General features: G+C 34.4%; 56 protein-coding genes, 1 other RNA gene and 1 pseudogene (2 of these 58 only partly in view). 29 read left to right on the forward strand and 29 right to left on the reverse strand.

Features of this window, described 5'->3' with window-relative positions:
- The 6 genes in view from NYG92_RS00845 to NYG92_RS00870 are tightly spaced (at most 43 nt apart) and all read left to right on the forward strand, a layout consistent with a single transcriptional unit that may run on beyond the window.
- Positions 1 to 103, forward strand: the 3' portion of a protein-coding gene (locus NYG92_RS00845) for a motility associated factor glycosyltransferase family protein (RefSeq protein WP_289233235.1). Its footprint begins 1,640 nt before the window's first position; the window shows 103 of its 1,743 coding nt (coding positions 1,641-1,743); the start codon falls outside the window, past its left edge; its stop codon occupies positions 101 to 103.
- The gene (locus tag NYG92_RS00850) at positions 97 to 579 is read left to right on the forward strand and encodes a peptidylprolyl isomerase (protein WP_289233236.1); all 483 of its coding nucleotides are present in this window, start codon (positions 97 to 99) and stop codon (positions 577 to 579) included. Before NYG92_RS00845 ends, NYG92_RS00850 begins: the two co-directional genes overlap by 7 nt.
- Positions 579 to 1,187: a DedA family protein gene (locus tag NYG92_RS00855; protein ID WP_115636036.1), complete on the forward strand. Its 609-nt coding sequence runs from the start codon at positions 579 to 581 to the stop codon at positions 1,185 to 1,187. The genes NYG92_RS00850 and NYG92_RS00855 overlap by 1 nt, the downstream gene beginning before the upstream one ends.
- Entirely contained in the window at positions 1,184 to 1,960 is a 777-nt protein-coding gene (locus NYG92_RS00860; RefSeq protein WP_289233237.1) for a threonine/serine exporter family protein, read from the forward strand. Before NYG92_RS00855 ends, NYG92_RS00860 begins: the two co-directional genes overlap by 4 nt.
- Positions 1,957 to 2,460, forward strand: a complete 504-nt coding sequence (locus NYG92_RS00865) for a threonine/serine exporter family protein (protein ID WP_289233238.1) — start codon at positions 1,957 to 1,959, stop codon at positions 2,458 to 2,460. The genes NYG92_RS00860 and NYG92_RS00865 overlap by 4 nt, the downstream gene beginning before the upstream one ends.
- Positions 2,461 to 2,503: 43 nt before the next feature.
- Positions 2,504 to 2,758 carry a TFIIB-type zinc ribbon-containing protein gene (locus NYG92_RS00870; protein ID WP_004275760.1) on the forward strand — a complete coding sequence of 85 codons (255 nt, stop codon included), beginning with the start codon at positions 2,504 to 2,506 and terminating at the stop codon, positions 2,756 to 2,758.
- On the opposite strand, the gene argS is transcribed toward NYG92_RS00870, so the two are convergent.
- The 15 genes from argS to cetC all read right to left on the reverse strand — a co-directional run bounded on the left by argS (position 2,755) and on the right by cetC (position 17,459).
- On the reverse strand, positions 2,755 to 4,347 hold the full coding sequence (gene argS / locus NYG92_RS00875; protein WP_289233239.1) for an arginine--tRNA ligase: 1,593 nt from the start codon (positions 4,345 to 4,347) through the stop codon (positions 2,755 to 2,757). The two genes, NYG92_RS00870 and argS, sit on opposite strands and share 4 nt — an antisense overlap.
- A 9-nt stretch (positions 4,348 to 4,356) precedes the next feature.
- Positions 4,357 to 4,587: a twin-arginine translocase TatA/TatE family subunit gene (gene tatA / locus NYG92_RS00880; RefSeq protein ID WP_270976280.1), complete on the reverse strand. Its 231-nt coding sequence runs from the start codon at positions 4,585 to 4,587 to the stop codon at positions 4,357 to 4,359.
- Between the two features lies 1 nt (position 4,588).
- On the reverse strand, positions 4,589 to 5,206 hold the full coding sequence (gene gmk, locus NYG92_RS00885; RefSeq protein WP_220515619.1) for a guanylate kinase: 618 nt from the start codon (positions 5,204 to 5,206) through the stop codon (positions 4,589 to 4,591).
- A complete protein-coding gene (locus NYG92_RS00890) occupies positions 5,203 to 6,624 on the reverse strand; it encodes a hypothetical protein (RefSeq protein ID WP_432264794.1) in 1,422 nt (473 codons plus the stop codon). The genes gmk and NYG92_RS00890 overlap by 4 nt, the downstream gene beginning before the upstream one ends.
- Before the next feature lie 51 nt (positions 6,625 to 6,675).
- Positions 6,676 to 7,443 carry a flagellar biosynthetic protein FliR gene (gene fliR / locus NYG92_RS00895; RefSeq protein ID WP_214140626.1) on the reverse strand — a complete coding sequence of 256 codons (768 nt, stop codon included), beginning with the start codon at positions 7,441 to 7,443 and terminating at the stop codon, positions 6,676 to 6,678.
- Positions 7,430 to 8,065: an ABC transporter ATP-binding protein gene (locus NYG92_RS00900; RefSeq protein ID WP_270976278.1), complete on the reverse strand. Its 636-nt coding sequence runs from the start codon at positions 8,063 to 8,065 to the stop codon at positions 7,430 to 7,432. Before NYG92_RS00900 ends, fliR begins: the two co-directional genes overlap by 14 nt.
- A gap of 1 nt (position 8,066) precedes the next feature.
- Entirely contained in the window at positions 8,067 to 9,143 is a 1,077-nt protein-coding gene (tsf, locus tag NYG92_RS00905; RefSeq protein WP_115633087.1) for a translation elongation factor Ts, read from the reverse strand.
- Entirely contained in the window at positions 9,143 to 9,931 is a 789-nt protein-coding gene (gene rpsB / locus NYG92_RS00910) for a 30S ribosomal protein S2 (RefSeq protein WP_004277670.1), read from the reverse strand. Before rpsB ends, tsf begins: the two co-directional genes overlap by 1 nt.
- Before the next feature lie 156 nt (positions 9,932 to 10,087).
- Positions 10,088 to 11,215, reverse strand: a complete 1,128-nt coding sequence (locus NYG92_RS00915) for a c-type cytochrome (RefSeq protein ID WP_289233240.1) — start codon at positions 11,213 to 11,215, stop codon at positions 10,088 to 10,090.
- On the reverse strand, positions 11,212 to 12,462 hold the full coding sequence (locus NYG92_RS00920) for a cytochrome b (RefSeq protein ID WP_289233241.1): 1,251 nt from the start codon (positions 12,460 to 12,462) through the stop codon (positions 11,212 to 11,214). The genes NYG92_RS00915 and NYG92_RS00920 overlap by 4 nt, the downstream gene beginning before the upstream one ends.
- A 1-nt stretch (position 12,463) precedes the next feature.
- Positions 12,464 to 12,967 carry a ubiquinol-cytochrome c reductase iron-sulfur subunit gene (petA, locus tag NYG92_RS00925; protein ID WP_214140629.1) on the reverse strand — a complete coding sequence of 168 codons (504 nt, stop codon included), beginning with the start codon at positions 12,965 to 12,967 and terminating at the stop codon, positions 12,464 to 12,466.
- Between the two features lie 113 nt (positions 12,968 to 13,080).
- The gene (gene mnmG / locus NYG92_RS00930; RefSeq protein ID WP_289233242.1) at positions 13,081 to 14,940 is read right to left on the reverse strand and encodes a tRNA uridine-5-carboxymethylaminomethyl(34) synthesis enzyme MnmG; all 1,860 of its coding nucleotides are present in this window, start codon (positions 14,938 to 14,940) and stop codon (positions 13,081 to 13,083) included.
- Positions 14,941 to 14,995: 55 nt separating this feature from the next.
- Positions 14,996 to 15,490, reverse strand: a complete 495-nt coding sequence (cetB, locus tag NYG92_RS00935) for a bipartate energy taxis response protein CetB (protein WP_257439327.1) — start codon at positions 15,488 to 15,490, stop codon at positions 14,996 to 14,998.
- 2 nt (positions 15,491 to 15,492) lie between these two features.
- Positions 15,493 to 16,878 (reverse strand): bipartate energy taxis response protein CetA, encoded by a 1,386-nt coding sequence (gene cetA, locus NYG92_RS09150; RefSeq protein ID WP_027303612.1) that lies wholly within the window; start codon positions 16,876 to 16,878, stop codon positions 15,493 to 15,495.
- Positions 16,879 to 16,964: 86 nt separating this feature from the next.
- Positions 16,965 to 17,459, reverse strand: coding sequence for an energy taxis response protein CetC (gene cetC / locus NYG92_RS00945; protein WP_270965889.1), 495 nt, complete (start codon positions 17,457 to 17,459; stop codon positions 16,965 to 16,967).
- 200 nt (positions 17,460 to 17,659) lie between these two features.
- On the opposite strand from cetC, the gene NYG92_RS00950 reads away from it, so the two are divergent.
- Positions 17,660 to 18,985, forward strand: a complete 1,326-nt coding sequence (locus NYG92_RS00950; protein ID WP_289233287.1) for a cation:dicarboxylate symporter family transporter — start codon at positions 17,660 to 17,662, stop codon at positions 18,983 to 18,985.
- Here NYG92_RS00950 and NYG92_RS00955 read toward each other — a convergent pair.
- On the reverse strand, positions 18,982 to 19,806 hold the full coding sequence (locus NYG92_RS00955) for an inverse autotransporter beta domain-containing protein (RefSeq protein WP_289233243.1): 825 nt from the start codon (positions 19,804 to 19,806) through the stop codon (positions 18,982 to 18,984). The two genes, NYG92_RS00950 and NYG92_RS00955, sit on opposite strands and share 4 nt — an antisense overlap.
- 132 nt (positions 19,807 to 19,938) lie before the next feature.
- On the opposite strand from NYG92_RS00955, the pseudogene NYG92_RS00960 reads away from it, so the two are divergent.
- A pseudogene (locus tag NYG92_RS00960) lies at positions 19,939 to 21,418 on the forward strand (inorganic phosphate transporter).
- On the opposite strand, the gene mnmH reads toward NYG92_RS00960, so the two are convergent.
- From mnmH to NYG92_RS01000, 8 genes are all read right to left on the reverse strand, one after another.
- Complete coding sequence (mnmH, locus tag NYG92_RS00965) at positions 21,396 to 22,400, reverse strand: tRNA 2-selenouridine(34) synthase MnmH (protein WP_289233244.1); 1,005 nt, start codon at positions 22,398 to 22,400, stop codon at positions 21,396 to 21,398. The pseudogene NYG92_RS00960 and the gene mnmH sit on opposite strands and share 23 nt — an antisense overlap.
- Positions 22,384 to 22,872 carry an HIT family protein gene (locus tag NYG92_RS00970; protein WP_270976272.1) on the reverse strand — a complete coding sequence of 163 codons (489 nt, stop codon included), beginning with the start codon at positions 22,870 to 22,872 and terminating at the stop codon, positions 22,384 to 22,386. Before NYG92_RS00970 ends, mnmH begins: the two co-directional genes overlap by 17 nt.
- Positions 22,872 to 23,654, reverse strand: coding sequence for an indole-3-glycerol phosphate synthase TrpC (gene trpC / locus NYG92_RS00975; RefSeq protein ID WP_289233245.1), 783 nt, complete (start codon positions 23,652 to 23,654; stop codon positions 22,872 to 22,874). Before trpC ends, NYG92_RS00970 begins: the two co-directional genes overlap by 1 nt.
- Complete coding sequence (locus NYG92_RS00980) at positions 23,641 to 24,921, reverse strand: tetratricopeptide repeat protein (RefSeq protein WP_289233246.1); 1,281 nt, start codon at positions 24,919 to 24,921, stop codon at positions 23,641 to 23,643. The genes trpC and NYG92_RS00980 overlap by 14 nt, the downstream gene beginning before the upstream one ends.
- Entirely contained in the window at positions 24,894 to 25,268 is a 375-nt protein-coding gene (locus NYG92_RS00985; protein WP_289233247.1) for a YkgJ family cysteine cluster protein, read from the reverse strand. The genes NYG92_RS00980 and NYG92_RS00985 overlap by 28 nt, the downstream gene beginning before the upstream one ends.
- A complete protein-coding gene (locus NYG92_RS00990) occupies positions 25,246 to 25,959 on the reverse strand; it encodes a tRNA1(Val) (adenine(37)-N6)-methyltransferase (RefSeq protein ID WP_289233248.1) in 714 nt (237 codons plus the stop codon). Before NYG92_RS00990 ends, NYG92_RS00985 begins: the two co-directional genes overlap by 23 nt.
- A 13-nt stretch (positions 25,960 to 25,972) precedes the next feature.
- Positions 25,973 to 26,330, reverse strand: a transfer-messenger RNA (tmRNA) gene (gene ssrA, locus NYG92_RS00995).
- A 1-nt stretch (position 26,331) separates the two neighbouring features.
- On the reverse strand, positions 26,332 to 26,742 hold the full coding sequence (locus NYG92_RS01000) for a histidine phosphotransferase (protein ID WP_289233249.1): 411 nt from the start codon (positions 26,740 to 26,742) through the stop codon (positions 26,332 to 26,334).
- Positions 26,743 to 27,137: 395 nt separating this feature from the next.
- Between NYG92_RS01000 and NYG92_RS01005 the strand changes: the two genes are divergently transcribed.
- The 6 genes from NYG92_RS01005 (at position 27,138) to motB (ending at position 36,194) form a co-directional block, all read left to right on the forward strand.
- Positions 27,138 to 27,503, forward strand: a complete 366-nt coding sequence (locus NYG92_RS01005; protein WP_289233250.1) for an ArsB/NhaD family transporter — start codon at positions 27,138 to 27,140, stop codon at positions 27,501 to 27,503.
- A 157-nt stretch (positions 27,504 to 27,660) separates the two neighbouring features.
- Entirely contained in the window at positions 27,661 to 27,936 is a 276-nt protein-coding gene (locus NYG92_RS01010) for an ArsB/NhaD family transporter (RefSeq protein WP_289233251.1), read from the forward strand.
- Positions 27,937 to 28,044: 108 nt separating this feature from the next.
- On the forward strand, positions 28,045 to 31,974 hold the full coding sequence (locus tag NYG92_RS01015; protein ID WP_289233252.1) for a S6 family peptidase: 3,930 nt from the start codon (positions 28,045 to 28,047) through the stop codon (positions 31,972 to 31,974).
- 52 nt (positions 31,975 to 32,026) lie between these two features.
- Entirely contained in the window at positions 32,027 to 34,666 is a 2,640-nt protein-coding gene (gene polA / locus NYG92_RS01020; RefSeq protein WP_289233253.1) for a DNA polymerase I, read from the forward strand.
- A gap of 14 nt (positions 34,667 to 34,680) precedes the next feature.
- Complete coding sequence (gene motA, locus NYG92_RS01025; protein ID WP_270983444.1) at positions 34,681 to 35,457, forward strand: flagellar motor stator protein MotA; 777 nt, start codon at positions 34,681 to 34,683, stop codon at positions 35,455 to 35,457.
- Positions 35,458 to 35,459: 2 nt separating this feature from the next.
- On the forward strand, positions 35,460 to 36,194 hold the full coding sequence (motB, locus tag NYG92_RS01030) for a flagellar motor protein MotB (RefSeq protein ID WP_289233254.1): 735 nt from the start codon (positions 35,460 to 35,462) through the stop codon (positions 36,192 to 36,194).
- On the opposite strand, the gene dnaJ is transcribed toward motB, so the two are convergent.
- The gene (gene dnaJ / locus NYG92_RS01035) at positions 36,191 to 37,306 is read right to left on the reverse strand and encodes a molecular chaperone DnaJ (protein WP_027303628.1); all 1,116 of its coding nucleotides are present in this window, start codon (positions 37,304 to 37,306) and stop codon (positions 36,191 to 36,193) included. The genes motB and dnaJ overlap by 4 nt on opposite strands.
- A gap of 169 nt (positions 37,307 to 37,475) precedes the next feature.
- Between dnaJ and rpoD the strand changes: the two genes are divergently transcribed.
- Positions 37,476 to 39,329, forward strand: coding sequence for an RNA polymerase sigma factor RpoD (gene rpoD, locus NYG92_RS01040; protein WP_176318544.1), 1,854 nt, complete (start codon positions 37,476 to 37,478; stop codon positions 39,327 to 39,329).
- 20 nt (positions 39,330 to 39,349) lie between these two features.
- Here rpoD and tpx read toward each other — a convergent pair whose 3' ends face one another.
- From tpx to NYG92_RS01055, 3 genes are read right to left on the reverse strand one after another with little or no spacing between them, the layout of a single operon-like run.
- A complete protein-coding gene (tpx, locus tag NYG92_RS01045; protein ID WP_176318545.1) occupies positions 39,350 to 39,877 on the reverse strand; it encodes a thiol peroxidase in 528 nt (175 codons plus the stop codon).
- A 10-nt stretch (positions 39,878 to 39,887) separates the two neighbouring features.
- A complete protein-coding gene (locus NYG92_RS01050; protein ID WP_289233255.1) occupies positions 39,888 to 40,703 on the reverse strand; it encodes a substrate-binding domain-containing protein in 816 nt (271 codons plus the stop codon).
- 41 nt (positions 40,704 to 40,744) lie between these two features.
- On the reverse strand, positions 40,745 to 42,766 hold the full coding sequence (locus NYG92_RS01055; protein WP_289233256.1) for an ATP-dependent helicase: 2,022 nt from the start codon (positions 42,764 to 42,766) through the stop codon (positions 40,745 to 40,747).
- 114 nt (positions 42,767 to 42,880) lie between these two features.
- On the opposite strand from NYG92_RS01055, the gene NYG92_RS01060 reads away from it, so the two are divergent.
- The 10 genes from NYG92_RS01060 to solA all read left to right on the forward strand — a co-directional run bounded on the left by NYG92_RS01060 (position 42,881) and on the right by solA (position 53,227).
- A complete protein-coding gene (locus NYG92_RS01060; protein ID WP_289233257.1) occupies positions 42,881 to 43,810 on the forward strand; it encodes a hypothetical protein in 930 nt (309 codons plus the stop codon).
- A gap of 12 nt (positions 43,811 to 43,822) precedes the next feature.
- Positions 43,823 to 46,435 carry a valine--tRNA ligase gene (locus NYG92_RS01065; RefSeq protein ID WP_289233258.1) on the forward strand — a complete coding sequence of 871 codons (2,613 nt, stop codon included), beginning with the start codon at positions 43,823 to 43,825 and terminating at the stop codon, positions 46,433 to 46,435.
- A 1-nt stretch (position 46,436) separates the two neighbouring features.
- Positions 46,437 to 47,444, forward strand: coding sequence for a methionine ABC transporter ATP-binding protein (locus NYG92_RS01070; RefSeq protein WP_289233259.1), 1,008 nt, complete (start codon positions 46,437 to 46,439; stop codon positions 47,442 to 47,444).
- Entirely contained in the window at positions 47,429 to 48,346 is a 918-nt protein-coding gene (locus NYG92_RS01075) for a methionine ABC transporter permease (protein ID WP_131936952.1), read from the forward strand. The genes NYG92_RS01070 and NYG92_RS01075 overlap by 16 nt, the downstream gene beginning before the upstream one ends.
- A 159-nt stretch (positions 48,347 to 48,505) precedes the next feature.
- Complete coding sequence (locus tag NYG92_RS01080; RefSeq protein WP_289233260.1) at positions 48,506 to 49,279, forward strand: MetQ/NlpA family ABC transporter substrate-binding protein; 774 nt, start codon at positions 48,506 to 48,508, stop codon at positions 49,277 to 49,279.
- Positions 49,280 to 49,331: 52 nt separating this feature from the next.
- Positions 49,332 to 50,105, forward strand: a complete 774-nt coding sequence (locus NYG92_RS01085; RefSeq protein ID WP_289233261.1) for a MetQ/NlpA family ABC transporter substrate-binding protein — start codon at positions 49,332 to 49,334, stop codon at positions 50,103 to 50,105.
- A 9-nt stretch (positions 50,106 to 50,114) separates the two neighbouring features.
- Positions 50,115 to 50,879, forward strand: a complete 765-nt coding sequence (locus tag NYG92_RS01090; protein ID WP_289233262.1) for a MetQ/NlpA family ABC transporter substrate-binding protein — start codon at positions 50,115 to 50,117, stop codon at positions 50,877 to 50,879.
- Between the two features lie 8 nt (positions 50,880 to 50,887).
- A complete protein-coding gene (flgA, locus tag NYG92_RS01095; protein ID WP_270968398.1) occupies positions 50,888 to 51,550 on the forward strand; it encodes a flagellar basal body P-ring formation chaperone FlgA in 663 nt (220 codons plus the stop codon).
- Entirely contained in the window at positions 51,547 to 52,101 is a 555-nt protein-coding gene (locus NYG92_RS01100; RefSeq protein WP_289233263.1) for a UbiX family flavin prenyltransferase, read from the forward strand. Before flgA ends, NYG92_RS01100 begins: the two co-directional genes overlap by 4 nt.
- Before the next feature lies 1 nt (position 52,102).
- On the forward strand, positions 52,103 to 53,227 hold the full coding sequence (gene solA / locus NYG92_RS01105; protein WP_270976248.1) for an N-methyl-L-tryptophan oxidase: 1,125 nt from the start codon (positions 52,103 to 52,105) through the stop codon (positions 53,225 to 53,227).
- A 261-nt stretch (positions 53,228 to 53,488) separates the two neighbouring features.
- Here solA and NYG92_RS01110 read toward each other — a convergent pair whose 3' ends face one another.
- The gene (locus NYG92_RS01110; protein ID WP_289233264.1) at positions 53,489 to 54,049 is read right to left on the reverse strand and encodes an MvdC/MvdD family ATP grasp protein; all 561 of its coding nucleotides are present in this window, start codon (positions 54,047 to 54,049) and stop codon (positions 53,489 to 53,491) included.
- Between the two features lie 633 nt (positions 54,050 to 54,682).
- On the opposite strand from NYG92_RS01110, the gene NYG92_RS01115 reads away from it, so the two are divergent.
- The 4 genes from NYG92_RS01115 to NYG92_RS01130 all read left to right on the forward strand — a co-directional run.
- Positions 54,683 to 55,024 carry a hypothetical protein gene (locus NYG92_RS01115; protein ID WP_289233265.1) on the forward strand — a complete coding sequence of 114 codons (342 nt, stop codon included), beginning with the start codon at positions 54,683 to 54,685 and terminating at the stop codon, positions 55,022 to 55,024.
- A complete protein-coding gene (locus NYG92_RS01120) occupies positions 55,024 to 56,157 on the forward strand; it encodes a tyrosine-type recombinase/integrase (protein WP_289233266.1) in 1,134 nt (377 codons plus the stop codon). Before NYG92_RS01115 ends, NYG92_RS01120 begins: the two co-directional genes overlap by 1 nt.
- 115 nt (positions 56,158 to 56,272) lie before the next feature.
- Positions 56,273 to 56,731: a hypothetical protein gene (locus tag NYG92_RS01125; RefSeq protein WP_289233267.1), complete on the forward strand. Its 459-nt coding sequence runs from the start codon at positions 56,273 to 56,275 to the stop codon at positions 56,729 to 56,731.
- A 33-nt stretch (positions 56,732 to 56,764) separates the two neighbouring features.
- On the forward strand, positions 56,765 to 56,967 hold the 5' portion of the coding sequence (locus NYG92_RS01130) for a hypothetical protein (protein WP_289233268.1). 64 nt of this gene lie beyond the right edge of the window; the window shows 203 of its 267 coding nt (coding positions 1-203); it begins with the start codon at positions 56,765 to 56,767; the stop codon falls past the right edge of the window.

Here is a 56,967-nt window from a genome sequence, read left to right on the forward strand (position 1 = left end):
AAAGTTGATAGAATTTATCTTTCAAGCTTTACAAACGCTAGATTTAAGATTAGAAAACGCTCTAAAACTTTTGGAAAACGCCATAAAGGAAAATCAATGCTAAAAACCATAGATACAAGTAAAGTTAAAGATTACAAAGGCGCAATCATCAAAACCCAAAAAGGCGACATCAAACTCAAGCTTTTTGGCGATGAAGCACCGCAAACGGTGTGTAATTTTGCAAATTTAGCCAAAGAGGGTTTTTATAAAAATTTAAACTTTCATCGCGTTATAAAAGACTTTGTGATTCAAGGAGGCTGCCCACACGGAAATGGCATAGGCGGTGCCGGTTATGAAATCATTTGCGAGTGTGATGACCAAACACACAAACATTTAAGAGGCACGCTCTCTATGGCACACGCAGGACGCGATACGGGCAGTTCGCAATTTTTCATCACACATAGCCCACAGCCTCATTTAGACGGCGTTCATACCGTTTTTGGACAAATTGACAAAAAAGACAAGGAAAGTCTTAAGGTCTTAGACTCCATTAAACAAGGAGATAAAATCATAAATATTGAAATTTTAAGCCAAATTTAATGCAAGAAATTTTTAATTTCATCATCGAAACAGCCAGTGCGTGGGGCTATCTTGGCATTATTATCTTAATGACCATAGAAAGTTGCTTCATACCCTTTCCTAGCGAGGTTGTGATGATACCTGCTGGTTATTTAGCGCATAAGGGAGAGCTTGATTTTAGTCTTTGCATTTTGAGCGGGGTTTTTGGTTCTGTTTTGGGAGCTTTGATAAATTATTATCTTTGTTTTTTTTGGGGGAGAGATTTTATCTTGCGTTATGGGCGTTTTTTTGGCATTACAGAAGAAAAATTTGCTAAATTTGAAGTTTTTTTTAATAGGCACGGCGAATTTTCTACTTTTGTTTGTCGTTTGCTTCCGGGCATTCGTCAATACATCTCTATGCCAGCAGGCTTGGCTAAAATGAGAGTGATTAATTTTGTCATTTTTACCGCTGCTGGAAGTGGAATTTGGGTCAGCATACTTGTATTTTTGGGCTATTTTTTAGGAGAAAATGAAGACTTGATTAAAGAATATTTGCATCAAATTTTACTTTTTATCTTACTTTTTGTTCTCATTGCTAGTCTTATTTATATCAAAATTAAAAAACCTTTTACTAAAGAAAAGCGATGAAAAAGCCACAAGTTCAAGCCTTAAGCGACTTTCTAACAGAATACACAAAGCTAATGTTAAGCTCAGGCACTTACACAGCAAGGGTTTCAAAATGTGTCGAAAGAATCGCGCAAATTTACGGCTATGAGGTTAATATTAACTTTTTCTTTCATCATTTTTCTATCAATATAGTCGATAAAGATGATAATTCCATTAATCGCACTTATATCATACCCAACAAACACGCACATTTGAATTTTAAGCTTATTTTAGATTTAAGTGCTTTAAGTTGGGCGATTTATGATAAAAAATACGAACTAGAAAACGCCAAAAAACTTTTTTATCAAATCAGCACGCAAAAAAAGCACCCCTACGCCTTAACTTTGTTTCTCGTCTCACTTGGAAATGCCGCTTTTTGTAGGCTTTTTGGGGGAGATTTTGGGGGCTTTTGCTTGGTATTTTTAGGCACACTTGCAGGACTTAGTTTAAGATATATTTTAACCAAAATTAAAATTGATTTAAGAATTCAATATATCATTTGTGCTTTTATTTCATCGTGGATTGTTTTTTTAGGAGTCGATACAAATTTAACAAAAGAAGCCGATATAGCTTTAGGTTCAAGTATTTTATATCTCATACCGGGAGTATTTTTCATCAATTCCGTTATCGATATTTTAAAAGACCACATTTTAATGGGACTTAGTCGTATTATTAGCGTTGTGATTTTGGTATGTTGCATTGCTATGGGGATTTATGCAACCTTAAGTCTTTCAAATTATGGGATTTTACAATGAGTGCCTTGCTTAATGATATGCTTTTTGCTGCAATTGCTGGATTTGGCTTTGCTTATGTTTGTAATCCTCCCTTAAAAACGCTCATTTTTTCAGCCTTTCTTGCCGCCATAGCGCACGGACTTCGTTTTGCTTTGCTTAATTATTTTCATTTTCAAACCCTAGCCATAGCGACCTTTATGGCTTCTTTTTGCATAGGCTGTTTAGGAATTTTATGTGCTAAAATCAGCAAAACCCCCGCTGAAATCATCACTTTCCCAGCCCTTATCCCTATGATACCCGGAATTTACGCCTATCAAGCCATTTTATATCTTTTCTCCTTTATAAGAAGCGAAGATTTGCAAACTAAAACAAATTTCTTAATTGGCTTTTTTGACCATTTTTTCACAGCTCTTTCTGTAACCCTAGCCTTAGCCGTTGGCGTGTCTGTAACCCTACTCATCTTTTTTGAACAAAGCTTTATGATGACTAGAAATCGCAAGGAATTTAAACGCATTATTTAGAAAATTATGCTTAAATTTAATCCATTTCAAAAAAAGGATACATATGCTTTGCCCAGTTTGTAATGTCGATTTAATGATGAGTGATAGAAGTGGCGTAGAAATTGACTATTGCCCCAAATGCCGCGGCGTGTGGCTTGATAGAGGTGAGCTTGATAAAATCATCGAGCGTAGCACACCTGTCAATGAAAGAGCAAATTCTTCTTACTCTAGAAATGACTATCATCAAAGCCACCACAATGATGGCTATTACAAAAAGAAAAAGAGAGAAAGTTGGATAGGGGAGCTTTTCGACTTTTAATGCTCCATCTTATCTTTTGCCCGAATTCCCATAAGGGCAAATCCTGTCTTAATACTAAGTGCCACTAAAGCAAAAAGCTTTAACAAGCTATCTTCATTTTCCGTTCCTATGACCCTATTTTCATAATAAAATTTATGAAAAGAAGCCGCCAATCCTTTAAGATAATCAGGAATTTTCTGCAAAGCTCTTTGCTCAAAAGCATCGTTTAAAACAGATCCCAAATTTAAAGCCTCAAATAACAAATTTGTCGCCTCATCGTTTAAATTTGACAAATCAGCCTCCACAACATCATCAAGACTTTTTCCTGTTTTAAGAAAAATTTGTTTTACTCTTGCGTGAGCATAATTGATGTAAAATATGGGATTAGAGCTATCTTCTTTTTTAAGAATATCAATGTCAAATTCTAAATGCGTATCACACTTTTTACTCAGAAAAATAAAACGCAAAGCATCACTTCCTATCTCATCTAAAATTTCACTCATCAAAATGAAATTTCCAGCTCTTTTACTCATTTTATAAGGTTGATTATCTTTTAATAAAGATACCATTTGTGCAAGGATAATTTGCAAATTTTGTGGATTAAAACCTAAAAATTCAATCGCAGCTTTCATTCTTGGGATATAGCCGTGATGATCCGCTCCCCAAATATTAATGCACTTATCATAGCCCCTACTCATCTTATCTTTATGATAAACAATATCTGCAGCCAAATAAGTCCCACGCCCATCATCACGCACAATAACGCGGTCTTTTTCATCGCCCTTTAGCGAAGAAGCAAGCCAAATTTTATAATCCCTTTCATAAACACCGCCATGTACTTTTAAGGACCTAATCGTATCTTCCAAAGCGTTATAATAAGACCTTTCGCTTACATAATGATCGATTATGATATTTGCCTGTGCTAAATTTTTCTTAATCAAATCAAGCATTTTGTCCTTAGCCCAAAAAGCTAAATTTGACACATTGTCCATTGTAAAAAAGTCTTTTTCAAAATTTGCAAAAGCCTCACGCGCCAAATCGTCAATATACTCGCCCTTATAAGCGTTTTCTGGGTATTCAAGCTTTTCATTTAAGCAAAGTATCTTAACCTTAGATAAAACTGAAAGTCCAAGTAAATCAATTTGATTACCCGCGTCATTAACATAATATTCCGTATCAAATTTATAACCCAAATGTCTCGCCACTCTTGCTAAAGTATCACCAAAAATAGCCCCTCTCGCATGCCCTATATGAAGCGGTCCTGTAGGATTTGCACTAACATATTCAAGTAAAAAGCTTTCATTTTTTGCCTTACCCTTACCAAATTCATCAGGCTGCTTTAAAGCTTTTTTAGCAAGAATGTCTAAAAAAGCTTTAGAAAGTCTAAAATTTAAATAGCCATTTATTGCTTCAACTTTTTCGAAATAAAAATGATCTTCAAATTTCAACGCCAAATCCGCAGCGATCAAAGCAGGAGCCTTTTTAAATTCTTTAGCTAAAGAAAAAGCAAGCGGGGTGGCAAAATGTGCCAAAGCTTTATCTTTTGGATTTTCAAGGATAAAATCTCGTCCTAAAATTTTATAAATTTCTTCATAAACTACATTTTTCAAAATGAAACCTTAAGCTTTTTTTGTTTCATCTAAATTTGCTTCACTAGCAGCCTTTTTCTCTTCAGACTTTTCTTCTATCTTCATTGCATTTTTTGGCTCATCTTCCATTTCGCTTCTAAAGGTCTTAATTCCTTTACCAACACCTTTGGCAAGCTCTGGGATTTTCTTCGCTCCAAAAAGCAAAATTACAATCACTAAAATAATAATCCAACCACTAACACCTATATTTCCTATACCCATATCATACTCCTTTATTCCATAAATTTTGAATTTGCCCTATATCTTGCCTCTTTGTTTTATACTTTAAAGAAAGAAAAATAGAGCGTAAAACCTCATAACTTTTCTCTAAATTATCATTAATAATGAGATAATCATACCCCTCAAGCTCTTCCATTTCTTCGCTAGCATTTTCAAGCCTTTTGTCAAGCTGTGCTATTGTATCAGTGTTTCGCTTAAGAAGCCTTTTTTTTAACTCCTCCTTGTTTTTCGTTGTGATAAAAATAGAGTCAATTTGATCTCCTAAACTCTCTTTTGCAATCCTAAAACCTTGCACATCAATGTCAAAAATGACAATTTTTCCCTCATCTAAAGCCTTATTTGTATGCCTTAAAGAAGTGCCGTAAAAATTCTCATGCACCCTAGCCCACTCCAAAAAATCTCCATTTTTTATGCCATTTTGAAATTCTTCTTGGCTGATGAAATGATAATGCACCCCATTTATCTCACCATCTCTAGGCGTTCTTGTTGTGGAAGATATGGAAAAATAAAGCTCGTCTTTAAATTCCTCAAAAAGCTTTTTAAGTAGGGTTGATTTTCCAGCTCCACTAGGACCGGAAATGAGCAAGATAAAGCCTCTCAATGCCCTTCCTCATCAAAACTTATCTTAATATTTATATTCATATTCATACCCTTAAGTGCGGCTTTTAGCGTATCATCTTTAATGCTTGCACTTATCGCCTTGCTAATGCCTTGACTAAGCTCTTCCATAAGCTCATCTTGTGAAATTTTAAGCTCTTGCTTTTCAAAATCATTTTGTATTTCTGTCTCTTTTGTGGTCTGTTCCTCTTCAAAATTAACTTCCTCGCCTAAAGCTTGTTTGATATCCCTTTCTTTTAAGTTGGCAAATTCATCTAGTTCTACATTTGGCACGACAAGCTCTTCATCGCTAACGCCTAAAACTTCATCATCTAGCACGGGCTCATCTTTAAATTCCTCTAAAACTTTCGCCCCATCTTCTTGATTGATATCCATATCAAGCTCATCAAGTTGCGCTAATTCATCTTTAATTTGCTCTTCTGTGCTTAAAGGCTCATTTTGTGTCTCTTCTTGTTCATTTTCCTCGACCACAGGTAAAGTTTCTTCAGCTTCAACACTCTGCTCTTTTTCTTGTCCCAAAAATTCGGCATCTTCTGGTAAATCATCAAAACTTACCTCGCTCTCTTGCTCTTCAACCATAGGCAAAAGATCTTCTTCGCTTTTTAAATTTTCAACTTCTACATTTTCACTTTCTTGCTCATTTTTCAAATTCTCAAGTTCTAAATTTTCGCTTTTCTCTTCGCTTTCACTTTCTAAAGTTTCTTGTTCGCTTTCTTGCCTTTCCTCTTCCTCGCTCAAATTTAGCTCCAAATCTTCTTCTTTAACTTCTTCTTTTAAATTTTCATCTAAACTTAAATCTTCAAGACTTTCTTCGTTTGAAATTTCTTCATTTTCTAAATTTTCACCCTCTAATTTTACATCTTCTAGCTTTTCAGGCTCCAAATTCTCCCGTTCCTCTTCTTGTTTGTCCAAATTTTCTTCTAAAGAAAGAGTCTCCTCGCTCAAATTTTCACCTTCTTGTTCCTCATCTAAGCTTAAATCCTCAAGCCCCACTTCTCCCACCTCTTCTTCCTTGCTCTCTTTCTCATTTGGCACATCGTCCAAATTTAAAGCATCTAAATCAAGGTTTAAATTTGCGTAAGGATTTTCATCTTCTATCACAGCTTCTTTTGACGGCTCTTGGCTTAATAAATTTAAAAGATCTGTCGGCAAAAAAGGCTTAGATAAAATTTCTACATCAAGTTTGCACTCTTTATTGCGAGGATTAAGATAGATAAGCCTTTTGCATTTGTCTTTTAGGAAATCAAGGTCGGCTTGCGTGTCGCTATCTACGATAATCACATCATAAATTCCATCCTCGTAAGCACTCAACTCACTGATTTCATAAGACATTTTTTGCGCACTAAGATTGATAAGCTTAGAAACAACAGGATTTTCATTTAAAAGTAAAATTTTCATCATCTTTCCTTAAAAATAATTGCTTATTTTATGATAATTTTTTTTATTATTAGCTTAGGTAAAAAAAAGAGTTTGCATATTTGAAAAAACCTCCACAATAAGTTCTTTAAAATATTCCATCATAATAAGCAAAATGGCGATTAAAACCACAAAAGCAAGGGCGATTTTAATAGGATAGCCAATTACCAAAAGATTAAATTGTGGCATAGTTTTCATCAAAATGCCAAAAATCACATCGGCAAGCAAAGAAATGGCAAGTATAGGAAAAGCCATAGTAAAGCCTATCACAAACACGCTCAACATACCAGAATTTAGATATTGCATAAAATTTTCGCTAGGATAAAAGCCACCGAGATTAATATAGGTTAAACTTTGACTTAAAAATAAAAGCATTAAATGATGTCCATCAAAAGCTAAAAAGAAAAGCAAAGCGAGTAAATTTAAAATTTGTGAAGTAACAGGCATATTAATACCCGAGCTAGGATCTAGCACACTTGCCATAGTAAAACCCATAGTAAAAGCTATTTGCTCACCTGCCATCATTATGATAACAAAAACAAATTGGATAATAAGTCCTGCTATCATACCAAAAAGCACCTCGCTTAAAAGCTGCAAGATAAAAAAACTATCCAAATGCAAAACTTCAATTTTCGCTAAAGGATATAAAAACATCGTGAGAAAAAACACTATAGTTGTTTTTACCACCATAGGAATGCTATTATGCGAAAAAAAAGGAAAAAATACAATAAGACCACTAAGTCTAGCAAACAAAAGCATAAAAGTTGCTACATTTTTATCGCCTAGATAATTAACAAATTCCATTTGTTTTTAAAATGTAGGTTTTATCACAAAGACTTGCAAGCGTGTCATCGTGCGTTACGAAAAACAAAGCGGCATCATTTTCTTTAACATAATCCATCAAAATGCGTAAAACATTTTGAGCGTTAGCAAAATCTAAATTTCCCGTCGCTTCATCAGCAAAAATAATGCGTGGTTTTTTACAAAGCACCCTAGCGATGCTCACTCTTTGCTGCTGTCCGCCACTTAATTTGCCTATTTTTTGATCCAAAAGCATATCTATACCTAACTTTTTTAATAACTCTTTATCTAAATCCTGCTTAGATAAAACACTAGCAAGTTCTATATTCTCTAAGGCACTAAAGCCTTTAAAAAGATAGTGTGCTTGAAAGATAATGCCAAAGTCCCTACGGCGAATTTCAAGCCTTTTATTTTCATTTAAATCATATAAATTTTGATTTTGGTATAAAACAATGCCAGAATTTGGCTTTAAAAAAGAAGATAAAATATGCAAAAGCGTAGATTTACCACAGCCACTACTTCCTTGAACAGCTATGCAATCTTTAGCTCTCAAAGATAAGTTTAAATTCTCAAAGAGCGGATAATCAAAGCTATGACTTAAATTTTCCGCTCTTAGAAGTTCCATTTTAGCCTATTTGTGCGGCAACCTCTGCCGCGAAGTCTTCAGTCTTTTTCTCCAAGCCCTCACCTACTTCAAAGCGGATAAATTCGACTATTTTAATCGAACCTCCCAGCTCTTTTTCTTTTTCAGTGATTACTTGCGCAATGGTTTTTTTATCATCCATTACATAAAATTGTCCCATTAAGGTTAATTTGCTATCAAGCTGTGAATTCTCGGCGATAAAGCTTTCTATCTTACCCGGGATAATTTTATCCCAAATTTTCTCAGGCTTATTTTGAGCTTTAAGCTCTGCTTTAATATCCTCTTCAGCCTGCTTTAAAATAGCTTCATTAAGTTGCTTACGACTAGCAAATTTAGGAATTTTATGCTCTGGCTTGTTAGGATCTTTAAGTCTTCTTCTCTCTTCATTTTCCTTTTCAAGCTCTGCAACCAAAGCCTTATATTCACTCTCTACAAAGTCCATATCAAGCTCATCATAGCTTAAATAAGTCGGTTTCATCGCTGCTATATGCATACAAATTTGCTTTAAAAAATCCTTAGCTTTATTTGCCACTTCAGTGCTTTCACAAGCTGCCGCAATGATAACTCCCACGCGTCCATTTGTGTGAATATAACCATTCACCACACCCTTTTCACCTGCCTTTAGCGTGGCAAATCTTCTCACAACCAAATTTTCACCTATGGTCGCAATTTGACTTTTTAAATATTCTTCAAATTTAACACCGTTAATCGTGCTAACTTGAAGCTCCTCAATGCTCTTAAGACTATGATTTTGAATATGTGCAGTAGTATCTTTAGTTAAGGCAATAAATTGCTCATTTTTAGCGACAAAATCTGTTTCTGAATTAATCTCACTCACAGTTGCACTAGTAAAATCATCACTTACCTTAACGCTTACTAAACCTTCAGCTGCAAGTCTATCAGCTTTTTTAGCAGCCTTACCCAAACCTTTCTCTCTTAAAAGCTGAACTGCTTTTTCAAAATCGCCCTGAGTCTCCTTTAAAGCGTTTTTGCAATCCATCATTCCAGCACCCGTGCTTTCGCGTAGCTCTTTGACCATTTGTGCAGAAATTTCAGCCATTATTCTTGCTCCTCTTCAAAATCTTCTTCACTCATAGCTTCTTCTAAAACTTCTTGTTTTTCTTCTTCGCTAATTTCTTTTTCTTCGCTTTCTACAACGCCATCTTGCTCTCTTAAAGCCTTGCCCTCATTAATAGCCTCAGCCATTTCTTGACAAAAAAGCTGCACAGAACGAATCGCATCATCATTTCCCGGGATAGGATAGGTTACTAAATCTGGATCGCAATTTGTATCAAGTGGTGCTACCACAGGAATTTTAAGTCTATTTGCTTCAGCAACGGCAATTCTTTCTTTCACAGTATCAATTACAAAAATCATATCGGGCTGACTTTTCATATAACGAATTCCACCAAGATAAGCGAGTAATTTTTCTTTTTTTCTTGTTAGCATTAAAGCTTCTTTTTTAGTTAAAAGCTTAATACTTCCATCTTCTTCCATTTTTTCTATCACTTCGAGCTTACGAATACTTTGCCTTATCGTGCCAAAATTTGTCATCATACCACCAAGCCAACGATGATTCACATAAGGCATACCACATTTTTCAGCGTATTCTTTAATGGCTCCGCCTGCTTGCTTTTTAGTGCCGACAAAAAGTATAGTTTTGCCCTCAGCAGCAGCGTCTCTAACGATATTATAGGTGTATCTAAAATATCTTAGGGTCTTTTGCAAGTCAATCACATAAATACCCTTTCTCTCACCAAAAATGTATTTTTTCATTTTTGGATTCCAGCGTCTTGTTTGGTGCCCAAAATGCACACCACATTCTAACAAATCCCTCATACTAACCATGAGTTTCTCCTTATAATTTTAGCTTTTTCCTCCGCATCCCTTCATCACCTAAGCAGCTAAATAAGGACTGATGCGTGTGAAATAAGCCGTGATTATACAAAATTTAAGTTTAGTTTTTACTTAGATAAAGAAAAGTCGCCCAAAAGGCGACTTGCATTAATGTAGTTTAGACCAGACAGAACGCTTCCATAAAATCGCAAAAATACTAAGAATCACAAAGAAAATCATAATGTAAATTCCAAGACTTTCTCTTTCTTCTTTTTTACTATCGCCCACTTTTTCAATGTAAGAAATCACTTTCGCTTGTGTGGCTTCATTTAAACCTACCCTTGGCATAGCCGTTCCTGGAAGAAGTTTTTGCGTATTATTGACAAAATCGTTAAGATACTGCTCTCCTCTACTTCTTATCATCATCGATAAATCAGGCGGAACAGAACCTAAATAGCCCTTTAAATCATTTTTAGCTGAAGGACTAAAAAAGCCATCATACCTCATATCGTGGCAACGACCGCAAGACTCGACAAAAAGCATTCTTTCTTTAGCAAAGATTGTTTCTTTCTCCATTAAAGCAGTTTTTTCAGCACCTTCTTCAACTTTAGCGTATTTTTCTTCGACCTCTTGTTTAATTCTAGCATTTTCTTTTTCTTCAAATTTTAAAGCCATCTCTTTAAGATAAGCAATCACATCGGCTATGTTTTGATTAACAATTTTCTCGCTCTCGCCAGAAGTTTCACTATTATAAGCTGTCATAATAAAGGCATCACCAAATTTATGATCAACCTTCAATGCTAAAGCTGGATTTAAAAGCAAAGCAGCCAAAAATTTCTCATCGTAAAGCAAAGCAGCCGAGCTTAAATCAGGCGGTATCACACCATAAGCAGAAGAATCTGTAAAATTTGAAGCGATCCCATCTTCTTTTAAGCCGTGGCAAGCAAAACAATTGCCTTCAAAAAATGCCTTACCCTTAGTCGCATCACCTTTTGCAAAATCTATTTTTTCCACACTAGCCCAAAGTGCTTCATTCTTTGCTAAATTTTCTTTAGCTACATCAAGGGCTTTAGTCGCATTTTCTACTTGAGTGGCATTATTTTCTTTTTGCGCCTGAGCTAAAAGGGCTTCTTTGTCCGCAACTACACCTTTAGCAAAGCTCAAGTCCTCTTCCGCAAAATTAAAATTCGCAGGGCTTACATAAGGCTTCATTATAGAGTGTGCGTAAGGCTCAACACCCCAATATGTAAGAGCTGTAAATACAACTACAACTAAAAATATCTTTAATTCTCTCATTTTTTAGCTCCTTTTTTTTCCATTATTGTAATCATAGGTAAAACTACAATAAGCAACAATAAAAATACGATAGAAGCATAAAATCCTACCCAAGCATTGATGCCTGTTGGAGGCAATTTACCATACACAGTTAAAACGATTAAATCTACAAGTAAAACCCAAAACCATATAAAAAATAGAGGTCTTTCATGAGCTGGTTTGACCACATCACTTCTATCAAGCCAAGGAAGCAAAAAGAAAATCACTTGAGCGATACCAAAAGCAGCCAAGCCTATATCAAAAGCCTTAATACCACCCACATCAAAGAAAAAGCCTCTTAAAACTTCATAACTCCACAAGAAATACCACTCAGGATAAATATGTGCTGGAGTTTTAAGAGCATCCGCTGGGTCAAAATTGATAGGATCCATAGCAAAGCTAAATTTAAAGCTTACCAAATAGAAAAAGAAAATCATAAATAAGCTAATATACACAAAATCCTTACTTAAAAAGCCCGGCCAAAATGGTATAACCTTAGAGCCTTTTGTATCTCCTGCCATATATTTTTCCGCTTCTAGGTCAAAGTCTAATTCTTCAGCTATTTCATTATTGACATGTGGAATTCTTAAGGAATAAAAGTGAAACACTATAATCATAATAATCACAATAGGAAGCAAACAAACATGAAGCATAAAAAATCGCGTCAAAGTAGGGTCAGATACCGCATAATCACCCCTTATCCACACAACTAAAGCATCGCCTATGAAAGGAATTCCGCCAAAAAGATTTGTAATAACTTGAGCAGCCCAATAACTCATCTGTCCCCAAGGAAGCATATATCCACTAAAAGCCTCAGCCGAAAACACGACAAATAAAAGCATGCCGCTTATCCATATCATTTCACGACCCTTTTTATAAGAGCCATAATAAATCCCTGTAAGCATATGAATATAAATGACCAAAAAGACCACAGACGCCGCCACTCCGTGCATATGACGCCACAGCCAACCATACTCAACCTCTTGCATAATAGTTTTATTAACACTATCAAAAGCTAAAGCCACATCAGGCTTATAATACATCACAAGTAAAAGCCCTGTTACAAAAAGTATGGTAAAAAGCGTGGTTAAAATCACACCCATAGCCCATAAAAAGTTAATTTGTTTTGGTATCCAGTATTTATTCATCAATACATCAAGCAATTTGTGAACCGCGAGTCTTTGATCAAGCCAATCCACTATGCCATTTGCTTTTCTAATCTGTGCCATCTTAAGCCTCCGCTACCATTTTTTGATACTCAGGACCCTCTTCTCCTAGAACGAGTTTTGTCCCCTCTATTTTAAAAGGAGGAATATCAAGCGGTCTTGGAGGAGGTCCAAAAACATTAACTCCACTAATATCAAATTCGCCTCCGTGACAGGCACATTTAAAAAGCTGTTCGCTTGGAGCATAGGCAGGAATACAGCCCAAATGAGTGCAAAGTCCTATTACAACGGTGTAGGAAGCATTTTCTATCACTACATCACGCTTTGAATCTTTTGCCATATCCGCAGCCTTTTTTAAAATAAAAATAGGCTTTTTACGCCACTCTATCGTTCTAAGTTCGCCATCTTGCATAGAGCTTAAATCCACCGTGGTAAAACCAGCCGCCTTAACGCTAGGAAGTGGGTCCCAAGTCTTTTTCATCGCTACAAGTGAAAAAGCACCACCCACAGCAGCCACAGCTCCAAATGCAAAGCCCATAAAGCCTCTTCTACTTTCAGAGATAGCCATAATTTTCCTTTCCTTGAAATTTAATTTAATAAACCTAGCAGTTTATCTAAAATAAAATAAATTTTTTCTTTTTTGCTATTTTTGTTTAAAATTTCTAACTTGAAACTTAAAAATTATTTACTTTTATTTTTTGTTTTAATATAAATGTGTAAAATGTCTAAAGCAGCAGGGGTGATCCCGCTAATCTCACTTGCAGCAAAAAGTGTAGGCGGTCTAAATTTTTCAAGCTTTTCGACCACTTCATTACTCAAGCCGCTTACATTTTTAAAATCAAAATCCGCTGGGATTTTAAGAGAGCTTAAGTCTTTCATTTTTTCCACTTGTGCTTTTTGCATAGTGATGTAATGATAATATTTTGCCTCGCTTAAAATTTCTTGTAAAGAATATGCGTCCATATTCTCAAAAAATGAGTCAAGTTTGCGTAATTTACCCACATCAAAACTCGCTCTTGCGACTACTTTTTGAAGACTTACAATAGAAGTAATTTTCTCCTCACCTAACTCCTTTAAAAAAGCGTTATTTTCATTACTTGGAGTTAATTCTTTAGTTAGCAAAAAATTTAATCCTCGCTCGATATTTTCACGGCTTTTCTCTATCATTTGAAATTCTTTTTCGCTTAAAAGCCCAAATTTAAAGCCATATTTGCCTAGTCTAATAATGGCATTTTCTTCCCTTAAAAGTAACCTAAATTCCGCCCTTGAAGTAAACATTCTATAAGGTTCTTTCGTGCCTTTCATTACCAAATCATCAATCAAAACCCCAATATAAGCCTCATCACGCCCTAAAATAAAAGGCTCTCTATCTTCCAAAGCTAATGCGGCATTAATCCCAGCCATAAAACCCTGAGCGGCGGCTTCCTCATAGCCTGTCGTGCCATTAATCTGCCCCGCACAATATAAATTTTTAACCTTTTTAAGCTCTAGGCTGTGATAAAGCTCGGTTGGGTCAATATAATCATACTCAATAGCGTAACCAAAACGCGTTATTTTGGCATTTTCAAAACCCTTAATGCTTTTTAACATTTGCGTTTGCACCTCGTAAGGTAAAGAAGTCGAAAAGCCGTTAATATAATACTCGCTAGCCTCTTTAGTTTGCGGCTCTATGAAAAGATGATGGCTTTCTTTATCGCTAAAGCGGTTAATCTTGTCTTCTATGGACGGACAATATCTTGGTCCCACGCCCTCAATTTGCCCAGTAAAAAGTGGAGCTCTATAAAAATTATCTTTAATGATTTGATGTGTATTTAAATTCGTCCTTGCGATAAAGCAAGGCAGTTGCGTAGGTGAAAAATTCTTCGTTCTAAAACTAAAAGGCTTAGGCTCCACATCTCCGTGTTGAATTTCCAAAACGCTAAAATCAATGCTTTTTGCATCCACTCTAGGGCAAGTTCCTGTTTTAAGCCTACCTATCTTTAAGTCAAGTTTTCTTAAGGAATTTCCAAGCTTTATAGATGCCATTTCACCTACACGCCCTGCCTCAATTTGATTTTCTCCTATATGAATCAATCCATTTAAAAAAGTGCCTGTGGTAAGAATTATTTTTTTCGCGTAATAATTGTGATTTAAATTTGTTCTAACGCCTTTTATTTCATCATTTTTGAAAATTAATTCTATAACTTGCTCTTGGGAAATTTCCAAATTTTTAAGCTGTAAAAGCTTATTTCTAGCAATAATGCGGTAGCGGTCCATATCAATTTGTGCCCTACTACCTCGCACGGCTACACCCTTGCTTTCATTTAAAATGCGAAATTGAATACCCGCCTCATCGGTAATTTCTCCCATTAAGCCACCCATAGCATCAAGCTCTTTTACTAAATGCCCTTTAGCTAGTCCCCCTATGGCAGGATTGCAACTTGCCGCACCAATTTGCTCAATAAGAGTTGTTAAAAGAAGAGTTTTCTTACCCATTTTAGCAGCAGTAGCACTCGCCTCTATGCCGGCGTGTCCGCCACCTATTACGATAATATCATACATTATAAGCCTTAATTTTTTTAAAGGCTGAAATTATATAAGAATTTAGCAAATAAAATCACTTTGCTTCTTGCAAAGAAAAAATAAGCTCATTATAGCTTTTATGGGAATTTTTACAAAAATCTCTTAAAAATTCCACACCTCTATCCAAACTCATTTGTTCAAATTTTAAAAGCTCATTATAAAGAGGCTTAATTTGCTCTAAGGCTTTAGCATTAGGCTTTCTACGCACGGAATAATAGCCTATGATTTGATTATTGACATCAAAAGATGGCGTTACATTAGCAAAAACCCAGTAATAATCATTATTTTTCGTCTTATTTTTTACAAAAGCAAAAATTTCCTCGCCCCTTTTCATATAATCCCATAAAAATTTAAACACAGTGCGAGGCATATCCTCGTGTCTTACTATATTGTGCGGTTTATATAAAATTTCGTTCATTTTATAACCTGCATATGTTAAAAAATCATCATTTGCATAGACAATTTTGCCTTTTAAATCTGTCTTTGAGGTAATAAGACAATCTTTTTCTAAAAAAATTTCCTTCGCCATACTTATTCCTCTATTTTAAGCTTTGCTAAAATTTCCGCACTCTTACCCTCTAATGCTGTTACCTTACTAACTATGGAGTCATAAGCTTCCTGTCCTATATATGCGGCTTTTGACTCTTCTATCGCACAGCTTGCATTTTCTTTAATTGCCGCTCTTACCTCATCTAAATCCTCATCACTTACAAGCTCATTAATAATCATCTTAGTTCTTTCTTCGTGGCAAAGATGTGAAATGGCATCAAAGCTATTTAAATCAAAATTATGTGTGCCATTAAGGGCGAGATAGATGTTGGATTTATAGAGTATATGATCAATCTTTGCGACAGATAAAATGAGTTTTTTTGCAAAGGAGGTAAAATTTACACCAAGTTCGGAGCTGTTTTCTTCAAGTCGCTTAAATGCTTGAGAGAAATTTGAAATGCGTTCTTCTGAATTGCTAACAATGTCGAAGACTTGTTCGCTTCCTGATTGTATATTGTCAAAATCTTGTTGCATTGTTTGTATAGCTATGGAAATTTCGCTCGTTGATTTTTGTGTTCTTTCTGCTAGTTGTCTTACTTCATCTGCTACGACTGCAAAGCCTCGTCCGTGTTCTCCAGCCCTTGCTGCTTCAATAGCAGCATTAAGTGCTAACAAATTTGTTTGATCTGCTATATCGCGGATAACCTCAATCACCGAAGTGATATTTTGCGAATTTGCCACAAAAGCTTCCACCGTTTCCTTGCTAGAATTAACAACTTCCATTAAGGTATTCATAGACTCTTGCAAAGATATGACCTGCGAACCATTTTCGGTAGCGACCTTAGTGATAGAATAAACCACATCGTAAATATTATTCATCGCATTAATATCCGCATTTAAAGAAGTTGTAATGCGCGACATATCTTTATTTTGACTGCCTAAGCTTAAGTCCATCAAAGTCTTAGAAAGAGCGTTTTTAAAGGCTGATTTTGCCGTTACCTCTATATTAGATAAAGCCTTATTGATAAATTCTATATTGTGAGCAAAAATTCCTTTTAAACCTTCAGGCAAAGCCTTGCGATAAAATTCATTATTTTGCGAACAGGTAATGGAGGTATTAATTTCTCTTAAATAAGCCTCAAGCCCATCTATCATATTATTTAAATTATCGGCGATTTGGGCGAGTTTCTTGCTTTTACTCTTAATGTAAATCACCCTTTTGTCAAAATCTCCCTCTTTAAGATAATTAGAAAGCGCAAAAAGCTTTTCTATCATCTCACTTTCATCTTTATGTAACAACATAGCATAAATAAGTAGCACAACCGCAGCGACAAAACACACCGACCCAACATAAACATTAAGCATAAAACTTAGCAAAATTCCAGCTACATTTAGCATAATCGCTGACACAAAAATACTTTTCATCATCTTCCTCACTTTAAACTTAACTTAAATAATTCTCAAAATTCTAAGATAAAACCACGGATTATATTTAATAGAGATTAAAAAAACTCTTAATTATTTTCTTGTAAATCAAAAATTAACTGATTGTAAGTAACCTTATAAGAATTGACAACTTCCATTAAAGTTTCCACACCAGCTTTAATGCCTCCTTGCTTTTCCTTTTCAAGCAAGGTTTTATAAACACTTTCCATTATAGGGATAGCTTTAGCATTAGGCTTTCTACGCACGGAATAATAATTAATAATATTACCATTTTCATCAAAAGAAGCTGTAATATTTGCAAAAACCCAATAATAATCTCCACTTTTTGCCTTATTTTTTACAAAAGCAAAAATTTCGTGTCCCTTAGTAATATAATCCCACAAGCATTTAAACACGGTGCGTGGCATATCCTCGTGCCTTACTATGCTATGTGGCTTATATAAAATTTCGTCCATTGTATAGCCTGCGTATTTTAAAAAATCATCATTTGCATAAATAATATCACCCCTTAAATCTGTCTTTGAAGTAATGAGTGTATCATCTGCTAAAACTATCTCTTTCACCACTAATCCCTTGTAATAAAATATTTATAAAATATTTTATTTTTATTAATTAAAACAAAATCTTGTTTATTATACCAAAAATTCAGCCCTTAAATCAAAAAAACGCTTATAAAACTAATTTTAGCTACAATTATTAAATAATTTTTATTACAAAAGGGTAAATTTTGTCTCTTTTCATCACAAAAGAAAAATGCAAAAATATGCTCAAAAGTCTTGCTTTTTGGGTTATTTTGGGCATTATTTTGGGCATTATTTTGGGCTGTGTGCATAAGGAGTTGGCTTTAAATGTTAAAGTTGGAGTGGATTATTTTATCCACGCCTTAAAAATTCTCATCGGTCCCATTATTTTTGTAACGATTATTTTAGGCATCATCAGTCTTGATAATCTTAAAAAAGTTGGCTCCATAGGGCTTAAATCCGTGATTTACTTTGAGCTTGTTAGCACTCTTGCTTTGGCTGTTGGAATTTTCATTACAAATATTTTAAAACCAGGCGCAAATATGAATTTAAATCCTAATGAAATCGATAGCAAAGGTATAGAGCAGTATCTTGCAAAAAGCAATGCCGACCTTAGTGCAAGCTCTGAAATCATACAAATCTTAAAAGACGCTATCCCAACGGATCTCATCAGCCCATTTACGGAGGGAAAAACCTTACAGGTTTTAGTCCTTGCTATACTTACAGCTCTTATCATTTCTTTAATGAAAAATGAAGATAAGCAAAGCATACAAAAAGTCTTTGAAGTCGTGCAAAATTTCGTTTTTAAAATCTTACAAATCATAATGTATTTTAGTCCCATAGCCGCCTTTTGTGCTATGGCTTTTCTCATCGCACAATATGGCTTAAGCTCGCTTCTTAATCTTGGCTATTTACTTTTAGTGATGCTTTTTGCTTGTATTGTGTTTATCTTTGGAATTTTAGGGATTATTTGCTATTTGGCGAAGGTCAATATCTTTAAATTTATGCGTTTTATCGCCGCAGAGGTTTTAATCGTCTTTGCCACAAGCTCAAGCGAATCCGCCCTCGCCCCTTTAATGAAAAAACTCGAAAAAGCAGGAATTTCAAAAGCCACAGTAGGACTTGTTTTATCGACTGGATATAGCTTTAATTTAGACTGCACAAATATCTATTTATCCGTGTGTCTCATCTTTTTAGCACAAGCTTTTGGTGTGAATTTATCCCTTAGCCACGAACTTAGCATTTTACTTGTTTTAATGGTCGCTTCAAAAGGAGCAGTTGGCGTTACAGGCTCTGGTTTTATCGTGCTTGGAAGCACTTTAGCCGCACTTGGCGGTATGCAAATAGAAGAAGCTGGAGGCACTTTAGCAGAAGTTTTACCCATAGCTGCCATTAGCATTTTGCTAGGAGTGGATAAATTTATGTCAGAAATGAGAGCTGTGGGAAATTTGTGCGGAAATAGTGTCGCCGCACTTATCGTTGGCATTTGGGATAAGCAAATTGACTGGGAGAAATTCAATTACGCTATCAATCATCCTGAAAAATTTCGCAACGAAACTTTAAACTAACGATTTCTTTGAAAGAAATCGTAACGATTAATTTCCTCAAATTTGCTTTCATCTTCTTTTAATTGTCTTAAAAAACTTTTATTTAAGCTAAAATTAAAGCCTACGCGGACGGCATTTTGAATTTCATCTTCTTTATTTTGACTTTGAAAAAGATTGAAATTAAGCACCTTATAAGGCTTATAGGTGATTTGATAATTTGCCTTTTCATTATCCTTACTCACATCAAAAATGACGGATTCGTAAGACGGAACAACAAAGCTAAGACCTAATTGCAAATTCCTCTCCACGCTTTTATCTTGAGGCATATAATAATTTGTATAAGCTTTAAGCGTATTTGCATAGCCAAATTCCCCACCAAAACTCGAACTATCGCTATTTTCTTCTTTGTGCTTATCGATAAAGCCATTAACGCCAAACAAAAAATTCTCGTGCATATAGCGATTAATCAAGCCACCAGAATAATTATAGCTTTCTTGAGAAACGAAAATTTCTTTTTGAAAAAGCAAGGAGTCGTTTTCTCCTTCATAAAGAGAAGTGAGGTTTTTCATTTGAAAATTTTCATTTTGAAAATCTAAATTCCCTTCCGTTTGATCAATGCCATTATTTTTTTCAAAAGCACTTGAAAGAGCGGAATTTAAAGCTGCTTGAAAATCTACGCTTTCTTCTTGCACCTCTGGCGTATTATTTTCATATTTAAATTTAAAACGCGTCCAATTGCCCTCTTTATTTTCCTCTAAAGCCTTACCCAATACATCTGCAAAAATAAAAGAATTTTGTGCAAAAAGGCACAACAAAATCCCTATCAATGTCTTTTTCATCATTTCTCATTATAAAAAATAAAAACAAATAAAAGTAAATTTAGAATTTATTAAGTTATATTTAAAACACTTTTGTTAAATTTTTCAGTTTAGGATATTACAATTGTCATTTTACTTTAGCACAAAGGTTTCGCTTTGAAAAAAGATAATTTTCTCGCCTTAGCATTTTTGCCATTAGTTCAGTTTTTTTATGATTTGGGGTTTTAATTATGTTGCCTCTCATCAAGTTATACTTTTTATCCTTGCCTCTATCTTTGGTATTTTTATGGCATTTAATATAGGTGGTAATGATGTAGCAAATTCCTTTGGAACGAGCGTTGGAGCTAAGACGGTTACCATTAAACAAGCCTTAATTATCGTCGCAGTTTTTGAACTAAGTGGGGCGATTTTTGCAGGAGGAGAGGTAACCAAAACGATAAGAAGCGGGATAGTCAATTTCCCAAGCTCACTTGATCCTATGCTTTTTGTCGCCATTATGTTGGCTGCACTTTTAAGCTTTGGATTTTTATAGCGACTAAAAGAGGGTTACCTGTTTCAACCACACATAGCATAGTAGGTGCTAGTATTATGATGGGACTTTTGGAATTTGATGGCACTCAAACCTTAGCTATGGTGAAGTGGAGTGAAATTTTAAGAATAGCCATAAGTTGGATTGCTTCGCCACTTTTAGGCGGTTTGGTCGCTTACATCATCTATTCTTATATAGATAAAAAAATTTTAAAGCCTGCTAAAAATTTAAATGAAGACATCAAAGAGCTTAAAAAAGCAAAAAAACAATTTAAAGAAGAATTTTTTAATGAGCTTAGAAAAAGCGATGAAGAGCAAATTAGAGAGCTTAGTATCATAGCCTTAGATGATGATGAAAGTTTTTATAAAAATAAAATTAAAGAATTTAAAGAAAAAGCCATTGATATTTATGGAATTTTAAAAACCCATATGCCAATTATCGCTTGTTTAGGGACTATGGTTATTGCTTCAATGTTTTTGTTTAAGGGCTTAAATAATGTCAGCACTTTAGATCTTTTGCAGAATTTTTGGATAGTGGGAATTTTAGGCACAATTAGTTATGTCGTTACCTTTGCGGTTGTAAGCATAGTGAAAAAAAACGGAACTTAACAAAACAACCGATAGAATTTTCTCTTGGTTTCAAATTTTTACCGCTTCAAGTTTCGCCTTTTCACACGGAGCAAATGACATTGCTAATGCCATAGGTCCTTTTCAGCCATTTTAGATGTGCTTAAAACTAATGCCACCTCTCCTGTGCCTTTTGCCGCTCTTGCTATGTTTGGCGTGTCTTTGGTAATAGGATTATGGTTCTTAGGAAAAGAAGTTATCACAACAGTTGGTCAAAAACTCGCCTCCATACGCCCTACAACAGGCTTTAGTGCAGAACTTGGTGCTAGCATAGTCATACTTTTAGCCACTCAGCTTGGAATTCCTGTAAGCTCCACACACATTTTAATCGGTGCGGTTTTGGGTATTGGGCTTTATTCTAAAAATGCAAATTGGATTATGATGAAGCCTATAGGCTTGGCGTGGATTATTCACCCTACCAGCAGCAGGCTTAATGGCAGCAGCCGTATTTATGGGCTTTAAAATTGCTTTAGGACTTTAAGCCTTTCTTCATAAAGAGCCATAAGCTCTTTTTTAGCTTTTAAAAGATCATCTGTTAAAAGCTCATAGTGAATTTGTGAGCTTTTTTTATAGCTTTTATCATAATACTCCAAAAGCATAGCAATGAGTTTTTGCCATTGTTCCTTTTTAAAAGCGTCCTCTAAATCTAAACGCAAATTAAGGCTAATATAAGGACTAATTTTTCTTAAAGAAGTATAAAAATTGACCGCATTCATCTTAGCCTTATAAAGCCCTTCTATACGCTCAATTCTCTTTTCTAGTGAAGCAAAACAATGAATTTTGAAGCTTTTTTGCATCGCTTCATAAAGCTTTAGGGGTAGGGTTATCTTGCCTATTTTACGACTTTCGCTTTCTATAAAGGCAAGTTTTGTTTGCATAGAATAAAATAAAGCCTCATCAAAAGCCTTTTGGCTAGGCTGCTTTCCTAAAATATCTCCAAAAGAAGAGCCTAAGTGATTTGCCATTTTTTCTAAATTAATGGAATGCCCTAAAAGCTCCAAAAGCTCCGTTTTCCCACAAGCTGTATTACCACATAGCACAAGTAATTCACATTGCAAAGGTTTTGAAAAAAAGTCGTTTAAATACGCTCTATAAGCCTTAAAGCCACCCCTTAAACGCACAACCCTATATCCTAGCTCACTTAAAATCACCGCCATAGACTTTGAACGCAAACCTCCTCTAGCACAATAAATTCCAACCTTAGCACCGATTCTAAACTTGTCTGTAAAAAGAGGGATATGTTTTGCCATATTGGCACAAATATACTCAGCGCCCTTAGCTTTGGCTTTGGCTTGATTATGCTTATATAAAATGCCTATTTCTTGATGTTCTTCGCTATTTAAGGCGTAAAAATTCAAGGCTTTATTAAGATGAGAGTGAGAGTATTCAAGCGGACTTCTCGCATCAATTAAAGCATCAAATTTTTGCTTTAAAAACTCTGCATAATCAAGCTCTTCTAGCATTAAAAGCCTTAAGTAGTTTGTGATAAATTTTTTCTAAATCCACACCGCAAACCCTCGTTTGTCCTATGGAAGTGATGAAATTCGTATCTCCTATCCAACGCGGCACTAAATGATAATGGCAATGCGGTGCTATACCAGCACCAGCAGCTACGCTTAAATTCATACCGATATTAACCCCACTCGCTTTTAAGTGCTCTTTTAAAATTTGCACTCCCTCTCTCACAAAAAGACTCATTTCCACCCACACTTCTTCGCTTAAATTCTCTATATGTTCTTCGTGTTTATAAGGGATAACCATAAAATGCCCCGGCGTATAAGGATAGCGATTCATCACACCAAAACAATGTTTTGCCCTAAAAAGTATGCCAAGCTCTTTATCTTTTTGAAGTTCACTTACACATAGGCAAAAGGGACATTGCTCACTTTTACCATTTAAATACTCGCTTCTCCAAGGTGCGTAAAGATGCTCCATTAATCCTCACATAAGGCTTTAAGAGCCTTACCCTCATCATTTTGTCTCATAAAATATTCGCCGATTAAAAAAGCATCAACGCCTATTTTTTGAAGCTCTTTCAAAAATTCCTTATCTTCTAAACCACTTTCTGCAATGATAATTTTAGAATTTGGAATTTGAGGGATAAGCTTCTGGCAAAGACTCATATCCATAGTAAAATCGTCCAAATTTCTATGATTAATCCCGATAATATCAGCTCCAGCTAAAATCGCTTTTGTTAAATCTTCTTTATTGTGAATCTCCACTAAGGCTTCAAGTCCCAAATGCCTACTAAATTCCAAAAGTGCCTTAAGCTCTTTTGTGCTTAACATTTTTGCGATTAAAAGCACAAAATCCGCCCCATAAACCAAAGCTTCTAAAATTTGATACTCATCGAAAATAAAATCCTTTCTAAGCAAAGGAATTTGCGTATAACGGCGTATAAGACTAAGATATTCTAAAGAGCCTTTGAAATAAAAAGGCTCCGTTAAAATAGAAAGTGCGGCGGCGGAATTTTTTTCATAATTTAAGGCTATATTTAAAGGGTCAAAATCTTCTCTTAAAATTCCCTTACTAGGACTAGCCTTTTTCACTTCAGCGATGATTTTTATCTCATTACCAACTCTTTTTAACGCCTTGCAAACATCTTTTGGAAAAAAGGGATTAGCCGCTAAAGAGCGTCCAAGCATATCGTAAGGTAGAGTAAATTTGCGCTTTTCTAATTCTTCTTTTGTTTTTAAAAAAATTTCATCTAAGATCATTTAAACAAGCCCTTATCGCTTTTTGATGCTCTTTGCTTTCACTCGAATTTGCGAATTCTTTATCCACAAAAGTCTTTTCTAAAAGCCCCCAAGCCTTTTTGCAATCTTTTAATTTATAATAGCCCCACGCCAAAGAGTCTAAATAATAAAAATTATTCGGCTCTTTTTGAAGAGCAAGCTCCACAAATTCCATACCCTTTTTAACATCTAAGTCATAATCAATCAGCAAATAACCATAATAATTTAAATAAAGGGGGGAATTCTCTTTTGTCATCGCTTTTTCAAATTTTTTAGCCACACTTTTAGCGACCTCTAAACTAGGCTTTGTATTAAAACTAGCTTCTTCAAATTCAAATACCGCCGCACGAAGCAAATGCTCCTTATCTCCATTTTTTTCATAAAGCTTTAGGCTTAATTCTTTTGCCTTGTCAAAACGCTTTAAATTTTGTAATAAAAAAACCTTAAGTTCATCGTCTAAGTCATACTGAAAGGCTAAATCTAGGGCTTTTTGCCTTTGATTTTGCTTGATATAAATTTCAATCAAAGCGAGTAAAAAATTCTCATTAAAGCTTAATTCATAAAGCTCTAAATAAAGACTTTCAAGCTCTTTATAATTTCTCTCATCTAAATAAATTTTTGATAAAAATACACAAGTTTTTAAAGTGCAGCTTTGCTTTTGACGCATATCAATAAGAAATTTCTTCATACCTTTAATGTCATTTAAAAGTGTGTAAATTCCTATCATTTTTAATGCCATTGCTTCATTTGGTAGTTGCTTATAGGCGATTTTATAATATTTTAAGGCTTCTTTGAGCTGATTTTTCCTTAGTAAAATATCTCCATAAAGCTCGTAATTTCCGGGATAATCATCATTTTTTAAAAGCTCAAGAGTTAATTTCTGTGCCTTTGCTAAGTCCATATTTGAAAGAGAGTAAAGCACACTTAAACGCTTGATGTTAGGATTTGTTTGAAGAAATTTTTGTGCTTTTTCATTAAGTTCTTTTGTTTTGCCTAAATTATGCGTTAGACTTAAAAAGAAAGCCTGCTCTAAAAATTTAGCCTCGCCATTTTTTTCATACAAATTTAAGTAAATGTCCCTAGCACACTCAAATTCGCCATAATATTCACACACAAAAGCTTTCATTAAATCCTTATCAAGCGTATTTTCCATCACAGGTTTAAATTCTGCTTCAATGTGATGATTCTTATCCGCACAAGCTCCTAAAAAAAGACAGGCGATTAAGATAAATAAGTAATTCCTATACATTCTTTTTCCAATTCCTTTTTATGTGTTTTAAAATAGTCCCAAAAGGGAAAGCTTTTACACTGCGTAGGACGCAAAGCATAAATGGAACAATTTCTCCTCTTTATATCAAAAAAAATACAAGCAAAGCCATCCTCAAATTCCTTTTCTTTTAAGCTAAATTTAAAGCCAACCTTTCTTAAAAAACGCTCCCTAAATTCTAATTCGTCAAGCTTAAAATGCTCTCTTAAAAGTCTAATTTCTTCTTGATTAACAAAAATATTACCACTTTCTCCCGTGCAGCATTTACCCCCGCAACTTTCGCATTTACTTTCATCAAAGCTATATTTAAAGCCCTCTTTTAAAATCATAACTTTCAATCCTAAATTTCGTGTTAAGCTCTCTCATTTCCTTGCTTAAAATTCCTTCCTCATAGACAAATAAGGGTGAACTTATTTCGCAAAGACTTTTTGCACTTTTAGCTACTTTTACTAAAATAAGCCTTGCTTTAACACCCTTTTTGCTATGAATAAAGCGAATTTTAGTCATTTTTAGCTTGTATTTCTCTAAAATCACACAAATTTCACTCAAAGCCAAAGCCTCATAACAAAAATAAAACACTCCACGCGGAGTAAGTAAAGAATTAACGCCCCTAACCAAATCCTCAAGCGGTAAAAAAGAAGCACTTTTACTCATACTCTTATGTAAATTCGTGCTTTTTTGCGCTTCTTGCCTATAAAAAGGGGGATTACAAACGATGCAGTCAAATCGCTTTTCATTTTTAAATTCTTTAAAATCTTTATGTAAAATTTCCGCTTCAAAATTATTTTGCTTTAAATTTTCTTGAATTAGCATAATATTTTCTTTTTGAAGCTCCAATAAAGAAAGCTTTAAATTTGTGTTAAAACTTTTAAGTAAAATCCCTATAATCCCACAGCCAGCACCTACATCTAAAAGTGTTTTTTGATTTAATTTATCCTCTAAAACAAAAGCACTTAAGAGTAAGGAATCACTATTATAACGATAAGCATTTGAAAATTGAAAGAATTTTAAAATTTGCATTGTAACCTTGTGGTGGTGGAGACGAGGGGAATTGAACCCCTGTCCAAAAATAGCCCAAAAAAGACCTCTACATACTTAGCAAAGATGACTTTTTCATCAAATTCCGCTCATCTTCCAAAACTTAAAAATTTGACTAGACTAAACTTCGCCCTAAGGTGCGTCAAGCCTTAAAACTACACTACCAAAAATGACTAAAACTTAAGCTAGATAGTATCGCTCAAGCTCTAGGCTCAACTGAACTCACGCAACTTTAGCGTAAGCAGGAGCAAATTTCGCGTTGTTTGCGTTTAATTTTATTTAGGCTTTTTACGCTTGCCCAAAGCGGTATGCCATCCTAGTCAAACTACTCCTGTCGAAGCCAGATCGTCCCCATTATTTAGAAATAACATTTGGAACATTAACAATTAAAGGATTAAAAATAGCTAAAACAGAAGCATCATTTTCATAACTTCTACAATATTTCTCAAACTGATCGCCAAGCAAAAGCATCCAGTCCATAAATTCCTCACTCGCAGGTCCCTCAAAACGCTTTGCCTGTGCCATCATCTCCTCACAAAACACACAAAGGTCCGTTACCTCATCTAAGCTCAGTCTCCTCGCAGCCCAAGCGGTATTGTGTGCTAGAGTTTCAAGCTCATTTATAGCTTCTTTATATTTCATCTTATCATTTCCAAGTTTTATAATCAAAGGCTCAAACCCATCGCACATCGTGCGAAAAAATTCTAAAAATTTCTCCACTTCATCGACATCATATTCAAGTTCTAATTTCGTCAAAATTCCCATAATATTATTCTAACTCCAAATCAAACATTTTGAAATTATAACAAATGTTTTAAAATGAGAAAAACATCTTTGAATTCTCAAATTAATTGTATCAATCTTGATTTATTGATACAATTTTAATACACTTCTTCTCAAAATAAAATCAGAGGTATGTATGCAAGTCTCACAAATTTTTATAGGATATTTTCTCTGCTATTTTATAAAACTCTCTTTGTTGTTTTAAATAATTTATTGACTATGATGGAAAATTTTTATGAGTTATGTAGGCTTCATCATTTTTATACTCACTTTACTTTGCATTTATATCCGTCCTTTTAATTTGCCTTTGTGGGTGTATAGCTCTCTTGGGGCGGCACTTTGCTTGGGATTGTGAGTTTGAGCGATGTGGCGTTTGTGTGGGGTTAGGATTTATGAGCGATTTTGCTTCAAATACATTTATCTTTTCAAATCTCACAAACATCATCACCGCAGATTTTTTTACAATCAAATTTATCGATTTCGCTTTAACTATGGCATTACCACAGCTTTTTGTGATCCTTGCTACCCTCGTGCTATTTTGGATTTTATTTACACGCAAACTCCCAAAAACGCTAGAGTTTAAAGTGCATACACAAGCTTTGCCAAAGCCTAGTATTACGCTATTTTGTTTTGCCTTAACCTTACTTTTGCTCTTTGGCATTGCTCTTTGCGCTAGGCGTGGCATTTTTAAGCACGCTGTGTGGAATCCTAACGCACAAAATTGCACTCACACAAATGCTTAAACTTGCCCCTTTAGGTATTGTAACTTTTAGCTTGGGGTTATTTATCGTGGTATTTGGGCTAAATAATATGGGGCTTGTTGGCTGAAGGGCTTTTGATACTCTGCCATTGTTCGCACAAATCTTTAGCGTAGGTATATCTTCAAGTCTTGGCTCTAGTGTGATAAATAATTTACCTATGGTCCTGCTAGGGGATTTAGTGCTAAAGGATTCTAGCAACGCATTTATTTTTGCTCATTTGCTCGGCTGCAATGTCGGGGCAAAGCTTACTCCCATTGGCTCACTAGCGACTTTGCTTTGGCTTTTTAGCCTTAAACGCTACGGAATTAGCATTAGCTTTTTGCAATATATGCTAGCAGCTTTGCTTATCGTGCCCTTTGTGCTTTTTCGGACTTTTGGGACTTTGGCTTTGTGCGATGATGTAATAATATTTTAAAATATTTCTATATTAGTTTTTATTTAAACCAAGAATAAATAAATTTTTATCTAATTCTTATCATATTTTTGGTATAATCTTGATTTTATATATTTAAAAGGATAATTGATGAAGACAAGGGCATTTTTATTATCAGTTGCGGTGGCACAAAGTTTGTATGCGATGAATGTAGATAAGGATAATTTTTATACGAGAGATTATTTAGACTTTGGACAGAATTTAGGGCAATTTACTCCCGGAGCGACTAATCTTAGCATTATTAAAAAAGACGGCTCAAAGGTCGCTTTGCCCGATTTACCCTTTCCTGATTTTTCCAAATTTGATGGCTCTAATCGCACTTCAGTCGGCGGTGCTTATACGGCTTCATCAAAACATGTTACCGTTCAAACTAATCGCAATGGTCAAGTAACTAAAGAGCTTAAAAAAACAATTCATCTTGGCGATACACAGTATAATGAAATGAAAATGAAGCCATATAGTGGTGATTCTGCATTTACAAGAACAAATAAATTTATTGTAGAAGGCGGTTATAAAATTACCGATATACGCACGATAAAAAATAATATTGAAGATTATGAAACTAAATATCAAGGACAAAATCGTGTTGTTGTATATAGAAGTGGCAATGGGCGTATGAGTTTTAAGCATTGGGACGGCAATCCTAATGCTGGAGATTCTGTAAAAAGTTCAACTAGGGCAGGTGGATTATTTTATATCAAATCAAGTGATATTCGAGATGGGGATTTAATGGTGGTAACAAATAATAATAATTATGGTCCCCTTAAAGGTGCTACAAATACTGGTGATAGCGGAAGCCCCGCTTTTATATTTAATAATAGAACGAAAGAATGGGAGCTTGTTGGGACAACTTGGGCTGGAGTACTTAAAAATGGGAAGCAAGTTTATAGTACAACTTGGGGGTTTGTACTTCCAAGTGAGCTTGATAGATTTAAAAAAGAATATGAGGTGGAAAGGCAAGCAAATGGGAATTATATCGCAGAAAATAATAAAGACAGCGTTTATAATGAGAGTGGGACAATTAGTATAAGCAGTCAAATTAATCAAGGAGGGGGAGGTATTATACTTAGGGGGGGAGGTAAAACGCTTAATATTACAGGAGATAATGGCTCCTTTGCTGGTGCTGGGATCGATATAGCAGAAGAAGATTCTAAGGTTGTGTGGAACACAGGAGTTAGTGGCGATTTACATAAAATCGGCAAGGGCGAACTCGAAGTAACAAAGCAGACAAACGGTAAATTGCGTATGGGGGAGGGTGTCGTTAGACTCAAGGCTGAAAATAGCTTTAATGGAGCGTATTTAGGAAATAAAGACGGTAAGCTAGTTATCGATAGTGAAAACGCAATAAGCAGTTTTGATGTAAGTTTTAGTAAAAGTGGAGGAACGCTTGATTTAAACGGACATAGCGTAAGTATGAGTGGGGTTAAGGCTTATAATTCAAATGCTTTAATTACAAATGAAAATAAAGATAAAATTTCTACCCTTAATCTTAATAATTCGAATAAAACAATCATACACGCAAATATTAGTGGGAATACAAAGATCCAAATAGGAAATTCTACGCTAAGTGCGAAAAATAATGCGAGTCCAACAAATAGAGAAATTATCTTTGACGGAGGATTTGACATCGGCACTTTAAATGGGAGTAATCAGCATATTGTTTTACAAGGTAAGCCTGTGCCACACGCGACTTGGGAAAATGGTTGCGTTGGTGTTAGCTGGTTAGGCATATCTGATTGTAAGGTGGGACATTATATTAATAAATATGATAGAAACAAAGCTGATCAAATGGGTCAAGGACATAAAGTTGTCAATCAAACCGTAACTTTTAACCAGCCTGACTGGATACAAAGAGGATATAAGGGAAATATCACACTTGATAATGGCTCTAAACTTTTCATCGAAAGAAATGCTAATGTAGAGGGAGACATTACGCTAAATAACGGCTCAACTCTCACTCTTAATAGCAAAACCCTTTATATCGATAATAGCGATAGTAAATCTTTAAGTCAAAGCATACAAAGTCAAAGCCTTAGCGCCGATGTGAAAGATACTATCACTTATCAAGGAAATTTAAAGGCTAGTCAAGACTCTACTATCACTTCGCAAGGCATTAAGCAATTTAGCGCAAGTGTGGATTTAAATAAGGCTACCCTAACAGCTAGTAATGATGAAATCACGCTTTTAGAAAAGGGCTTGAAGCTAGAAAATGAAGCAAAACTTACAGCAAAATCTTTACATATCAAAAATACAAACAATGCTATTTCAGTCGATGAGAAATCACAACTTAGCATTGATGAGTTAAAAATAGAAAATAGCACCGTATCCTTAAACACTCAAAATGAAAATTTAGGTAAAACAATCAATGTTAGTCAATCAACCCTAAATGTCGCTGATGGTTCAAAAATCCCTCAAAATGTGAATTTAAAGGCTTCTACCCTAGCTTTTGATAATCTTAATTCCACTTTTTCACTCAATAGCTCTAAGTTTGATGACACTTCACGCTTAAGGGCTAAGAATCTAAGCCATAAGCAAAATGATAATATTGCTTGGAATGTAAAGCACATTGACATAACGGAAGCTTTAAAGTTAAGTGATGTGGGTAGTGGTGCGGGAGATAAGAAATTTTTAGCACTTGAGCTTAGAGATACGGAAATGAAATTTTTGGATAAGGGGAGGGTGTTCGTAAGTTTTGTTAAAAATTTAGATAAAGAGACAATTGATATAGGAAATGTGTATGATATGGTTTTACTTAAAAAGCTGACAACTGAAGGGGATCTTTTGGTAAGTTTTGAAGGGCAGGATAGCAATAGTAAGGTTCAAGCCCTCGCTACGAAAACAGATACAGGCATAAAACTAAGCTTTACAAAGGATAATCAAGTCAATGCTAATGATATAATGAATACTATCGGCAATCGTGCTAATTATCATCAACTTTTTTTACTTAATGACTTAATTACCGCAAATCCAAATCACCCATTGGTTTTAGATGTAGCTTTTAACAGAAATAATACGAGTGCTATTAATAGAATTGTTGCAAGAATTCAAAAGGTTGATGATGATGCTAAAGATATCGCCAAAACCCTAAGTCAAGATGCAAATTTACAGCAAATCAATCATCATAATAAAATCACAAGTAAAAGAATTAATTCTATTAAAATCAATAATCTAAGAGCAAGCAATGAAATCGGCTCTTATTTATACGCCTCACTTGCAAGTGATGTGCCTTTGGTTTATCCTATGAGTAACGATTATTTGGCTAATAATATGTGGATAAACACTGGAGGCGGATACTTTGAGGGAAGTGGGTATTTAAAATATTTTAACACCAATATAGGCTATGATAGGCAGTTTAGCTTCGATGAAAATGATATGATTTTAGGTGCTTTTGTAAGTTTTGGTAGAAGCTATGCTGATAATGGTGGCTATAATGATAATGTAAATAATTACGGCTTTGGTTTATATAGTGCTTTAACTCACAATGCTCACGAACTGCAAGTAAATGCTAATTATATTATAGGCAAAAGTAAAAAATATAATGATTTGGCTACAGCTAAGATGACGGATTATAGTTTTGGCGTAAGTGGGATTTACAAATATGCCTTTGAACTAAATGAAAATCAAGCTATTAAGCCTATTTTGGGGCTTGAGTATGTTGTTAATCAAATGGCAGGATATACGCTTGATATTATGAAAATTGCGGATTATGATTACCGCGCGTTGAATGGAATTTTGGGTGCTGAATATGCTTATATAAATGAAAATTTATTTTTTAGTGCAGGAATATCTGGTAAAAAGGCTATTCATAGTAGCAATGATAAAATTCGCATAGGAATTGACGGCTCAAATCGCTTTATAGGATATGATTTACAAGGTGATAAGGTAACTTATAATCTTGATTTAATGACAGATTATAAAATTAATAATGCTTTAACACTAGGAATTAATGCCAATTTTCAAACAACCTTTAGAGGTGAAAGTGGTGCAAGTGGATTATTTAAGGCAGAATATCATTTTTAATTTATAACGCGAGTATCAAAAATTCGTTATAATAAGCAAAAAAAGGCATTTAATGAAAACTTTAACGATTATTGATACTTTTGGCTTTTTTTTTAGGCTTTTTTATGCTTTAAAAAATTTCAAAAATTCAAAAGGTGAGCCAAGTGGTATGGTAAGTGGCTTTGCAAATTTCATTTACTCACTTAAAAATGAATATAAGAGTGATTATATCATCTTCGCTCTAGATTCTAAGGGCAAAACCTTTCGTAGTGAGATTGACCCTAATTATAAAACAAATCGCACTCCTCCCCCACCTGAGCTTTTAGCTCAAATTCCCATTTGCATTGAGATGATAGAAAAAATGGGCTTTGTAAGCATTTCTAAAGAATATTATGAAGCTGATGACATCATCGCTTCTGTGGTAAAAAGCTGTAATGATAAGGACATTTTCGTGCGTATTATCACGCAGGATAAGGACCTTTACCAGCTTATTAAAGATGGAAAAGTTAGCATTTATAGTCCCATTTCTAAAAATGACTATGATGAAGCGGCTTGTTTGGAAAAATACGGAGTAAAACCTTCGCAAATTAAAGATTTCTTAGCTCTTTGTGGAGATAGTGCAGATAATATCCCGGGCGTTAAAGGCATAGGTGCTAAGGGTGCTAAAAATTTGCTTGATGAGTTTGGTAATATTGAAGAAATTTATGAAAATTTGAGTTTTGTGCGTAATGAAAGAAGTAAAAATTTGCTTTTAGAGGGCAAAGAAAATGCCTTTTTGAGCAAAAAACTTGCTAGTTTGTATGAAGATTTAGATTTAGAGGATTTGATAGAAAAAAGCGTCTATACGCAAGAAGAGCCTCTTTTAAGGGTGCTTGATTATTTAGAGCGTTTTGAGCTAAATTCTTTACTTAAAAAGCTAAAGGCAAATCCTCAAAATCGTAATCAAAATTTAGGCTTTAAAGCGACCTTAATCCTCGATGAGAACACGCTTTTTGATAAGCTTGAAAGCCTTGAGAGTGAGAGCATTATCGCCTTTGATACTGAAACAACAGGGCTTAATGTAAGAGAAGCTAAAATCGTAGGCTTTAGCTTTTGTGTGAGTGAAAATGAAGCCTTTTATGTGCCGTTAAATCACACTTATCTAGCAGTGCCTAGTCAAATTTCAATGCAAGCGGCAAAAAGAGCTTTGGGGCAAATTTATTCTCATTTTATCATAGGGCATAATTTAAAATACGATTTTGCCATAATTGAAAATAATTTTAAACTCACCCCTCCCAAAAAATATGCCGATACGATGATTTTAGCGTGGCTTTATAATCCAACTTTGCGTGTTAATATGGACGATTTAGCTCTAAGACTTTTTGATTATAAAACTCTGCATTTTGAAAGCGTGGTAAAAAAAGGAGAAAATTTTGCTAGTGTAGAGCTTGAAAAGGCTTGCAAATATGCAGCTGAGGATGCTTATATCACCTTAAGATTTTACTTATATTTTTTAAAAAATTTAGAGCCAAATTTACTAAAACTTGGCTTTGAAAGCGAATTTAATTTTATAGAAGTTTTAAGAAAAATGGAACAAAGTGGCATTAAATTAGAAACGCAAAAGCTTCAAAATTTAATGCAAGAATTTGAAAAAGAAATCAAGCTTTTAAGTGAAGAAATTTACACGCTTTGCGATGATAAATTTAATCTTAATTCCCCTAAGCAAGTAGGCGATGTGCTTTTTGAAAAGCTTAAGCTCCCTAGTGCCAAAAAGACAAAAACGGGCTATTCTACCGATGAAAAAGTGCTAGAAAGTCTGACAGATAAGCACTCTGTCGTGAGTAAAATTCTAGCTTATAGAGAGCTTGCCAAGCTTTACTCGACCTATTGTGAGCCCCTATTAAAACTTGCTTTAAAAGATGAAAATTCGCGTATTTATTCAAGTTTTTTACAAACAGGCACAGCCACAGGACGCCTCTCTTCCAAAGAGCCAAATTTGCAAAATATCCCAGCCCACGGACAATATGCTAAGGACTATAAATCTTGCTTTATCGCAGAAGATGGCTTTAGCTTTATCAGTCTTGACTATTCCCAAATAGAGCTTAGAATGCTCGCACATTTTAGCGAAGATGAAAAGCTCTTAGAAGCCTTTAAAAATGATGAAGATATACACGCAAGAACGGCTATAATGATTTTTGGTGAGAGTAATTATGAAACAAGAAGCATTGCTAAAAGCATTAATTTTGGACTTATTTATGGTATGGGCTATAAAACCTTAAGCCAGAATTTAAAGATAGAAGCAAGTCTAGCAAAAACTTATATAGAAAGGTATTTTGCTAATTTCACAAGTATTAAAAGCTTTTTTGAAAAAGTGAAAAATGATGCAAAAATTAATGGTTTTATCAGCACATTAAGCGGTAGAAAGCGTTATTTTGACTTTGCTAATGCAAAACCTATGCAAGTAGCGATGTATGAAAGAGAAAGCATAAATTCCATACTTCAAGGCTCGGCTGCGGACATTATCAAACTTGCTATGCTAGAACTTTATAAGGAGCTTGATGCAGATAAAAGGCTTATTTTGCAAATTCACGATGAGCTAATTTTCGAAGTTAAAGATGAATTATGTGAAAAATTTGAAAAAAGAGCTAAGGATATTATGGAAAATATAGTAAAATTAAAAGTTAATTTAAAAACAAGTTCAAGTATCGCTAAAAACTGGGGCGCTTTAAAGTGAAGGAGTAATAAAAAATGGATTTAACAACCATACTTGGAATGGTGCTAGCTGTTACTAGTATCTCTGTGGGGGATATTTTAGAAGGGGGAAATCCTCTGCATGTTTTGCACTTCTCATCATTTCTTATCGTGATGCCAACGGCAGCTTTTTGTGCTATGACTTCGACACACAAAAAGATTGTTAAAGCCGCTTATAAAGAGCTAAAAGTCGTTTTTAAGGGGTCTGGCGTGAATTTACCAGAACGCATTGCACAACTTATAGAATTTGCTATTATCGCGCGTAGAGATGGACTTTTAGCCTTAGAATCAAGAACAAATGAGATTGAAAACGAATTTTTAAAAAATGCTATGATGATGTTAGTCGATGGCAAAAGCTTTGAAGAAATTCACGAAAGTATGGAGATTCAAACTGAACAATTAGAGGAACATTATAAAGAATGTGCGGAATACTGGATAGTCTTTGGAGAAACCTGCCCCACAATGGGACTTGTTGGAGCGGTGTTTGGACTTATCCTTGCGTTAAAACTTTTGGATAATCCTCAAGCTATGGCGGCGGGAATTTCTGGTGCATTTACCGCTACTGTTACGGGAATTTTTGGAGCTTATGCGCTTTTTGCCCCTTGGGGAAGAAAAATGAAGGCTAACGGCATGGATTTTGTCAAAGAGCAAGTTGTCATTACTGAAGCGATTAAGGGTATAGCTGAAGGGGCAAATCCTAGAGATTTAGAAGCAAAACTTTTTAATTTCTTAAGCCACGATGACCCAAGAATTTCACAATTTGACAAAGGGTAAAAATGGCTAAAAAACATAAGTGTCCTGAATGTCCAGCTGGTGAAAAATGGGCTGTGCCTTATGCGGATTTTTTAAGTTTGCTTTTGGCACTTTTTATTGCACTTTGGGCTATTTCCGAAACAAATCCCGCTAAGGTCGAGGCTTTAAAAACGGAATTTGTAAAAATTTTCGATTACACAACAACTCAAGCGGTTAAAACAGAAAGTCAAAATACTGAAAAGCACGCAGGTGCTTCAAGAACTCCAAATGATGAAGTTGAGGCGCTAAAAAGACTGACTTTAAGTCAGCAAGAAACAATTAAAAAACTTAAAGCTGCCCTCGATCAATCCGAAAATCAAATCGCTCTTAATCTCCCCTCACGCGTAGAATTTGCTAAAAATAGTGCGGAAATTGTCTCTGCCGATGTGCAAGATTATCTCAAGCGTATGGCACAACTTTCTTTAAGTTTGCCACCGCAAGCAAAAATCGAAATTCGTGGCTTTACGGATAATAGTGATAGTGCTTTAAGAAGCTTTGAATTAGGCTATGAAAGAGCTAAGGCTGTGATGAATTATTTTATTGATGGCGGAGTAAGTGTGGGAAAACTTAGCATTAAAAGTTATGGTTTTAATGAGCCTTTACTCAATCACACTCCAAGCGATCTTGCAAATAATAGAGTTGAAATTTATTTTAAAGTCGATATAGACGATGATAATGCACAAAGATCTATATTAGAACTACTTCAAAGGGCTAACTAGCCCTTAAACCAAGTGGCTATTTTATCAAATAAGCCTTTTTGCTCGTGATGCATACCATCCTTAATGCCAAAACTTTCGCTTAATTGCTCTAAAAGTTTTGTTTGCTCTTCATTAAGTGAGTTTGGAAATTTAATGGCAATTTGCACAATTTGCCTACCTATATGCGAACTGCGAACATTTTTAACGCCCTCATTTTCAAGCACAAATCTTTGCCCATCTTTTGCACCTTTTGGCAAATTTAAAGTCGCTTCACCGCGAATTGTAGGAACTTTCACGCTTTGACCCAAAATAGCTTGTGTGAAAAAAACAGGAAATTCTATATAAATATCTTCATCATCACGGATAAAAGTTTCATCTTCTTCTGCGTGAATTTTAACAAATAAATCCCCCCTAATGCCATTTTTAGTAATATTTCCCTTTTCGCTAACCCTCAAATTCATTCCACTATCCACACCCTCAGGCACTTTAAGCTCAACCTTATCTTTAAGCTCTTCATAGCCAAGCCCCTTGCACTGCGGACACTTATCACTCGCACAGCTTCCGCTACCACTACAATCAGGACAAGTTTGCGCAAAAGACAAAAAGCTTTGCTTCATAACGATTTGCCCTCTACCTTGACACTTAGGACAAGTTTGCATTTTGCCGTCTTTTGCCCCACTGCCATTACAAGTTTTGCACGAGTTTTTATAGGTAAAATCAATTTCCTTTGTGCAACCAAAAACAGCTTCTTTAAAGCTAAGATTAAGCCCCACAACAAAATCGGCGTTAAATTTATCTTCATTATTTTTTTGTCGCGATTTCCTGCCGCCAAAACCTTCTCCAAAAAAACTTGTAAAAATATCTCTAATATCCTCAAAATCACCAAAACCAGCACTTCCGCCAGCCCTACTCTTTAAAGCTTCTTTGCCGTATCTATCATAAATAGCTCTTTTTTCATCATCGCTTAAAACTTCATAGGCTTCGTTGATAAGTTTAAATTTGTCTTCAGCTTCTTTATCTCCTTGATTTCTATCAGGATGATATTTTAAGGCTAGTTTTCTATAAGCTTTTTTAATGCTTTCTTTATCGGCACTTTGTGTTATTTCTAAAATTTCATAATAACTGATTTCCACGCATTTTCCTTAATTTTGATTAAAAGTTGTGATTTTATCAAATTTTAATTAAAAAATGATAATAAATTTGTAAGTGTTAAAACTTAAGAAAACTGCTTTAAAGTCGATTATACAAAAGTTAAGCAAAAATAAGCTAAAATCGCAAATTTATCTTTGTAAAAGGAAAAAAATGGACGCTAAAACTCAAAATTTAGAGCTTGAAGAATTATTTAAGGAAAATAAAGAAGATTATATTACCTATGAGAAATTAGTTAAATATCTTAATAAACAGCCCAATCTTACAGCGATTAAAAAAATTCGCTCTTTAATGAAAAAATATAAAGTTGAGCTTTATTCTGCGGCACAAATTGCCCAAATGCAAAATGTAGCCGATGCAAAAAGATTAGAAGAAGAGAAACAAAAGCTCCAAGATACTGGGCTAGAAAATGAATTTAATTTAGCAAATGAAAATGAGCTTTTAGAGTGGAGTCGCTCGGACTCTCCTGTGCGTATGTATTTAAGAGAAATGGGGCAAATCGCACTTTTAAACAAAGATGAAGAAGTCGAAATTTCAAAGAAAATTGAATTGGGTGAAGATATTATCATCGATGCTTTTTGTTCTGTGCCTTATTTGATTGATTTTATTTTAGACTATCAAGAACCTTTGATTAATAGAGAAAGGCGTGTAAAAGAGCTTTTTAAAAGTTTTGATGAAGAAGAAGACAAAGAAAATGATAAGCTCGATGAAGAAGAAAATGATGAAGAAAGCGAAGAGGATAAAAAAACCAAAAAGCCTAACAAAAAGGAAGATGAACGCACCTTAAAAGTGATAGAAAAATTTAAAGCCTTAGAAAAAGCAAAAAAAGAATGGCTTAAAGTTTCTAAAGAAACTAAGGCTAAAGAAGATGAACTTTTAGATAAATTAAGCATAGCTTTTAAAAAGAATATTTTAAAAGAGAAATTAATGGACCTAGGACCAACTTCAAAGCTTATTAGTGAAATTGTCAAGTCAATGGAAACAGCGCTTAAGAGCGATGATGAATTTGACAAGGAACTTAAGCGTTTAGAATACCGTCTTCCTATGTTTTCAGATGAGCTTAAAGCTAGACATGCGGATATTTTAAAAGAAATTACCAAATTAAGCAAAGATGAAATCGCCGAAAAAGCTATGGAAACGACTATGGTAAGCACTTATATGGAGATTAAAAAACTCTTTCAAACTAAAGAAGCGAGTAAAAAAAGCTTTGATTTGGAAAAAAGTCGTTTAAAAGAAATTTTAGAACAAATCAAAAGAGGTAAAAAAATTTCCGATGAAGCTAAGGGTAGAATGGCAAAGTCAAATTTGCGTCTTGTTGTCAGTATAGCCAAGCGTTATACAAATAGAGGCTTACCATTTTTGGATCTTATACAAGAAGGCAATATAGGCTTAATGAAAGCGGTGGATAAATTTGAATACAAGAGAGGTTATAAATTTTCCACTTATGCGACTTGGTGGATAAGACAAGCCATTTCAAGAGCGATTGCTGATCAGGCAAGAACAATTCGTATTCCTATCCATATGATAGAAACAATTAATCAAATCAACAAAATCATAAGAGAGCATTTGCAAAAAAATGGCAAAGAGCCAGATGTCAATGATATTGCTAAAGAAGTGGGCTTGAGCGTTGATAAGGTAAAACAAGTCATTAAAATTACCAAAGAGCCTATTTCTCTTGAAGCACCTATTGGCAGTGAAGATGATGGAAAATTTGGAGATTTTGTAGAGGATAGAAATTCGCTTTCTCCTATGGATAACATTTTAAAAGATGACTTAAAAGAACAAATCGATGAAGTGCTTGATCAGCTAAATGATAGAGAAAAGGCTGTAATTCGTATGCGTTTTGGCTTACTTGAAGATGAAAGTGATAGAACTTTGGAAGAGATAGGAAAAGAACTTAATGTAACGCGCGAAAGAGTAAGGCAAATAGAAAGCTCGGCAATTAAAAAACTAAAGCACCCAAAAGTAGGACGCAAACTTAAAAACTATATCGAAGGGTGGAAATAAGCCTTTTTCAAGGCTTATTTTTAGTGGCAGCCGCAACCCCCACAACAACTTCCAGAACCTTTAAAAAATTCTTCAACAGCTTCAAAATTTGGCATTTCTGTGATTTCTTTTACAAGCTCTTTATAAGCGATTTTGCCATCTTTAATCACAAAAACAGCTCTAGCTAAAAGCCCTTCTAAAGCCCCATTAGCGATTAAAACGCCGTATTTTTCTCCAAATTCTTTAGCGACAAAATCACTTGCTACGACTAAATTGTCAATATTTTCAGTCGAGCAAAATCTTCCCATAGCAAAAGGTAAATCCATACTGACAACAATCACTTCAGCACCCTTAAAAGTAGCGATTTTTTGATTAAATTCTCTTGCTTCACTCGCACAAACAGGAGTGTCGAGGCTCGGCACAGTAAGGACAATTTGCACCTTATCTTCTTTTGCGATTTCTACAACGCTTAAATCCTTAGCCTTAAGACTTACTTTAGGAGCTTTTGCTCCAACTTCTAGCACATTTCCCTTTAAATCAACGGGATTTCCTTTAAAATTAACTGACATTTTTTCTCCTTTAATATGATGTATTATATTGATGATTTCTATTATGATGTGGCAAAAGCGGCGGTTGATGAACTCTACCTCGCTTAAAATCACCCTCTAAACTCCACATAGTATCTTGTAAAATCCTCTGTCCCTCCTCGCTTTTTGTGAAATTGATAAATTCTTGCACTTTTTGATTTTGCAAACCTTTTTTTGTAGGGGCTAATTCCATAGCCTTATACATAGCAAATTCCTTTCCCACCTCAACAAACAAAGCCTCATTTTCTAAAGCCTTTTTCCAACATGAAGAGCCAATTAAAACATCGATGTTTGGATCTTGCCTCCATAAGCTTAAGGCTTCTTTTGGACCTTTTGCATACACAATAATATTTTTTCTAAGCTTAGTTAAATTTTCCCCATTTCCCATTTTAAGGGCTATAAATTCATAGCTATTGTGTCCTCCACTCATCGCCATAATTTTAACTTTTTTATCCAAAAGATCGTTAAAAGAGGTGATTTTTAGAGGATTGTTAGGACGCACCATTAAATTTGTTTGACACAAATGGATAATGCTAATATCATCTATACTTAAATTTGGCACTAATTCAATATACCTCTCCATACTCTTAGCACTCGGTGCATAAAATAAATCCGCATCTTGTCTAGCTTTATAAAGCCAAGTTTTAGAAGGACCGGAATTCACAACAACCCTTTCTCCGCTTTTTTTCTCAAATTCTAACGTAAGCTCTCTCATAGCTAAAGCTGCTGGATCTGGTCCATAAATTAAAATTTTAGCACTTAATAAACTAGCCATTAAGGTGTTTAAAAATAACATTTTTTTCATCATACACCTCTTTCAATCGTTTCATTTATACTAACACTTAAAAGTTAATACTCCTCTTTACATAACCCAGCTTCGACTAAAAAACAAGACGGCTTATAATGCGTTTTTTTATCCTTATCATACTTAGCGTAGCTTAGATAAAGAATATTTTTTGCCCTTGTTACAGCGACATAAAAAAGCCTTCTTTCTTCTTCTAAACTTCCTCCCCTAGACATTAGTTTTTTGTTAGGAAAACGATTTTGTGCTAAATCCACCACAAAAACTAAATCAAACTCAAGCCCCTTACTTGCATGCACACTTAATAAATTCACGCCTTTTCCACTACTCATTTCACTTGAGCCTAGTGTTAGAAAATTATAATATTTATAAACATCGCTATAATTTTTCGCAAATTCTTTTAAAATTCCAAATTTTGCTTCTATCTTTTGTAAATTTTCATTTTTTCTTAGCAAATCGACCTGCCCTGCTTTATTTGTCGCTCTTTTTGTAGCAAGCTCCTCGCAAATTTCTTTAAAAAATTCATTATTAAAAATGCAATTTAGCACCTCTAAAGAATGCCTTTTACGCTCCACTTCTTTAAGAAAAAAATAAAGTTTTTCCAAATTTCTCGCACAAAGCTCATTGATTTTAGAAAGTTTTAAGATGGGGTGTGCTTCAAATTCGCTTTCAAAATGAAAACGCTTTTCATTTGCCAAATCATCTAAATCCGCAAAAAGCCCTAGTTCATAATTTCTTTTTTGATAATTTTTCAAACTTACATTTTTATCAGGCTCTAAAAAACCTTTAATCAAATTTCCATCTCCAAGCTTTAAAAGTGCGTCAAAAATATCTTTTGCTAAAACTCCCCCCACACCTTTTGTATATTGTATAAGATGAATAAAAGCCATAATATCTTTGGGATTGACAATTAGAGCCAACATCGCGCAAAATGCTTTAACTTCTAAACTTTCAAAAAAGCTCCCACTCCCCTTTCTCACACTTGCAATCCCTCGCTCCCTTAAAGCCACTTCCATACCATCAGCACTTGAATTATTGCGAAAAATGACAGCGATTTCTTCTAAATTCACTCCACTTGTGTAAATCATTTTAGCGATATTTTGATACTGAGAAAACAATTCATCAAAAATGAGCAAACTAGGTGCCTTAAATTCATCTTGACGCGTTACGATAAGCTCTTTTGGATAAAGTCTTTCATTATTTAAAATGACTTTATTAGCAAGGGCTAAAATGCTTTTTGAGGAGCGGTAGTTTTTATTGAGTGAAAAAATTTGTGCATCCAAAAAACGCTCTTTAAACCCTCCTATAATATTAATATCAGCTCCATTAAAAGCATAAATGCTTTGGTCATAATCTCCCACACAAAATAGACTTTTACTTTCAAATGCCTCGATAAGTGAGCTTTGCAAAGAATTTGTATCTTGATACTCATCAACTAAAATTTCATCAAATTCGTGCTTCTGGGTCTTTAAAAGCTCTTTTAAATTTAAAAGCAAATCGTTAAAATCCACATAATTAAAACGCTTTTTTTCCTCTTCATATTCTTTTAAAATATCCTCATAAATTTCCGCGTAAATGCTTTGTTCTGGGTAGTTTTGACAAAACCAAGAGTGAAATTCCTCATTATGAGTTTTATTTTGGAATAAAGAATAAAGTTCGTATAAAGAGGTGCTTGCGTAGGGATTTATATCGCTTAAATGCGAAAAACGCCGTTTTTCATACACACTTTTAAGTAGGGTTTTTAACTCACTTGCTTGCTTTAAAATGATGGTTTTATCAGCATTTTTAAGGAGAGTGTAGGCAGTGGAATGAAAGGTGCCGGCTAGAATTTTTCCTATGATTTTTTTATCAAAATATCGCGAAAGGCGCGTTATCATTTCTTTACTTGCCTTATTGGTAAAGGTTAAAAGCATAATTCTTTCAGGACTAATGCCCTGCTGTAATAAAAAAGCTATTCTAGCGACTATGGTGGAAGTTTTACCCGTGCCAGCACTTGCGATGATAAGATTGTGTCCAAAATTTGCTTTGGCAGCTTTTAATTGCTCTTCATTGAGTTTAGAAAGTGGCATTCTTCTCCTTAAAATAAAAGGCGTAATTATAAAAAAAAATTGCTTAAAAAATGAAATTTTGACTTTCTTATTGTATAATACAGATTTTATTTTATTTAAATTTAAGGAAAAGAAATGAATGTTAAGGTTTTTTCTATTTTAATAGCCATATTAATCGCTTTAATTTTCGCACTTGGTGGGACTTATTATTATCTTTTTGAGCGTGATACAAGTAGTGCAGTCAATCAAACTCCTACAATTCAAACCCAACAACAAACTCTCCCACAAGAGCCACAACAAAAAGAACAAGATTTCATTCAAGAAACAAATACCAGCTTAAGCCCTATTTTGCCAACACAAATACAAGAGCAAACGCAGGTAGATCTTAATCACACAATAAAACAAGAAGAGAAAAAAGAAGAACCTAAGCTCACAAAACAAGAAGAAAACAAAAAGCCAATCGAGCAGCCAAAACAAGCCATTAAAGAAGTAAAAGATATAAAGAAAAAAGAGCCTCAACAAAGCGTAAAAAAAGAAGAAAGAAAGCAAGAAAAAAATCAAAAGCAAATTCGCCTAAGCACCATAAAAGAATATCAGCAAAAAGGTAAAGATAGCCGTTTTGAGCCAAAGCTTAGTTCTGAAACGATGAAGGTTTATGTGATGCACGGCAAAGCCTTGACTCAATATAGAATCGAGCTTTTAGAAGATATGCTTACCCCTGTTCAATCAAGGGCGCAAGATTATAACTTAACCGTTTTTATAGAAATGCTACCAAAACATAAAATGAATGTAAGCATTTACAATAAAGATATTATTTTTTCTCATATGAAAAAAGCTTATAGATACATTGATATTAAACAATTAGCCCCGCATCTTGGCAATCTTAATGAATTAAATTCAAAGGTTAAAAGAGAAGAGATTATCGAAAGGCTTGAATTTAAAAGCGAGGAAGAGATTAAGGGGAGTGATTTTGCAAGACATATTAAAAGCTTAAAAAGAGGGCTTGAGACAGCTCAATTTTTCTTCCCTTTCACGGAAATCATTGAGATTAAATCTCAAAAATAGGAATTTAACTTAATGTATGATAAAAGTTTAGAAAAAAAATATTACGAGCTTTGCGAAAAGCGTGGGTATTTTGAAGTCGATTCAAACAAAGCGATACAAAAAGAGGGTAAAAATTTCTGCATTATGATGCCACCGCCTAATGTTACAGGTGTTTTGCACATAGGACACGCTCTTACTTTTACTTTGCAAGATATTATTACCCGCTATAAGAGAATGGAGGGTTATAAAACCCTTTATCAGCCGGGGTTAGACCACGCAGGTATCGCTACGCAAAATGTCGTAGAAAAGCAACTTTTAGCACAAGGCATTACAAAAGAAGAGCTTGGGCGCGAAAAATTTATCGAAAAAGTGTGGGAGTGGAAAGAACAAAGCGGAGGCAAAATTTTAGAACAAATGCGGACTTTAGGCATAACTCCTGCTTGGAGTCGTTTGCGTTTTACTATGGACGAGGGCTTAGCAAATGCCGTAAAAAAAGCTTTTGTGAAACTTTACAACGAAAAGCTCATCGTGCGGGGAAATTATATGGTAAATTGGTGTACCCACGATGGTGCTTTAAGTGATATAGAGGTTGAATATAAAGAAAATAAAGGCAAACTTTATCACATTAAATATTTTTTAAAAGATAGTGAAAAATTTCTTATCGTTGCTACAACTCGCCCTGAAACTTTTTTCGGCGATACGGCAGTAATGGTGCATCCTGATGATGAAAGATATGCTAAATTTGTAGGAAAAGAGGTCGTTTTGCCTCTAAGTAAAAAAGCTATTAAAATTATCGCTGATGAATCTGTGGAAAAAGACTTTGGCACAGGCGTAGTTAAGGTAACCCCAGCTCACGATATGAACGACTACGAAGTAGGCTTAAGACATAATTTAGAATTTATAAGTGTTTTTGATGAAAAAGGAATTTTAAATGAGCATTGCTTAGAATTTCAGGGCTTAGAAAGACTTGAGGCTAGAGAAAAAATAGTCCAAAAACTCGAAAATTTAGGTTTTATCGAAAAGATAGAAGAGCATCATAATCAAGTGGGCTATTGCTATCGTTGTAATAATATTGTAGAGCCTTATATCTCTAAACAATGGTTTGTCAAAAAAGAAATTGCTAAAAAGAGTATAGAAAAAGTCGCTTTAAATGAAAGTCAGTTTTATCCTAATCACTGGGTTAATAGCTTTAATGCTTGGATGCGAGATTTGCGTGATTGGTGTATTTCAAGGCAGCTTTGGTGGGGACATCAAATTCCTGTTTATTACTGCGAGTGTGGATGTGAGTGGGCAAGTGAAGATACACCCAAATCTTGCCCAAAATGTAATGGTGTGAATTTTCATCAAGATAAAGATGTGTTAGATACTTGGTTTAGCTCAGGTCTTTGGGCTATGAGCACACTTGGCTGGGGAAATGAAAACTGGGGCGAAGGAACGCTTTACCAAAAAGAAGATTTGAAGAATTTTTATCCAAATTCTTTGCTGATTACGGGTTTTGATATTTTATTTTTCTGGGTCGCTAGAATGATGTTTTTAAGCACTGATGCCTTAGAAAATTTACCTTTTAAACACATTTATCTTCACGCCTTAGTCAAAGATGAGCAAGGGCGTAAAATGAGCAAAAGTCTTGGAAATGTCATCGACCCAAATGAGAGCATTAAAGAATATAGTGCCGACATTTTGCGTTTCACCCTTGCTTTGCTTGCGGTGCAGGGCAGAGATATCAAACTGAGTAATGATAAGCTTTTGCAAGTGAGAAATTTCACAAATAAAATTTATAACGCGACAAATTATCTTCTTTTAAATGAAAGAAAATTTGAGGATTTGGAAAATATCACGCTTCAAAGTGAGCTTGCCAAATTCATTCACGCAAAATTTCAAGAATGCCTAAAACAAGTGAGGGAAAATTTAGAAAACTACCGCTTTAATGATGCGGCAAATTATCTTTACAGATTTTTTTGGGACGATTTTTGTGATTGGGGGATCGAGCTTAGTAAGGCGCAAAAAAGTAGCGTTAAAGAGCTTGGGAGCATTTTTAAAGAAGCCTTAAAAGCCTTGCATCCTTTTATGCCTTTTATAAGTGAATATGCCTACCATAAATTAAGTGGAAGTGAGCTTGAAAATAGTGCTTCGATTATGATAAGTGCTTATCCAAATTTAGGTAACAAAGATGAAAAAATAGAACGCATTTTTTCTTTATTAATAGAAAGTATCATTAGCATACGCCGAGCAAAAAGCTTAATCGAGCTTGGTAATGCTAAGATTGAAAAGGCTTATATTAAGCTTAATAATTCTGCTATGCAAAGCGAGATAGAAAAATATCAACATTTCATAACTCTTCTTGCAAAATGTGAAAGTGTAGAATTTATAAGCGAAAAATTAAACAACGCCATTTGTGATGTGAGTGAAAATTTAGAAATTAACATTAAGCTTGACAATATAGATTTAAGTGCGATTATTTCAAGGCTTGAAAATCAAAAAATAAAGCTAGAAAAAGAATTTACTAAAATCAACGCAATGTTAAGTAATGAGAAATTTCTATCCAAAGCACCAAAAGACATTATCCTACAAAATCAAAATGCCTTAAATAATCTTAAAGAGCAATTTGAAAAGGTGCAGATGGAACTTAAAAATTTAAGGGGTTAATTTGATAAAAATACAAAATTTGCAAAAATATTATGGTAAAGAGCTGGTTATCAACGATGTTTCTTTGGAGATTAAAAAAGGTGAAATTTGTGCCATAGTGGGACATAGTGGAGCTGGTAAATCTACACTCTTAAGGTGCATTAATGGGCTTGAGACCTACCAAAAAGGTAGTCTTAAGGTTTTTGATTTAGAGATTAAAGACCTCCTTGAAAATGAGCCTGAAAAGCTTAAAAATTTGAGAAAAGATGTGGGAATGATTTTTCAAAATTTCGCCCTAATGAACCGCAAAAATGTTTTTGAAAATATTGCTATGCCATTAAGAACGCACTATACCCAGTGTAAAATGATGGCGAGTTTGTTTAGAAAAGATTACATGAGTGAAAATGATATTAAAAAGAGAGTTAATGAGCTTTTGAACATTGTGGGTTTAAGTCATAAAAAAAATTCTTATCCTAAAGAATTAAGTGGAGGACAAAAGCAAAGAGTTGCTATTGCAAGAGCCTTAGCGCTTAATCCTAAAATTTTATTAAGCGATGAAGCGACCTCGGCACTTGACCCTAACACGACTAAAAATATTTTAGAGCTTATTCTTAAAATCAATAAAGAATTTGGCATTAGCGTTGTTTTAGTAACACACGAAATGGAAGTTGTCAAGGATATAGCGCAAAAAGCTATTTTGCTCGAACACGGACAAATTATTGGTAGCGGAAAAATTGATGAGTTATTTTTAAAGCCTAATGCTAAGATGAGAGAATTTTTGGGAGAAAGCGATTTTTTACCAGAAAATGGACTAAATATCAAGCTTTATTTTCCTAAGGAAGTCGCTCAAAATAGCGTTATAACGCATATGGCAAGGACATTAAATATCGATTTTAACATCGTGTGGGGTAAAATTGAAAAACTCAACGGCGTGGCTTTAGGAAATTTGGTCATTAATATTGATGAAAAAGATAGGGAAGAAGTTTTAGCTTATATAGAAAAAAATGGTGTTTTATGGGAGGTGGTTTAATGGGTGAATTTTTGACTAGATTGACTGGGTTTTTTACTGAAAGTTCTTGGCAGGGTATGAAGGAAACGCTTGTGGCTTCTGTTACAAATTTTTCTCAAAATTATGATTTGATTTTGAAACAAGCCTTAAATGAAACCATCTATATGAGTTTAATGAGCGTTTTTGTGGGCTTTTTGTTGGCTATTATTCCAGGGATTTTACTTGCGATTTGGGGTCGTGATGGCATTAGAGAGAATTCCTTTGCTTACGCTATTTTGGATTTTATTACAAATATTTTAAGGGCTTTCCCCTTTCTTATTCTTATCATCGTGCTTTTGCCGCTTTCTAAAATCGTTGTTGGCACAAGCATAGGAACAGATGCTGTTATCACCCCTCTTTCCATAGGTATAGCACCTTACTTGGCTAAAATGATTGAAAGTGCTTTTAAAGAGGTCGATAAGGGTGTTATAGAGGCAGCAAAATCCTATGGTTCTAGTGATATACAAATCATTTTTAAGGTCATTTTCGTAGAAGCCCTGCCAAATATCATTGGTGGTTTAACCCTAACTTTAATTTTTACCATAGGTTTTTCGGCTCTTGCTGGGACAATTGGCGGTGGAGGACTTGGCGATGTAGCGATTCGCTATGGTTATGAGCGTTTTGATAGCGTGATGATGATACAAACTGTTGTTATTTTGCTAATTTTAGTGCAAATGGTGCAAATTTTAGGTAATTTCTTTTATGCTTGGACTAAGGATTGCAAAGAAATTTACATTATCGTGGGGCTTATTTTGATTGATTTGGCTAAGATAATATTTGATTTCTATCATCAAGAGAATGTAGTACTCGAAGTCTCATTGGGAATTATTTTAAGCTTAATTTTAGTTTTTAAAATAAAAAAGCAGAGAAATTTAAATAATTAATATTATATTAATAATTTTTAAGTTAGAATCAAACCTAATTAATTTTTTGAAAGGATAAGCTATGATGTCTCAGATGTTTTAGCCTGACTATCTTAAAAACTCTTTCTGGTAGTCAGGGCGTAAGATAAGCAAGCACAATGACTTAAAGAAAGGAAAAAAATGAAAATCAAAACACTACTTTTAGTAAGCCTTTTAGGCTTTACTCTTAATTTAAATGCCGCAGAAAAAATTGTTGTCGCAGCGACTCCTGTTCCACACGCTGAGATTTTAAATCAGGTTAAAGAAGATTTAAAGAAAGAGGGTTACACTCTTGTGGTAAAAGAATTTACCGATTATGTTTTACCAAATCTTGCCACCGATAATGGCGAAGTTGATGCGAATTTCTTTCAGCATACGCCTTATTTAGAGGAATTCAATAAAAGCAGGGGTACGAAACTTGTCAAAGTTGCCAACATTCACATTGAGCCTATGGCTGTGTATTCTAAAAAATATAAGAGCTTTGATGAATTAAAAGATGGTGCTAAAATTGCCGTTCCAAATGACCCAACTAACGAAAGTAGAGCTTTAGATATTATTGCAAAAGCAGGACTTATAAGCTTTAACGATAAGCCTTTAAAAACCCCACTTGACATCGTGGATAATCCTAAAAAGCTTCAATTTGTAGAGCTTAAAGCCGCACAATTACCTCGTGCTTTGAGCGATGTTGATGTTGCGGTGATTAATTCAAATTATGCTCTTTTGGCAAATTTAAGTCCTGTAAAAGATTCTATTTTTATCGAGGATAAAGATAGTCCTTATGCCAATGTTTTGGTTGTTAAGGAAGGTAAGGAACAAGATTCTAAGATTAAAGCCCTTGCAAAAGTTCTTCAAAGTGAAAAGATAAAGAAATTTATCGCAGAAAAATACGACGGCGCTGTTGTACCAGCTTTCTAATCCTTTCCCCCGACTAAATCGGGGATTTTTCCATAATAATGAGGAGACTTCCATGAATTTCTTAAAGATAATTTTAACTTTTTTTTTATTTTCTTCTTTTTCGTCTGCTAATGAAAAAATTATCACCATAGGACTTACACCAAATCCTTTTGAAAATTTAATTGAGCATATGAGAGAGGATTTTAAAAATGAGGGTTATGAACTTAAAATTGTTGAATTTTCTGATTATATCCTACCAAATAGAGCTTTAAGTGCTAAAGAGCTAGACGCCAATTTATATCAGCACAAGCCTTTTTTAGATGAGTATAATAAAAACACCAAAAGCGATTTAATCGCAACTACACCTGTAATTATCGCCCCTATGGCTGTTTTTAGTCAAAAGCTAAAAAATCTTAGTGAGTTAAAAGATGGTGCTAGGATCGCTATCCCAAATGACCCTACAAATGAAAGCAGAGCTTTGGAGCTTTTGCAAAAAGCTGGGCTAATCAAGCTCAATGACAAGGCTTTAAAAACTCCGCTTGACATAGTGGATAATCCTAAAAAGCTTCAATTTGTAGAGCTTAAAGCCGCACAATTACCTCGTGCTTTAAGTGATGTGGATGTAGCTGTGATTAATTCAAACTATGCTTTAGGGGCGAACTTGAACCCTGTAAAAGATTCCATTTTCATTGAGGATAAAGATAGCCCTTATGTTAATTTTGTAGTCGTAAGAGCAGAGGACTCACAAAGTGCAAAAACTAAAGTTATCGATAAGGTTTTAAGGAGTGAAAAACTTCGAAATTTTATCGAGGAAAACTATAAAGATATTTTAATTCCGGGTTTTTAAGGAGGAAAAATGAAAAAAATTATTTTAATTATTAGCTTATTGTTTCATTTTGCTTTTGCAAATGATAAAACCATAATTATAGGTGCTACACCTACTCCACATGCTGAAATCTTGGAATTTAGCAAAGCTTTATTTAAAGAAAAAGGTTGGAATTTAGAAGTGAAGGAATTTGCTGATTATGTGTTGCCAAATTTAGCTTTAGCACAGGGGGATTTAGATGCAAATTTATATCAACATAAGCCTTTTTTAGATGAGTTTAATGCTAATCAAAAAAGCAAGTTAGTCGCGGTAGATAATATCATTTTGGTGCCTATGGCTGGGTATTCTAAAAAAATTAAGGACAAAGACTTAATTCCACAAAACGCTAAAATCGCTATCCCAAATGACCCTACAAATGAAAGCAGAGCTTTAGATTTACTTGAAAGAGCTGGGCTTATCAAGCTCAATGACAAGGCTTTAAAAACTCCGCTTGACATAGTGGATAATCCTAAAAAGCTTCAATTTGTAGAGCTTAAAGCCGCACAATTACCTCGTGCTTTAGATGATGTAGATGTAGCACTTATCCCTACAAATTATGCACTTGGAGCAAAATTAAATCCAAAAGAAGGGCTTTTTATCGAAGATGAAGGAAGCTTATATGCTATCGTTTTAGCCGTGCAAGAAAAGGATAAAGATGGCGAGAAAGCACAAGTTATCAAAGAAGTGCTAAAAAGCGAAGCGATTAAAAAATTCATTGAAGAAAAGTATAATGGTGCTGTAATAAGCCTATTTTAAGGGAAAATATGAGGAAAATTTGCTTTGTATTTTTGTTTTTATGGCAAATTTTAGAAGCTGGAAATTTAGATCTAGTCAAAGCTGCCTTAACTAAAGAATATCAAAATAATTTTCCTCAAATCGTTATCGAACAAATTGATTTAAAAATCACTTCTTTACCAAAAGATTTTGAAAAATTTGAGTTTTTGCGTATTGCTAATGGGAAGTTTAATAGAGCGCAAGGTTTTGTAAGGGCAGAATTTAAAACTCCACAAAATATCTCTAAAAATGTTTTTTTTCGTTATTTTATCCGTGCTAATTTAGAAGTTTTGCGTAGCACAAGGGCGATAAAAAGAGGAGATAGAATCGGTGCATTTGATTATAAAATTGTGATGATGGACTTTGATAAAGTCCCAAGCAATGCCCTAAGCAAAGAGGACTTAAACAATCTTCTTGCAAAAAATAATATTAGCAAAAATACCATTTTAAGACAAAATATGTTTAAAACCACAGCTATTATTAAAAGAAATGACCAAGTTATAGGCGTTTTAAAAGATAAAGGTATAGATGTTTTAATCGAGCTTGTTTCTTTACAAAGTGCAAATTTGGGTGAGAGAATTCGAGTTAAAAGCAAGGACGGCAGAGTGATGCAAGGCGTTGTTGTGGGAAAAAATAGGGTTTTGTTACAATGAAAGTTTTGTTAGGGATTACAGGTTCAAGTAGTGTGCATTTAGGACTTAAAATTCTTGAAATTTTAGAACAAGAAAGTGAGCTTTTTTGCATTATTACTAAGGGGGCTAAAAAGAGTTTTGTGGCGGAAAACAAGCAAAATTTAGAGCAAATTTGTAAGAAATTTCACAAATGCACTTTTTTAGATGATGAGGATTTAAGCGCTGGGGTTTCAAGTGGCTCTTTTGGTATCGATAAAACCATCATCGCCCCCTGCTCTATCTCGACATTAGCTAAAATTCACGCTGGTTTTTGTGATACTTTATTAACAAGAGCTTGCGCGGTAGCTCTAAAAGAGCGAAAAAAACTCATTTTAGCCGTGAGAGAGCTGCCTTTTTCTACGCTAAATTTAGAACATATGGCAAAACTTTCTCTAATGGGAGTTATCATAGCTCCGCCCATTTATGCAAGTTATGGTGGGGTAAAAAATTTAGAAGATTTTGAAAATTTTATCGTTGGAAAATGGCTTGATTTGTTAGAAATTCGGCACAATTTATATAAAAGATGGAGTTGAAATGCTTTATGATATAGCTATTATTGGAAGTGGGACGGTGGGAGCTTTTGCGGGATATTATGCTGCAAAAGAGGGTAAAAAAGTTTGTCTAATTGATAAATTTCAAACACCTCATACACTAGGCTCTTATCACGGCGATACGCGAATTTTTCGCATTGCTTATGGGGAAGGGAGTAAATATATCCCTCTCTTGCAAGAGGCTTACACACTTTGGGGAGAATTTGAAAAAGCACATAAAATTAAACTTTTTGAGCGTGGTGGGCTTTTAAATGTAGGCAGTTACGACAATGATTTTATGCAAAATATTCTCACAAGCATAAAGGAATTTAAGCTTAATACAAAGCAACTTAACGCTAAAGAAATTTATGAAAATTACGGCATTAAAATTGCAAAGGATTGCTTTGGCATTTTAGAGCCTGATACTGGCTTTGTTTATAGCGATTTAAGCGTAAGTCGTGCGATTTTAGAAGCTCAAAATTTAGGTGCAGATATTTTAATCGACACTCTTAAAAATGTGGATAAAAAAGAAGATATTTTCACACTGCATTTTGAAAATAAAGAAAAAATTAAAGCAAAGCAAATTCTAATTTGTGCTGGAAGTTTTGTCAATGAGGTTTTAGACTGCTTTGATTTTGAGTTAGCTCCTGTGTGCGTTAAGGCAAAAAGAAAGGTGGTGCATTGGTATGAAAGCTTGGGAAATTATCCCATTTCAAAACTTTCATCATTTATTATAGAATTTGAAGATGACCATTTTTATGGATTTTATGATTTTAAAGATGGACTTAAAATTGGGCGTGATCAAAGCGGACAATTTATTAATAATAGGAAAGAGCGTAAAGATTTTGGTGCTTATAAGGAAGATTTTAGGGAAATAGATGTATATATTAAAAATTTCTTTCCCAAAATAGGACCCTTTAAAAAAGGCAGTGTTTGTAGCTATCCTTTGAGTGCGGATAATGACTTTATTATCGATTTTTTAAGTGAAAATGTCTTTTTTATCGGCGGTTTAAGCCACGGTTTTAAATTTGCTCCCGCACTTGGCAAATTCGGCTTTGAGGCTTTAAATTCTAGCAAGTTAAATGAGGACATTCAAAAACATTTTAGCTTAAGTCGTTTCAAGAGATAATTTTAAATCCACAAAATCATAGCTCTAGTTGAAAGCTTAAGGGGAGTGGAGAGCTTATTCTGCCACTCTGCTTTTGCGTGGGATCTATGTGGATAGGTAAAATCTTATCCGCCTATCTGTGGGCATTGGGTATGGTAAGACTTGCTAGAAGACTTATGCTAAGTGATTGATACAGCACAAAAAGCTAGACTCGCCTAAAAGGTAAATTTTATGTGAGACCACTATTTAGAAGACTTGCGTTTAATGCTTTGTGTTATTGCATCACCTAGCTATTGCTCCGCTTATATCAAGTCCGCTTAAATCCTCTATCCATAGCCATTGCCCGCTACAATTAATTTCTAAAAAAATCCATTCATTTTTTAAATTTATTATAAAATCCAAAGCTCCAAATTCTATATTTAAATTTTTCATCATTTTTTTTACTTTTGATTTTATATGTAATGGAGGGTTTGTTATGCTGTGAGGCGTTTTAGCTAGATCGTATCTCCGCCAGTCTTCATTAGCTATTTGCGATTTTTGTGAATCAATTTTACAAGCAAAATGTTCGTTACCAACAATCGTATATCTAACTTCATATTTTTTATCAATATACTCTTGTAAAATGATAGGATTTTCTTTATTGTCTTTAAAGGCAAAAACATCATCAGTTTTTAATCTATAAGTATAAAAACCATATACTTTATTATTTTTTTTGAAAGCATCTTGGTGCGCTAGCTTTAAGATTATGTCTTCACGTAATTTAGCAAAATTTAATAAATCTTTTTTATTGTTATTTACAATAGTTTTGGGCATTTTAAAACCTATTTCTTGCGCCAAAGCCATTTGGCGATATTTATTAATCGCCTTTAAGAATATCAGTGATTATTTAATCCCCATTTTTTAAGATTATTTAAAAGCTTTGTTTGCTGTGGGCTTTTAGGATTTTTTGAGATTATGGCTGGGGGGTGTAAATCCCCCGCTGTGTGTCTTTAAATGTGGCTAAAAGCTAAGAAAAAAAATAAGTTTTGGTTTGGTTGTTAAATTGTGTCCTTTTCAAAAAAAGGCTATAAGGTGCTTTAGGACTGGGCTTTTATGCAGTCTTTAAGTACAAGGACTTTAAAAGCGTTTAGAAAGGCGAATTTAGCGTAGGTGGCAAAAGCGTAGCTTGAGCCTTATGGAAAGTTCTTTTAAAAGGGTTGGGCTAAGTTGCTTCGCCTATGCGGGCGAGGCTTGATAAGGCTAAGTAGTGTGGGTCAGTTAAGCGGTGTTCTAAGTTAGGGTTGTGCAGCGATGCTTAAAAATCGCCGTTTATGTGGGCTCACGCTAAAACTTGCCTATGTGAGCTAATTAAGTTGTGTAAGGGCTTAAAAATAAGCTTTAAAAGCGTTTAGAAAGTCTTTTTAAGTGCTATTTAGTAGTATTTAGAAAGCCTTTTAATGTAAGGATAAAAGGCAAATTTATCATAAAGGAAACAAAATGAGTGGCTTTATTTTAGAGCGGTTTGAGTGGGTGGCTAATAAAAAAATTAGTTATGTAAGCATTGGTGCGGTGTGGGTTTTAAACTTAGCAGACGCTATTTATGATGAGAGAAATGAGCTTTATCAAAAAATTAAAGAGGCCTTATTTGTGGGTGGCTTTTATGAGGGCTTTGAGATAAAAGAAGAGGCGATTGAGTTTTATGCGGGTGTGAAAAAAGAGCGTAAATTAATCGCCGTTTTAAGTACTGATAAGCTTGTATTTTTCACTTATGCGGCTAAAAAAGAAGCAATTTTAAACTTTCACAAAGCACTAGATGGGCTTTTTATAGAGGAGGACTAATGAGAGCGATTAATACCTATGCAAGAGGCAAAATGCTTTATTTAGATATTAGACAAAATGGCGTTAGAGAAAGAAAGGCAAGTGGGGTCAAGGATAGCAAGGAGGCAAGGGACTTTTTTAAGAAAAATACGCCCTTAATCTTGCAAGATAGAGCAAATATCAAAAAAATAGCTAAGGACTTCATAGAGTATGAAAACGCCCTTTATTGCGAAAAGCTTATAAAAGCAGAGGAAAAGAAAAAAAAGCTTTTTAGCGCGGATTTATGTGGGGAGTTTGAGTGCTTTTTTAATTCTTTCATCACGCATAAAAAGGGGACTGAAAAATCTTATCAGAGCTTTAAAAAAGCGGTAATTGACTTTTTTGAGGCTGAAAAGTTAAGAAGTGTAAAAGACTTCGAGAAAAAGCATGTTGTGAAATTTATCTCTTTTTGTGAGGGAAAAAATATGCGAAATTCTAGCATAAAGCTTAGATTTAACTTTTTAAAACGCTTTATTAATTTTTGCGTTGAGGAGGGCTTAAGAGAAGCAATAAATATCAAAATGCCTCGCCTTAAAATCGATGAAGTAGAATTAGAAAGAGGCTTAAAAGAAGCACTTAGTTATGCTGAAATTTCGCTCTTTATCAAAAACGCCCCACATCCTTTAAGGGAGTATCTAAGCATAGCCTTTTTTACAGGAGCTAGAACGGGGGAGATTTTGGGGCTTAAAAAGAGTGACATAGACTTTGACAAAAAAGAAATTCACATTAAAAGGACAAGGATTTCTAATAAAGAAACAAATGCGCCTAAAAATAGATTTTCTTACCGCAGCATAGATATGTTAAAGGTCGTGGAAAATGTGATGCTTGAGCTTGTGAAAGGTAAAAAGGATGATGATTTCATCTTTGAAAATACGACTTGCTTTCATAGGCTTTTTAAAGAGCTTTTATCTAAGCTTAATGCTAAGCCTATGCGGCTGTATGAGACAAGGCATACTTTTGCTTCTTTAATGCTAAGTCGTGGCGAGGATATAGAGTGGGTAAGCCGTAGAATGCTAGGGCATGCAAATTCGGCTATGACTTATGCAAAATATGCAAGACTAATTAATAAAAGCGTAAAAGAAAGAGCAAAATTTATCAATGAGGAGGATTTTTAAGCCTAAGGGAGTCAAGTGGGGTCTTAAAACTTGGTTTCCTTTATGAAAAAATTTTCCTTTTGTAGCTTTGTGGGTGGGTTTAAGACTTTGGGAATTTTAAAAAAAAGGATTTAAGATGAATATAAAACGATTTGACAACATAAAACAAGAATACGTATATAAAGATGAAAGAGGTAGGCTAGAGGGCTTATTGGCAAAATGCTTAAGGCTTGGAATTAAGCTATATATTAAAGAAAGTGATTTTAAAAAATACGAAAATGATTTATATAAGCATAGTGGGCATCCGCTTTATACGCCCAAATACCTTATAAATGGCGTGCCATTAAGGCGTTATTTGAAAGAAAATAACATTAATTTAAAGGTGGAATTTGTAAGAACCCGATTAACTAGGGGCTGGACTTTGGAGGAAGCTATAACTATACCAAAAGGCGATACTAGGTTTAAGAAAAGAAAGCCTATAAGAGCAATGGTAAAACATAAAAAAAGCGTAGTTTTTCATACAAAGTCCAAAGGTTTCACTAGCGACGGAATTGAAAGCTATAAAAGAGCTTTTAAAAAAATAAATAAATCATAAAAGGTAAGGAAAAATGAAAGAGTAGCTAGAGAAATGTTTTTAAACTTTGTTTTTAACGATAATAAGCAAAAAATGCTTTGTGATAAGTGTGGCAAAAATGTTCTTAAAAGCCTTATTTTTAACTTTAATATGGATAAAAACGAGGCTTTAAAAATGCAGATTAAAGAGGCAAATTATAACGGCGTGATAGAGTTTAAGCCACTTTGTGTAGGGTGTGAGTGTCTTATGGAAGAGAG

Origin of the sequence: Campylobacter felis (genome assembly GCF_030250085.1) — a bacterium.
In the GTDB taxonomy this organism is placed as follows: domain Bacteria; phylum Campylobacterota; class Campylobacteria; order Campylobacterales; family Campylobacteraceae; genus Campylobacter_D; species Campylobacter_D upsaliensis.

What these genes read in the sequence shown, in the direction of transcription:
- NYG92_RS00980 (WP_289233246.1), bottom strand. Translation starts at nt 24,921, where the DNA reads ATGTATAGGAATTACTTATTTATCTTAATCGCCTGTCTTTTTTTAGGA.
- NYG92_RS01015 (WP_289233252.1), top strand. Translation starts at nt 28,045, where the DNA reads ATGAAGACAAGGGCATTTTTATTATCAGTTGCGGTGGCACAAAGTTTG.
- NYG92_RS01125 (WP_289233267.1), top strand. Translation starts at nt 56,273, where the DNA reads ATGAATATAAAACGATTTGACAACATAAAACAAGAATACGTATATAAA.
- NYG92_RS00950 (WP_289233287.1), top strand. Translation starts at nt 17,660, where the DNA reads ATGCTCAAAAGTCTTGCTTTTTGGGTTATTTTGGGCATTATTTTGGGC.
- mnmG (WP_289233242.1), bottom strand. Translation starts at nt 14,940, where the DNA reads ATGTATGATATTATCGTAATAGGTGGCGGACACGCCGGCATAGAGGCG.
- NYG92_RS00920 (WP_289233241.1), bottom strand. Translation starts at nt 12,462, where the DNA reads ATGGCACAGATTAGAAAAGCAAATGGCATAGTGGATTGGCTTGATCAA.
- NYG92_RS01085 (WP_289233261.1), top strand. Translation starts at nt 49,332, where the DNA reads ATGAATTTCTTAAAGATAATTTTAACTTTTTTTTTATTTTCTTCTTTT.
- cetB (WP_257439327.1), bottom strand. Translation starts at nt 15,490, where the DNA reads ATGGCGAAGGAAATTTTTTTAGAAAAAGATTGTCTTATTACCTCAAAG.
- NYG92_RS00955 (WP_289233243.1), bottom strand. Translation starts at nt 19,806, where the DNA reads ATGATGAAAAAGACATTGATAGGGATTTTGTTGTGCCTTTTTGCACAA.
- NYG92_RS01060 (WP_289233257.1), top strand. Translation starts at nt 42,881, where the DNA reads ATGAATGTTAAGGTTTTTTCTATTTTAATAGCCATATTAATCGCTTTA.
- NYG92_RS01115 (WP_289233265.1), top strand. Translation starts at nt 54,683, where the DNA reads ATGAGTGGCTTTATTTTAGAGCGGTTTGAGTGGGTGGCTAATAAAAAA.
- NYG92_RS00970 (WP_270976272.1), bottom strand. Translation starts at nt 22,872, where the DNA reads ATGGAGCATCTTTACGCACCTTGGAGAAGCGAGTATTTAAATGGTAAA.
- cetA (WP_027303612.1), bottom strand. Translation starts at nt 16,878, where the DNA reads ATGATGAAAAGTATTTTTGTGTCAGCGATTATGCTAAATGTAGCTGGA.
- rpoD (WP_176318544.1), top strand. Translation starts at nt 37,476, where the DNA reads ATGGACGCTAAAACTCAAAATTTAGAGCTTGAAGAATTATTTAAGGAA.
- NYG92_RS00900 (WP_270976278.1), bottom strand. Translation starts at nt 8,065, where the DNA reads ATGGAACTTCTAAGAGCGGAAAATTTAAGTCATAGCTTTGATTATCCG.
- polA (WP_289233253.1), top strand. Translation starts at nt 32,027, where the DNA reads ATGAAAACTTTAACGATTATTGATACTTTTGGCTTTTTTTTTAGGCTT.
- NYG92_RS00850 (WP_289233236.1), top strand. Translation starts at nt 97, where the DNA reads ATGCTAAAAACCATAGATACAAGTAAAGTTAAAGATTACAAAGGCGCA.
- NYG92_RS00860 (WP_289233237.1), top strand. Translation starts at nt 1,184, where the DNA reads ATGAAAAAGCCACAAGTTCAAGCCTTAAGCGACTTTCTAACAGAATAC.
- NYG92_RS01075 (WP_131936952.1), top strand. Translation starts at nt 47,429, where the DNA reads ATGGGAGGTGGTTTAATGGGTGAATTTTTGACTAGATTGACTGGGTTT.
- NYG92_RS01080 (WP_289233260.1), top strand. Translation starts at nt 48,506, where the DNA reads ATGAAAATCAAAACACTACTTTTAGTAAGCCTTTTAGGCTTTACTCTT.
- tpx (WP_176318545.1), bottom strand. Translation starts at nt 39,877, where the DNA reads ATGTCAGTTAATTTTAAAGGAAATCCCGTTGATTTAAAGGGAAATGTG.
- solA (WP_270976248.1), top strand. Translation starts at nt 52,103, where the DNA reads ATGCTTTATGATATAGCTATTATTGGAAGTGGGACGGTGGGAGCTTTT.
- rpsB (WP_004277670.1), bottom strand. Translation starts at nt 9,931, where the DNA reads ATGGTTAGTATGAGGGATTTGTTAGAATGTGGTGTGCATTTTGGGCAC.
- NYG92_RS01120 (WP_289233266.1), top strand. Translation starts at nt 55,024, where the DNA reads ATGAGAGCGATTAATACCTATGCAAGAGGCAAAATGCTTTATTTAGAT.
- NYG92_RS00865 (WP_289233238.1), top strand. Translation starts at nt 1,957, where the DNA reads ATGAGTGCCTTGCTTAATGATATGCTTTTTGCTGCAATTGCTGGATTT.
- NYG92_RS00870 (WP_004275760.1), top strand. Translation starts at nt 2,504, where the DNA reads ATGCTTTGCCCAGTTTGTAATGTCGATTTAATGATGAGTGATAGAAGT.
- motB (WP_289233254.1), top strand. Translation starts at nt 35,460, where the DNA reads ATGGCTAAAAAACATAAGTGTCCTGAATGTCCAGCTGGTGAAAAATGG.
- NYG92_RS00855 (WP_115636036.1), top strand. Translation starts at nt 579, where the DNA reads ATGCAAGAAATTTTTAATTTCATCATCGAAACAGCCAGTGCGTGGGGC.
- NYG92_RS00915 (WP_289233240.1), bottom strand. Translation starts at nt 11,215, where the DNA reads ATGAGAGAATTAAAGATATTTTTAGTTGTAGTTGTATTTACAGCTCTT.
- NYG92_RS01100 (WP_289233263.1), top strand. Translation starts at nt 51,547, where the DNA reads ATGAAAGTTTTGTTAGGGATTACAGGTTCAAGTAGTGTGCATTTAGGA.
- fliR (WP_214140626.1), bottom strand. Translation starts at nt 7,443, where the DNA reads ATGGAATTTGTTAATTATCTAGGCGATAAAAATGTAGCAACTTTTATG.
- tsf (WP_115633087.1), bottom strand. Translation starts at nt 9,143, where the DNA reads ATGGCTGAAATTTCTGCACAAATGGTCAAAGAGCTACGCGAAAGCACG.
- mnmH (WP_289233244.1), bottom strand. Translation starts at nt 22,400, where the DNA reads ATGCTAGAAGAGCTTGATTATGCAGAGTTTTTAAAGCAAAAATTTGAT.
- petA (WP_214140629.1), bottom strand. Translation starts at nt 12,967, where the DNA reads ATGGCTATCTCTGAAAGTAGAAGAGGCTTTATGGGCTTTGCATTTGGA.
- trpC (WP_289233245.1), bottom strand. Translation starts at nt 23,654, where the DNA reads ATGATCTTAGATGAAATTTTTTTAAAAACAAAAGAAGAATTAGAAAAG.
- NYG92_RS00990 (WP_289233248.1), bottom strand. Translation starts at nt 25,959, where the DNA reads ATGCAAATTTTAAAATTCTTTCAATTTTCAAATGCTTATCGTTATAAT.
- NYG92_RS00985 (WP_289233247.1), bottom strand. Translation starts at nt 25,268, where the DNA reads ATGATTTTAAAAGAGGGCTTTAAATATAGCTTTGATGAAAGTAAATGC.
- tatA (WP_270976280.1), bottom strand. Translation starts at nt 4,587, where the DNA reads ATGGGTATAGGAAATATAGGTGTTAGTGGTTGGATTATTATTTTAGTG.
- NYG92_RS01065 (WP_289233258.1), top strand. Translation starts at nt 43,823, where the DNA reads ATGTATGATAAAAGTTTAGAAAAAAAATATTACGAGCTTTGCGAAAAG.
- NYG92_RS01050 (WP_289233255.1), bottom strand. Translation starts at nt 40,703, where the DNA reads ATGATGAAAAAAATGTTATTTTTAAACACCTTAATGGCTAGTTTATTA.
- NYG92_RS01110 (WP_289233264.1), bottom strand. Translation starts at nt 54,049, where the DNA reads ATGGCTTTGGCGCAAGAAATAGGTTTTAAAATGCCCAAAACTATTGTA.
- motA (WP_270983444.1), top strand. Translation starts at nt 34,681, where the DNA reads ATGGATTTAACAACCATACTTGGAATGGTGCTAGCTGTTACTAGTATC.
- flgA (WP_270968398.1), top strand. Translation starts at nt 50,888, where the DNA reads ATGAGGAAAATTTGCTTTGTATTTTTGTTTTTATGGCAAATTTTAGAA.
- NYG92_RS01055 (WP_289233256.1), bottom strand. Translation starts at nt 42,766, where the DNA reads ATGCCACTTTCTAAACTCAATGAAGAGCAATTAAAAGCTGCCAAAGCA.
- NYG92_RS01090 (WP_289233262.1), top strand. Translation starts at nt 50,115, where the DNA reads ATGAAAAAAATTATTTTAATTATTAGCTTATTGTTTCATTTTGCTTTT.
- NYG92_RS01000 (WP_289233249.1), bottom strand. Translation starts at nt 26,742, where the DNA reads ATGGGAATTTTGACGAAATTAGAACTTGAATATGATGTCGATGAAGTG.
- NYG92_RS00890 (WP_432264794.1), bottom strand. Translation starts at nt 6,624, where the DNA reads ATGATGAAAATTTTACTTTTAAATGAAAATCCTGTTGTTTCTAAGCTT.